48 protein-coding genes and 1 pseudogene (1 of these 49 only partly in view) are annotated in these 55,943 nt (G+C 65.1%); 24 read left to right on the top strand and 25 right to left on the bottom strand.

Going from position 1 to position 55,943, the window contains the following annotated elements:
• Window positions 1–202: 202 nt before the first annotated feature.
• Window positions 203–865, bottom strand: a complete 663-nt coding sequence (locus AC5P7R_RS09300) for an exopolysaccharide biosynthesis protein (protein ID WP_111098655.1) — start codon at window positions 863–865, stop codon at window positions 203–205.
• A gap of 149 nt (window positions 866–1,014) precedes the next feature.
• Here AC5P7R_RS09300 and yidA point away from each other — a divergent pair, with 149 nt between their 5' ends.
• From yidA to AC5P7R_RS09280, 4 genes are all read left to right on the top strand, one after another.
• Window positions 1,015–1,848, top strand: a complete 834-nt coding sequence (gene yidA / locus AC5P7R_RS09295) for a sugar-phosphatase (protein WP_180876438.1) — start codon at window positions 1,015–1,017, stop codon at window positions 1,846–1,848.
• Window positions 1,849–2,229: 381 nt separating this feature from the next.
• Window positions 2,230–4,548, top strand: a complete 2,319-nt coding sequence (locus tag AC5P7R_RS09290) for a TonB-dependent receptor (protein ID WP_478436072.1) — start codon at window positions 2,230–2,232, stop codon at window positions 4,546–4,548.
• A 105-nt stretch (window positions 4,549–4,653) separates the two neighbouring features.
• Window positions 4,654–5,043 (top strand): hypothetical protein, encoded by a 390-nt coding sequence (locus AC5P7R_RS09285; RefSeq protein ID WP_478436070.1) that lies wholly within the window; start codon window positions 4,654–4,656, stop codon window positions 5,041–5,043.
• Between the two features lie 24 nt (window positions 5,044–5,067).
• Entirely contained in the window at window positions 5,068–5,364 is a 297-nt protein-coding gene (locus AC5P7R_RS09280; protein ID WP_031269210.1) for a hypothetical protein, read from the top strand.
• A 7-nt stretch (window positions 5,365–5,371) separates the two neighbouring features.
• On the opposite strand, the gene AC5P7R_RS09275 is transcribed toward AC5P7R_RS09280, so the two are convergent.
• On the bottom strand, window positions 5,372–6,877 hold the full coding sequence (locus tag AC5P7R_RS09275; RefSeq protein ID WP_227852296.1) for a YifB family Mg chelatase-like AAA ATPase: 1,506 nt from the start codon (window positions 6,875–6,877) through the stop codon (window positions 5,372–5,374).
• 539 nt (window positions 6,878–7,416) lie between these two features.
• Here AC5P7R_RS09275 and AC5P7R_RS09270 point away from each other — a divergent pair.
• On the top strand, window positions 7,417–8,340 hold the full coding sequence (locus tag AC5P7R_RS09270; protein WP_227852295.1) for an RHS repeat-associated core domain-containing protein: 924 nt from the start codon (window positions 7,417–7,419) through the stop codon (window positions 8,338–8,340).
• Between the two features lie 587 nt (window positions 8,341–8,927).
• On the opposite strand, the gene AC5P7R_RS09265 is transcribed toward AC5P7R_RS09270, so the two are convergent.
• Together AC5P7R_RS09265 and AC5P7R_RS09260 are read right to left on the bottom strand one after the other, a co-directional pair.
• Window positions 8,928–9,458 carry a cold-shock protein gene (locus tag AC5P7R_RS09265; protein ID WP_111104498.1) on the bottom strand — a complete coding sequence of 177 codons (531 nt, stop codon included), beginning with the start codon at window positions 9,456–9,458 and terminating at the stop codon, window positions 8,928–8,930.
• A 45-nt stretch (window positions 9,459–9,503) separates the two neighbouring features.
• Window positions 9,504–9,860 carry a hypothetical protein gene (locus AC5P7R_RS09260; protein ID WP_021201939.1) on the bottom strand — a complete coding sequence of 119 codons (357 nt, stop codon included), beginning with the start codon at window positions 9,858–9,860 and terminating at the stop codon, window positions 9,504–9,506.
• Between the two features lie 642 nt (window positions 9,861–10,502).
• On the opposite strand from AC5P7R_RS09260, the gene AC5P7R_RS09255 reads away from it, so the two are divergent.
• The 3 genes from AC5P7R_RS09255 to AC5P7R_RS09245 all read left to right on the top strand — a co-directional run bounded on the left by AC5P7R_RS09255 (window position 10,503) and on the right by AC5P7R_RS09245 (window position 17,831).
• Window positions 10,503–11,105: a DUF998 domain-containing protein gene (locus AC5P7R_RS09255; protein ID WP_111104450.1), complete on the top strand. Its 603-nt coding sequence runs from the start codon at window positions 10,503–10,505 to the stop codon at window positions 11,103–11,105.
• A gap of 457 nt (window positions 11,106–11,562) precedes the next feature.
• The gene (locus AC5P7R_RS09250) at window positions 11,563–13,998 is read left to right on the top strand and encodes an RHS repeat domain-containing protein (RefSeq protein ID WP_146268438.1); all 2,436 of its coding nucleotides are present in this window, start codon (window positions 11,563–11,565) and stop codon (window positions 13,996–13,998) included.
• Window positions 13,999–14,009: 11 nt separating this feature from the next.
• Window positions 14,010–17,831: an RHS repeat domain-containing protein gene (locus tag AC5P7R_RS09245; protein ID WP_478436069.1), complete on the top strand. Its 3,822-nt coding sequence runs from the start codon at window positions 14,010–14,012 to the stop codon at window positions 17,829–17,831.
• 499 nt (window positions 17,832–18,330) lie between these two features.
• Here the strand turns inward: AC5P7R_RS09245 and arr are convergent, their stop codons facing one another.
• Window positions 18,331–18,765 (bottom strand): NAD(+)--rifampin ADP-ribosyltransferase, encoded by a 435-nt coding sequence (arr, locus tag AC5P7R_RS09240; RefSeq protein WP_021201936.1) that lies wholly within the window; start codon window positions 18,763–18,765, stop codon window positions 18,331–18,333.
• A gap of 126 nt (window positions 18,766–18,891) precedes the next feature.
• Complete coding sequence (gene ubiK / locus AC5P7R_RS09235) at window positions 18,892–19,143, bottom strand: ubiquinone biosynthesis accessory factor UbiK (RefSeq protein ID WP_005419983.1); 252 nt, start codon at window positions 19,141–19,143, stop codon at window positions 18,892–18,894.
• Window positions 19,144–19,298: 155 nt separating this feature from the next.
• Between ubiK and AC5P7R_RS09230 the strand changes: the two genes are divergently transcribed.
• Complete coding sequence (locus AC5P7R_RS09230) at window positions 19,299–19,637, top strand: P-II family nitrogen regulator (protein ID WP_005411374.1); 339 nt, start codon at window positions 19,299–19,301, stop codon at window positions 19,635–19,637.
• Between the two features lie 216 nt (window positions 19,638–19,853).
• On the opposite strand, the gene AC5P7R_RS09225 is transcribed toward AC5P7R_RS09230, so the two are convergent.
• The 3 genes from AC5P7R_RS09225 to AC5P7R_RS09215 all read right to left on the bottom strand — a co-directional run bounded on the left by AC5P7R_RS09225 (window position 19,854) and on the right by AC5P7R_RS09215 (window position 22,182).
• Window positions 19,854–20,663 (bottom strand): S1 family peptidase, encoded by an 810-nt coding sequence (locus AC5P7R_RS09225; RefSeq protein WP_227852535.1) that lies wholly within the window; start codon window positions 20,661–20,663, stop codon window positions 19,854–19,856.
• Between the two features lie 94 nt (window positions 20,664–20,757).
• Window positions 20,758–21,405 (bottom strand): hypothetical protein, encoded by a 648-nt coding sequence (locus tag AC5P7R_RS09220; protein WP_227852534.1) that lies wholly within the window; start codon window positions 21,403–21,405, stop codon window positions 20,758–20,760.
• A 117-nt stretch (window positions 21,406–21,522) separates the two neighbouring features.
• Entirely contained in the window at window positions 21,523–22,182 is a 660-nt protein-coding gene (locus AC5P7R_RS09215; RefSeq protein WP_021201933.1) for an RIO1 family regulatory kinase/ATPase domain-containing protein, read from the bottom strand.
• Window positions 22,183–22,617: 435 nt separating this feature from the next.
• On the opposite strand from AC5P7R_RS09215, the gene AC5P7R_RS09210 reads away from it, so the two are divergent.
• Window positions 22,618–23,523: an aspartyl/asparaginyl beta-hydroxylase domain-containing protein gene (locus AC5P7R_RS09210; protein WP_031269191.1), complete on the top strand. Its 906-nt coding sequence runs from the start codon at window positions 22,618–22,620 to the stop codon at window positions 23,521–23,523.
• A gap of 149 nt (window positions 23,524–23,672) precedes the next feature.
• Here the strand turns inward: AC5P7R_RS09210 and speE are convergent, their stop codons facing one another.
• Window positions 23,673–24,524: a polyamine aminopropyltransferase gene (speE, locus tag AC5P7R_RS09205; protein WP_478436068.1), complete on the bottom strand. Its 852-nt coding sequence runs from the start codon at window positions 24,522–24,524 to the stop codon at window positions 23,673–23,675.
• Between the two features lie 191 nt (window positions 24,525–24,715).
• Here speE and speA point away from each other — a divergent pair, with 191 nt between their 5' ends.
• Window positions 24,716–26,605, top strand: coding sequence for an arginine decarboxylase (gene speA, locus AC5P7R_RS09200; RefSeq protein ID WP_005411370.1), 1,890 nt, complete (start codon window positions 24,716–24,718; stop codon window positions 26,603–26,605).
• Between the two features lie 44 nt (window positions 26,606–26,649).
• On the top strand, window positions 26,650–26,970 hold the full coding sequence (locus AC5P7R_RS09195; RefSeq protein ID WP_019661547.1) for a DUF6122 family protein: 321 nt from the start codon (window positions 26,650–26,652) through the stop codon (window positions 26,968–26,970).
• 143 nt (window positions 26,971–27,113) lie between these two features.
• On the opposite strand, the gene AC5P7R_RS09190 is transcribed toward AC5P7R_RS09195, so the two are convergent.
• The 3 genes from AC5P7R_RS09190 to AC5P7R_RS09180 are packed head-to-tail and all read right to left on the bottom strand — an operon-like array spanning window position 27,114 to window position 29,379.
• Window positions 27,114–28,433, bottom strand: a complete 1,320-nt coding sequence (locus AC5P7R_RS09190; RefSeq protein WP_478436067.1) for a sensor histidine kinase — start codon at window positions 28,431–28,433, stop codon at window positions 27,114–27,116.
• Window positions 28,430–29,089: a response regulator transcription factor gene (locus AC5P7R_RS09185; RefSeq protein ID WP_021201928.1), complete on the bottom strand. Its 660-nt coding sequence runs from the start codon at window positions 29,087–29,089 to the stop codon at window positions 28,430–28,432. Before AC5P7R_RS09185 ends, AC5P7R_RS09190 begins: the two co-directional genes overlap by 4 nt.
• Complete coding sequence (locus tag AC5P7R_RS09180; protein ID WP_021201927.1) at window positions 29,089–29,379, bottom strand: PepSY domain-containing protein; 291 nt, start codon at window positions 29,377–29,379, stop codon at window positions 29,089–29,091. The genes AC5P7R_RS09185 and AC5P7R_RS09180 overlap by 1 nt, the downstream gene beginning before the upstream one ends.
• Before the next feature lie 151 nt (window positions 29,380–29,530).
• Between AC5P7R_RS09180 and AC5P7R_RS09175 the strand changes: the two genes are divergently transcribed.
• Window positions 29,531–29,965 carry a PepSY domain-containing protein gene (locus AC5P7R_RS09175; protein ID WP_021201926.1) on the top strand — a complete coding sequence of 145 codons (435 nt, stop codon included), beginning with the start codon at window positions 29,531–29,533 and terminating at the stop codon, window positions 29,963–29,965.
• A gap of 81 nt (window positions 29,966–30,046) precedes the next feature.
• On the opposite strand, the gene AC5P7R_RS09170 is transcribed toward AC5P7R_RS09175, so the two are convergent.
• The 3 genes from AC5P7R_RS09170 to AC5P7R_RS09160 all read right to left on the bottom strand — a co-directional run bounded on the left by AC5P7R_RS09170 (window position 30,047) and on the right by AC5P7R_RS09160 (window position 32,371).
• On the bottom strand, window positions 30,047–30,529 hold the full coding sequence (locus tag AC5P7R_RS09170) for a hypothetical protein (RefSeq protein WP_005411364.1): 483 nt from the start codon (window positions 30,527–30,529) through the stop codon (window positions 30,047–30,049).
• A 126-nt stretch (window positions 30,530–30,655) separates the two neighbouring features.
• A complete protein-coding gene (locus AC5P7R_RS09165) occupies window positions 30,656–31,864 on the bottom strand; it encodes an NAD(P)/FAD-dependent oxidoreductase (protein WP_478436066.1) in 1,209 nt (402 codons plus the stop codon).
• Window positions 31,865–31,876: 12 nt separating this feature from the next.
• Complete coding sequence (locus AC5P7R_RS09160) at window positions 31,877–32,371, bottom strand: lipocalin family protein (protein ID WP_188249685.1); 495 nt, start codon at window positions 32,369–32,371, stop codon at window positions 31,877–31,879.
• A 182-nt stretch (window positions 32,372–32,553) separates the two neighbouring features.
• Between AC5P7R_RS09160 and AC5P7R_RS09155 the strand changes: the two genes are divergently transcribed.
• Window positions 32,554–32,802 (top strand): hypothetical protein, encoded by a 249-nt coding sequence (locus tag AC5P7R_RS09155; protein WP_021201923.1) that lies wholly within the window; start codon window positions 32,554–32,556, stop codon window positions 32,800–32,802.
• An 87-nt stretch (window positions 32,803–32,889) separates the two neighbouring features.
• The gene (locus AC5P7R_RS09150; protein WP_171952545.1) at window positions 32,890–35,319 is read left to right on the top strand and encodes a DUF3772 domain-containing protein; all 2,430 of its coding nucleotides are present in this window, start codon (window positions 32,890–32,892) and stop codon (window positions 35,317–35,319) included.
• A 540-nt stretch (window positions 35,320–35,859) separates the two neighbouring features.
• Here the strand turns inward: AC5P7R_RS09150 and AC5P7R_RS09145 are convergent.
• Both AC5P7R_RS09145 and AC5P7R_RS09140 read right to left on the bottom strand, forming a co-directional pair.
• Window positions 35,860–37,965, bottom strand: coding sequence for a phosphoglycerol transferase I (locus AC5P7R_RS09145; protein ID WP_227853775.1), 2,106 nt, complete (start codon window positions 37,963–37,965; stop codon window positions 35,860–35,862).
• A gap of 244 nt (window positions 37,966–38,209) precedes the next feature.
• Window positions 38,210–39,856: pseudogene (locus tag AC5P7R_RS09140) on the bottom strand (ABC1 kinase family protein); the annotation flags it as partial.
• Between the two features lie 207 nt (window positions 39,857–40,063).
• Here AC5P7R_RS09140 and AC5P7R_RS09135 point away from each other — a divergent pair.
• Complete coding sequence (locus AC5P7R_RS09135; protein ID WP_021202649.1) at window positions 40,064–40,990, top strand: DUF808 domain-containing protein; 927 nt, start codon at window positions 40,064–40,066, stop codon at window positions 40,988–40,990.
• A gap of 95 nt (window positions 40,991–41,085) precedes the next feature.
• On the opposite strand, the gene AC5P7R_RS09130 is transcribed toward AC5P7R_RS09135, so the two are convergent.
• Entirely contained in the window at window positions 41,086–42,624 is a 1,539-nt protein-coding gene (locus tag AC5P7R_RS09130) for a GGDEF domain-containing protein (protein WP_478418988.1), read from the bottom strand.
• Between the two features lie 105 nt (window positions 42,625–42,729).
• Here AC5P7R_RS09130 and AC5P7R_RS09125 point away from each other — a divergent pair, with 105 nt between their 5' ends.
• The 3 genes from AC5P7R_RS09125 to AC5P7R_RS09115 all read left to right on the top strand — a co-directional run bounded on the left by AC5P7R_RS09125 (window position 42,730) and on the right by AC5P7R_RS09115 (window position 44,669).
• Window positions 42,730–43,365, top strand: a complete 636-nt coding sequence (locus AC5P7R_RS09125) for a Rossmann-fold NAD(P)-binding domain-containing protein (RefSeq protein ID WP_188249682.1) — start codon at window positions 42,730–42,732, stop codon at window positions 43,363–43,365.
• Window positions 43,365–44,072: a helix-turn-helix transcriptional regulator gene (locus AC5P7R_RS09120; RefSeq protein ID WP_111099326.1), complete on the top strand. Its 708-nt coding sequence runs from the start codon at window positions 43,365–43,367 to the stop codon at window positions 44,070–44,072. The genes AC5P7R_RS09125 and AC5P7R_RS09120 overlap by 1 nt, the downstream gene beginning before the upstream one ends.
• Window positions 44,073–44,282: 210 nt before the next feature.
• Window positions 44,283–44,669: a VOC family protein gene (locus AC5P7R_RS09115; protein ID WP_478436065.1), complete on the top strand. Its 387-nt coding sequence runs from the start codon at window positions 44,283–44,285 to the stop codon at window positions 44,667–44,669.
• A gap of 36 nt (window positions 44,670–44,705) precedes the next feature.
• On the opposite strand, the gene AC5P7R_RS09110 is transcribed toward AC5P7R_RS09115, so the two are convergent.
• From AC5P7R_RS09110 to pdhA, 5 genes are all read right to left on the bottom strand, one after another.
• The gene (locus AC5P7R_RS09110) at window positions 44,706–45,656 is read right to left on the bottom strand and encodes a hypothetical protein (RefSeq protein WP_184014124.1); all 951 of its coding nucleotides are present in this window, start codon (window positions 45,654–45,656) and stop codon (window positions 44,706–44,708) included.
• A gap of 269 nt (window positions 45,657–45,925) precedes the next feature.
• Window positions 45,926–47,323, bottom strand: coding sequence for a dihydrolipoamide acetyltransferase family protein (locus AC5P7R_RS09105; RefSeq protein ID WP_184014125.1), 1,398 nt, complete (start codon window positions 47,321–47,323; stop codon window positions 45,926–45,928).
• Window positions 47,320–47,673: an SH3 domain-containing protein gene (locus AC5P7R_RS09100; RefSeq protein ID WP_005411349.1), complete on the bottom strand. Its 354-nt coding sequence runs from the start codon at window positions 47,671–47,673 to the stop codon at window positions 47,320–47,322. The genes AC5P7R_RS09105 and AC5P7R_RS09100 overlap by 4 nt, the downstream gene beginning before the upstream one ends.
• A gap of 1 nt (window position 47,674) precedes the next feature.
• Window positions 47,675–48,742 (bottom strand): alpha-ketoacid dehydrogenase subunit beta, encoded by a 1,068-nt coding sequence (locus AC5P7R_RS09095; protein WP_005414714.1) that lies wholly within the window; start codon window positions 48,740–48,742, stop codon window positions 47,675–47,677.
• Window positions 48,735–49,817, bottom strand: coding sequence for a pyruvate dehydrogenase (acetyl-transferring) E1 component subunit alpha (pdhA, locus tag AC5P7R_RS09090; protein ID WP_021202655.1), 1,083 nt, complete (start codon window positions 49,815–49,817; stop codon window positions 48,735–48,737). The genes AC5P7R_RS09095 and pdhA overlap by 8 nt, the downstream gene beginning before the upstream one ends.
• 335 nt (window positions 49,818–50,152) lie before the next feature.
• Here pdhA and AC5P7R_RS09085 point away from each other — a divergent pair, with 335 nt between their 5' ends.
• The 4 genes from AC5P7R_RS09085 (at window position 50,153) to AC5P7R_RS09070 (ending at window position 54,701) form a co-directional block, all read left to right on the top strand.
• Complete coding sequence (locus AC5P7R_RS09085; protein WP_010482684.1) at window positions 50,153–51,028, top strand: tryptophan 2,3-dioxygenase; 876 nt, start codon at window positions 50,153–50,155, stop codon at window positions 51,026–51,028.
• Between the two features lie 181 nt (window positions 51,029–51,209).
• A complete protein-coding gene (locus AC5P7R_RS09080) occupies window positions 51,210–52,709 on the top strand; it encodes a peptide MFS transporter (RefSeq protein WP_005419890.1) in 1,500 nt (499 codons plus the stop codon).
• A gap of 19 nt (window positions 52,710–52,728) precedes the next feature.
• A complete protein-coding gene (locus tag AC5P7R_RS09075; RefSeq protein ID WP_019661528.1) occupies window positions 52,729–53,334 on the top strand; it encodes a thioredoxin family protein in 606 nt (201 codons plus the stop codon).
• A gap of 227 nt (window positions 53,335–53,561) precedes the next feature.
• Window positions 53,562–54,701 (top strand): hypothetical protein, encoded by a 1,140-nt coding sequence (locus AC5P7R_RS09070; protein WP_021202656.1) that lies wholly within the window; start codon window positions 53,562–53,564, stop codon window positions 54,699–54,701.
• An 81-nt stretch (window positions 54,702–54,782) separates the two neighbouring features.
• Here AC5P7R_RS09070 and AC5P7R_RS09065 read toward each other — a convergent pair whose 3' ends face one another.
• Window positions 54,783–55,274, bottom strand: a complete 492-nt coding sequence (locus AC5P7R_RS09065) for a MarR family winged helix-turn-helix transcriptional regulator (RefSeq protein ID WP_026347199.1) — start codon at window positions 55,272–55,274, stop codon at window positions 54,783–54,785.
• Window positions 55,275–55,403: 129 nt separating this feature from the next.
• Between AC5P7R_RS09065 and hppD the strand changes: the two genes are divergently transcribed.
• Window positions 55,404–55,943, top strand: the start of a protein-coding gene (hppD, locus tag AC5P7R_RS09060; RefSeq protein WP_021202657.1) for a 4-hydroxyphenylpyruvate dioxygenase. 573 nt of this gene lie beyond the right edge of the window; 540 of the gene's 1,113 nt are visible here — the first part of the coding sequence; its start codon is at window positions 55,404–55,406; its stop codon lies beyond the right edge, outside the window.

Raw genomic sequence — 55,943 nt, 5'->3', positions numbered from 1 at the left:
ATCGACGTTAAGGTGCGGGATGGGGATCGCTCGGCTCGTCTGTCGGCTGCTATCCGCAGATATCATGTTGACGGTCCCTCCACCCTGGCTCCTACATACCGCGTAGGAGCCGGGAGGAACATACAAGCCCATGCTCGGCTTACGCGCGCAGCGCGCGGGTTTCCGTGCACCGAGCGAACAGCAGCCGAGCGTGGGCTCGGCTCTACAGTTCGGCGGTACTGCTGCGGAACCCGCTGAACACCGACTCGGCGGCAAACCCCACGCCGCCCAGCAGCACGCCGAAATACACCACCGTTGCTACCACGAAACCATAACCGGCCGCCACCGCCGCGCCATCGCGCTGGATGAAGCCAATCGCAAACGACATCAGCGCCAGTGCCGGCAGCGTGTTGCTGAAAGGAATCGGCCCGGCCGGCGCCATCAGCAGCAGGGTCGCGAACACCAGCATCAGGTTGTTCAGGCGCATCATCTTCTTCGAGCGCACCATCACCGCCAGCCGCATCGGCCGCGACAGCCGCTCCATGCGGTGCACCCACTTCAGCGCACGGCCGAGGTTGGCCTTCAGCTTGTCGGTGGCGATCTCGCGACGCGCCAGCTTCTGCGGCACCCACAGCGGGCGGTCGCGCACACGGCTCAGGCCGATGAGCAGGATCGAGGCGCCAAAGACGGTGCTCAGCCCTGGAATCGACACCGGGATGATGAAGATGGCCGAGAGCAGGATCACGATCAGCAGCAGGCCCTCATCGCCCAGCGCGCTGAGCAGGGTGCCGACGCGCACCTGGTCGCCGGGCAGCTCGTCGATCATCTGCTCGATCTGCTGGGCCAGGGGCGCGCTGTCATTGGTTTCGGGGGCACGGTAGGTCATGCGTCGCAAGGTTCTCCAGGGAAGGGCGGTCAACGGGCCGTCCTGCGGTGGGGGACGCACAGGCTCCCCCAGTATCCCGGCCAACGTGGGCAAAGAGGTGAACCGGGCATGAGGGGGTAAACTGGCGTGCCCCGCACGAGTTGAACGCAATGGACATGGGCCGCCGGCAATCGACCATCGAACTGGTCGCCATCGACATGGATGGCACGCTGCTGGACCCGTCGCACCAGCTCACCTCCCGCGCCAGGAAGGCCATCGCGCAGGCGCGGGCGCTGGGCGTGCACATCGTGCTGACCAGTGGCCGCCCGGTTCCGGGCCTGGCGCCGTACCTGCACGAGCTGGGCATCACCGGCAACGACGACTACTGCATCGCCTGCAATGGCGGCCTGGTGCAGCGCATCGGCACGCGCGAAACCGTGGTCGAATATCCGCTCAGCTTCGACGACTTCCTGTTCTGCGAGCAGGTGGCCCGCGACCTGGGCGTGCACTTCCAGGCGCTGGACAGCCGGCGCATGTACACGCCCAACCAGGACATCAGCTACTACACCGTGGCCGACTCGCATCTCTCGCGGATGCCGCTGTCGTATCGTCGCGTGGAGGACATGGATCCATCGATGTCCTTCATCAAGCTGATGATGATCGACGCGCCGGACGTCCTGGATGCCGCCATCGCGCGCCTGCCGAGCGAACTGACCGAGCGCTTCGCGGTACTGAAGAGCGCGCCGTTCTTCCTGGAAGTGTTCGACCACCGCGCCGGCAAGGGCCCGAGCCTGCAGAAGCTGGCCGAGCACTTGGGCATCGACCGCGCCAACGTGATGGCCATCGGTGACCAGGAGAACGACCTGACCATGCTGCAATACGCCGGTACCAGCGTGGCGATGGGCAATGCCATCGACGCGGTGAAGGCGGTGGCGCGGTTTGAGACCAGCAGCAATGCCGACGAAGGCGTGGCGCGCGCCATTGAGCGTTTCGTCCTGCAGTAACCGCGCGTCTCTATGCCCTGGTAGGTGCCCACCTCATCCGCCTCGGTGGGTGCCAACCTTGGTTGGCACACGAGCGCCGACCAAGGTCGGCCCCCACCACGCCGGGGCTATACTTACGTATAGCCCACCCATCCCCACCGCCATTGGCGCTGTACCACGGTGCAATGGCGGATGCGGCAGTGCGATGCAAGAATTCCGCACGTCGAAATCACCCCACCGAATCTCACGGCAGATGATCGTCTTCGTCTGCCACTGACCGGCACGCACCGCGCCGTCACGCCTTCAACGCAACCGCACCGCCAGCCAGGGCGCCGACACCGGTGCTGCAACGCGCTGGGCGTGCGCCTGCGCCGCTCTCTCCCTGCACCTGGATCTGCTGCCATGAACACCCCACCCACGACGCGCCTCGCCCTGGCCATCATCGCGGCCATCACTGCACCTGCGTACGCCGCAGACACGCACGACGCCGCGCTCGACACGCCCACTACACTCAACGCCCTGCAGGTCATCGCCACACCGCGCGGTGCGGCCGTGGCACCGACCCAGGTGATCGGCCCCAACCGCTACATCATCAAGGCCGAAGACCTCGACGCGATGGTCACCGGCAACAACGGCTTGGCCATGCTCAAGCAGGTGCCCGGTGCCAGCTACACCGCCACCGATGGGCTGGGCCTGGATATCTCGGCCACCAGCCTGTTCGTGCGCGGCTTCCGCATGAATGAAATGGGCATCACCTTCGAGGGCGTGCCGCTGAACGACAACGGCTTCCTCTCGCTCACCGGCACCAGCGTGGTGAACGTGGGCGTGCCCGATGGTATCGGCGCGATCACGGTCAGCCCTGGCGGCGCACCGGTCAGTGTGTTTTCCAGCAGCGTCAACGGCGGCAGCCTGGAGTACCGCCTGCGCGACCTGCAGGACACGGCCAGCCTGCGCGTGAAGCAGGGCGTGGGCAGCAACAACACGCTGGTCACCACCGTATCCGGGCAGAGCGGCCAGCTTGGCGAGCATGGCCCGAAAGTGCTGGTCGACCTGCAGCGTGTATCGGCCGACAAGTATCAGGGCGAGGGCACGCAGAACTTCCTGCGCGGCGACCTGAAGCTGCAGCAGGACGTCGCCTGGGGCGATGTCACCGTGTTCCTGTCCGACAGCAAGGCCAAGGTCTGGGGCTACAACAACATCTCCTTCGACATGATCCGCAAGCTGGGCTGGAAGGCCGACATCTTCTATCCCGATTATGCGTGGGCGTGGTACGTGGCCTCGCCGGAAAACGCGGACAAATCCTGCGGCGCCTACACCTGCGGTGAGCTGTCCGAACTGATTCCGTACGACACCGGCCAGACCACCCGCGACCGCGTGTCATCGATCAACCATCGCTTCCAGATCACCCCGGCGCTGAGTGGCAACGTGCAGCTGTACAACGCCAACAGCCACACCCAGGCCACGCTGACCGACCCGACCGTACCGTCGACCAACGGTGCGCCGTTCTCCGAACAGGTGCAGACACCACGCCTCAACCGGCTGGGTGGCATGCTCAACCTGCAGTTCGAGACCGGCGCGCACACTTTCACGGCCGGCTTCTGGCAGGAGAAGAGCAAGGCTGCGGCCAAGACCGAGTGGTACCAGCAGCCACTGCTGGGCGAGGGCCCGCCGCTGAAGGCCACCGGCCCGTTCGACGTGTACGGCCCCGCGTTCAAGACCGACAACGCATCGAGCTGGGTGACCCGCTCGCGCCAGTTCTACCTGCAGGACGACATCGTGTTGAACGACACGCTGAAGCTGGGCGTTGGTTTCAAGGCCGTGGACTTCCGCACCCGCGGCGGCGGCCTCGGCGATGCCAAGGACCGGCCGGTGAACGGAACGCTGCGCGCGAAGAGCAACTTCCTGCCGCACGTCTCGCTGTTCTGGAGCCCCACCGAATCCACCGATGCCTTCATCGACCTGGCCAATACCATGAACGGCTATCGCGTGGCCCAGCGCGGCAACATCGGTTACACCGCCTCGGCGTGGACCATCACCGACCAGGAAGAGTTCGACCGCGTGGCCGGCACGCTGCGCCCGGAGAAGAACTGGAACCTCACCGTGGGCGCATCACACCGCTTCGACCGGCTGACGATTACCGGCGACGTGTTCTACAACGACATCCGCAACCGCCTGCTGTCGGCCGCCATCGGCACCCAGTTCGCGCAGATCAACACGGTGCGGCTGATGCCGAAGATGCATGTGATCGGCGCAGACCTCGGCATCACCGCCGACCTGACCGACCACCTGCAGTTCTATCAGGGCGTGGCCGTAGCCCGTTCGTACTACGACAGCGATTTCGTGGTGGGCGACACGGTGTACCCGATCAAGGGCAATGCCCAGCCGGGTTACCCGCAGATCTCGCTGGTCAGCGACCTGTCCGCCCACTTCGGTGACTGGCGTTTTGGGGCCACCAGCACCTCGTACCTGCGCCAGCCCTTTACCTACGAGAACGACATCCGCGTGCCGACCTTCTGGCAGGTCAACACCTATGCTGCGTATCGATTCGGTGCGGACAGCCCAGTGCCCGGGCTGGAGCTGCGGCTGGACGTGAGCAACCTGTTCAACCGCCACAACATCGGCACCGCCACCATCGCCGGCTCGTCGTTCTCGGGGGACTACCAGACGCTGCAGCGCAGCGCGCCACGGCAGCTGATGTTCAGTACCTCGATGACCTTCTGAGTAGATCCACGCCATGCGTGGATGCACTTGGCGGCCCCCCAAACCCACCTGGCCCCCCTTGGGCAATCAACAGGGATTTTCTGGCGGCGACGCAAGGTTCCCACAATGTTGCTGGGTCATTCTGTTGGCATGGCACAGCAGACCCCGCCAACCCGGTTGTTCGGCATCCGAGGCCCAGTACGGCCCCGGCAAGCGCTGTCCGTGGCGCTCGCATTCGACCTGCGGGCCGAATACCAGTTCTGGCAGGTCTACGAACGCATGGTCCGCCCGCTACCCGGTGGGGGGCTGCGGCAGGCCTGGCTGGTGTGCCAGAAGGTGTACCGGGACCGGTGGCAGCACCCGGACGACAGCGACGAGGCGGCGTTGTCACGGGTGCTGTTCGGCGACAACATGACGGCTGGCCGGGCGTCGGAACTGGCGGAGCTGCACGCGCTGGTCAGCCGTCGGGTGGCGTCGCTGGCGAAGCGGGGTGTACTGTTCGGACGCGGCCGCTGAACCGCGAATTTGCCGAGAGTTCCGATGGTTCTTCTTCCTGGGCAGTACCGCATCCTGGCGTATCGCGGATTCCATGACCTGCCGCGAATGATGCTGGTAACCGATAGCGCATCAAAGCGCTGGGTGCTTGACTGTCCGTTCGAGGACGAACGGGATGACTACGCGCCGGTGTATCGCATTCATGCCGTGGATACTGATATCGCGGGGCCTTCGGAGGTATGGGAGCGTCACACTCTTGGGCTACTGCCCGACATTGGCGCCCTTTCAGTGAATAGCCTGCAGTTTGACGAGACGCGGCGCGCCTCCTTCATCCTGATGTGATCTTTCGTCATACTCCCGGCTTTCCCCGATCCAGCTGCCGATAGCCAATCGCCTCAGCCAGATGCGCCGTCCGGATCACCTCGCAACCCGCCAGATCCGCAATCGTGCGCGCCACGCGTAGAATCCGGTGCATCGCCCGTGCGGAAAGCTGCAGACGTTCAATCGCCTGCTCAAGTAGATCCTGATCGGCCTCGCTCAGCTTCGTGCACGCCCGCAGCGCCGCCGGCGGCAGATGTGCATTGAGCCCGCCACGTGCCTGCTGCCGGGCATGGGCGGCTTCCACCCGTGCACGTACCGCAGCACTGGGCTCACCCAGCGGCGTGCTCTCCCGCAGCTCCACCGCGTCCATTCGCGTTACGCCGATATGCAGATCGATGCGGTCCAGCAGCGGGCCGGACACTCGCGCACGATAGCGGTTGATGCGCTCGTCGCTGCACAGGCAACGGTTGCTGCGGTCACCGGCCCAGCCGCACGGGCAGGGATTCATCGCAGCCACCAGTTGGAACCGCGCGGGGTACTGCACGCTGCGCGCCGCGCGGGCGATGCGGATGTGGCCGGATTCCAGTGGCTCGCGCAGGGTTTCCAGCGCGCTGCGGTTCCATTCTGGGAGCTCATCAAGGAAGAGGACTCCATGGTGGGCCAGTGATATTTCACCGGGGCAGGGCGGGTTGCCCCCACCCACCAGCGCCGCCGCGCTCGCGCTGTGATGGGGCGCTCTAAAGGGCCGCTGCCGCCAACGTCTTGGGTCCAGCCCTTCGCCACTCACCGACGCAATCGCGGCAAGCTGCAGCGCCTCAGTCTCTTCGGTATCCGGCAACAGGCTGGGCAGGCGCGAGGCCAACAGTGTCTTGCCGCAGCCAGGACTACCGATCAACAACAGATGGTGCCCACCGGCAGCGGCCACTTCCAACGCGCGCCGTGCATGCGCCTGCCCGCGCACGTCAGCCAGATCCGGCAGCGGCAACGGCGTCGTGTCCACGCGCTCCACGGGCGGCAACAGGCGCGGGTTGCCCAACCCGGCGCAGCATTCCAGCAGCGTGCGCGCCACACGCACATCCGCGTGCTCGGCCAACGCAGCCTCTGCGGCATTCCCTGGCGGCACCACCAGGATGCGCCCGGCTTCAGCGGCCGCGATCGCCGCCGGCAGCGCGCCGGCTACCGGCCTCAGCTCGCCGGTCAGGCCAAGCTCACCCAGGAACTCGTATTGCAGCAGCGACTGCGGATCGACCTGGCCACTGGCCGCCAGAATGCCCAGCGCGATGGCCAGGTCGTAACGCCCGCCTTCCTTGGGCAAGTCGGCGGGCGCCAGGTTCAACGTGATGCGCCGCTGCGGAAAGTCGAAGCGCGCGCAGAGCAGGGCGGCGCGCACGCGCTCGCGCGATTCGCGCACGCTGGTCTCGGCCAGTCCGACAATCTGGGTGGCAGGCAGGCCGCCAGAGAGGTGCACTTCCACCCGCACCAGCGGGGCATCGACCCCGGCGCGGGCACGGCTGTGGACCAGCGCCAGGCTCATGTGTGGTTTCCTGCAGAGGGATGCTTGATGGTGCGGCAGGCGTTCCGCATGGGATATCGGGAATTGCTGGTGAAGCGGCTAGGGGGATTCCGGCAGACGGTTGGGGCATGCCTTCCTCCTCTGCGGAAGCAAGATTCGGCCATCAAGTGAACGATGGACGCCAATTCGCCGTGCTACTCAAATTGACGTGCTACTCAAATTGAATGGCGTCGGTTACACATGGCCACGCATTTCCAAGCGCTACGCCAATTCCACTTGGGGCATCCAGGTGGTGCAACCATGGATGCTTCTGGAAAAACAGCGTGGCAACAGCCACCGCTTGATTCACGTCGACTCGCACTGGTTTTCAATGTGACTTCCCCAGCCATCGGGGGCTGTGATATGAAGACGGAATCTTGCTGGAAGGCTCTTTCAAGGGGATGGGGGGAATGGAAACGTTTGAGGAGGCTGATCGTCGTGTTTCCCTCGTCCTTTGGGGGTGGCGAAGCGCATTCCCGAACGGGGCCCCGTGGGGGGCCTGGCTCTGTTGCACACTAATGATGAGCCTGGCGCTGACGCCATCGGCAAGTGCCGAGACGGTCACCTACATTCATACCGATGCGCTTGGTTCGGTGGTTGCCGAGACCGACGCCAATGGCAACGTGGTCAAGCGCTATGACTACGAACCCTATGGTGCCGTTGTTGGCGGGCAGGTTGCGGATGGACCTGGATATACGGGACACGTGAGCGACGCTGCCACTGGGCTGAGCTACATGCAGCAGCGCTACTATGATCCCCAGTTGGGACTCTTCCTCTCGGTGGATCCGATCTCTACGCATTCAAGCACGAAACACTTCAATCGATACAGCTACGCTTATGGCAATCCGTACTCCTTCACCGATCCGGACGGAAGGGTTCCGGTAATGCCATTCATCTACGGCGCCGTCCTGGGCGGCCTCGCAGACATCGCGGTCCAGAAAGCCATGAATCCGGATAAGCCTATCGACAAAGTGGAGGCTGGCATTGCTGCTGCGGTTGGCTCAGTCTCCGGAGGCGCTGGTGGAGTGGCCGTTGCGGCAGTGGGTTCCGGCACGATTTCGGTAGGGCGTGCGGTTGCCATACAGACCGTGGTCAATGCGGTGGCGGGCGGTGCTGGCTCCGCCGCAGAGAGCGCAATCAAAGGGCAACCCATCACGGCGGAGGGCGTCGCTTCAAATGCGATTGGCAGTGCAGCGGGTGGATTGGCAGCCTCCGGGGTTGGCGTTGCCATGGGTGATTTCGCAGGCCCAGCTGCGCGCGGATCACTCCAACGGCTGAGTCAATCCCGCGGCCCAGGTGGGCCGAACATGGCAAGTGCCACTGCGTCAACCGGAACTGCCATTCCCAGGCAATCGGCACTCCAGGGTGCGGCGTCCCAAGCGGGTCAGGGCCTGGCGGGAGCAGGGGCGACTATCGTGCAGAAGGACCTGGAGAAGAAAAAATGAGTCCCTTGCTGAAAGGCCTCATAGGCACTCAGCTTCTCGCTGCGGTCTTTGGCGTTTCTTACTTCGCAGTTCTCACGTACCGCAATTACCCGGACGCTATGCATACGGGATTGCGTATTTGGGGCTACTTCGCGGTGATCTTCCTATTCCTTCATCTGTTTCTTGCGCTGAAGCAGTGGTGGGAAAATTCGCGTCGAAGGCGATAGGCGTGCCCCCTTCCGTGATCTCGTTTGCACTAGAGAACAAGTCGCCCAATGGGCGGCTTGTGCTTTTTGCGGGGAGGTTCACCGGCGTTCAAGTGAAAGCATGCCAATCTCCACATTGGCTGCTGGAAAAGCTGCGTTCACTTCAAGTCCCTGGGGGCTTGCGAGTACTGATGGCCCTCTCGCTCGCCATGGGCCTGCCGGGGTGCGGGGAAGAGGTGGAGAGTTCAACGTATCCCATTGGCCAGACGGGAGAGACGTGCACCGCCTACAAGGGCTTCGACCGCCAGCCTCCTGAAGTAGTTGTGGCGGAGCTTGGCCCCTCGCGATCGAGCATCGGGCGGCCCCTTGCTGTTCAGACGCAGCGCCACTGTGAGCGTCAGCCTACGATGGCACTTCAGCGCTGAAGTAGTTGGTGGGATCGGCTTGGCGGTGTCCTCGGGCCCCAAGCAGACACCGCTGCTCATCCTGCACCAACCCATTGAAGCGCCCAAACCGGGCCTCAACCCACGAAGGCCCCGCGCTTTCCACCAGCAACCGCCCTTGGCTCTGGTGCAGATCCAGCCAGCGCTCGAAGCTGATGCGCAGACGTTCGATATCCGGTGCCCGCCAGCGGGCATCGGCAGGCATGCGGATCAGCACGCGCGACGGCGCGTTCTCCACGTCCATCACCACAACGCCCCTGCAGCGGATCTCGAAGGACGTTGCGCCGGCATGGCGCGCATGCAGTTCAAAGCCCTCGTGGGCCTTTGCGGTCACAAACCCGCGCGCATCACTGTGCAGCAGACGGTAATCGGCCGGCTGCAGCTTCTGGTAGGCCCACACCTGATCGCCAGTGGGCTCGGGCCACTCCACCAACATCGCGCCGATCACCGCGATGCACACCACCGCAGCGGCAAGGCCGTGCATCTTCATTCGTCACCCCGCACACAGGCAGAAAACTCCGCGCCATAAGCGCGCTCAGTCCTTGGGTCGCATCCGCTCGTGGATGAAGGCGGTCAGCGCCAGATCGGCCATCACCAGCCCCTCCATCACACGGTCGCCCACGTACTGCTCCGGCTCGCCGTTCTGGCGCGTGCGCTCGGCCGCCAGCAGGATCTCCTGCACGATGCGCTGGCCGGTGAGCGCGCAGTCGGCGTCGGACAACGCCATCTGCCGGCTGCGCAGGTGGTGCCGCTCGGGCCAGGGCTGGCCGTCGGCCGCAGCGCCCGCACCGATGGCGTGCAGGATGGCGATGAGGCTGTTGGGGTCCAGCGCAGGCGCGGGTGACGGTGCTTCCTGGATGGGGCGTGGAGGAGGGGAGTGCGGTGTGGTCATGGCGGGCTCCGTGCAAGCAGGCGGACGCCGCCACCGATAAAGGTGGCGGGCAGAGCGTGGCTCGAAAACCGGATGTTGGGAACCGGCGGGTACAAGACCCCCACGCCCCGCCCGCCATAGCCGGCAGACGGATTGCCAGCCGGCACCACGCGCGGTGGTGCCGGCTGGCAAGCGCAAACTACTTCCCAACAAAACGGGCTTTCGAGTCCCGACCACCGATGCACGGTGGCGCAGTAACGATTACCTGCTGTTGTTCGGAATGCCAACGGGTAGGGTCAATGCCGCCAAAACCCGAGACGCTTTTGGCATTGTCGCATAGCGGAGAAAGCGGCGAGAGCCTTGGCGTGCTTGGCGCAGCAGCACTTCTGGAACAGAGTCGTCAGAACCTTCCGTCAGAGATGCAAGGCGCGGCAAATGCGACAGCACTCGCCCATCGGGCATGCGTGATCGCTCATGCAACCGAACCGCTGCGACACCCGCTGGATGGTTTAAATGACTTCTTGCCTATTGAACCCATCGAGTGCCGCGCGCAATCTGACTACTGCTGTAGTCACTGAGGGCCGTCCTGCCCGCAGCAGGAAGGTTTTGCAGCGTTCGATTGGATTCCACCCACTGGCGCAGGCCAAACAAGGACCACTGCACGTGTCACGCCGCAGCCGACTGCTTCTCTGCGCGGGTCTGGTCCCGCTTCCATGGTTCCTGTTCTGGACCAGCGTTGCCGCCGTGTTTGCGCCGGGCTACAACCCGCTTGCACAGCACGCCAGCGAGCTGCTGCAGACACCAACGCTTGCAAGCATCTGCGCTAGGATTGCCCCCATCGGCTGCGGCGTGGGCTTCGTGGCGTTTGCCATCGGGGTATGGCGAGAGTCCGGCTGCCGGATTGCCGTAGGCGCGATCTGCTGGATGATCTTTGGCATCTCCATGCTGACCAACGGGCTCTGGCCCATGGGCCATCCGATGCACGGCTTCTACACCATTGGCATCGCAAACATCATTGCACCGGCGATGTCGCACATCGAATTGAGCGCGTGGTCTGCCAACCGAAGGGCGTACGCCGTGACCGCTGTGGTGAGCATCGGGGGCATCGTCTATCTCTGGTTGAACGTGGTGGGGGCGGATCCGGAGGGGTTCAGGGGGCTGACCCAGCGCGTGTTCTCGTCGATCAACTCGCTGTGGCCGTTCCTGGTTGCGTGGTACCTGGTGCGCCGGAGCTTCAATGAGCTGACGACGCATACGGTGAATTGAGGGGTAGGCATGGGACGGACATGGATGGCCATTGAGCGCGTGGAGCTGAGAATGTGGTGAAGATTCTTCGCCGTTGGCTGATCTACGTGCGAGTGCATCAGGATAACTTTGCTGCGTGCATCGTCGCTGGGTACGGAACCACTCGAGGCTAGCGCTACGCCCTTGGCAATAGCGGGCGCTTGTCAAGGACCTTTCTCCCCTCAGACTACGGCTAAGTACCCAAGCTGATGCCGGCTGGCATGCGCGAACCTCATCACAACGGCGCGCTTTCGAGTCCCTACTGCCGTTGCAGGGTGGAAGTGGCGATTATCTGCCGTTGTGTGGAACGCCAAGGATTTGGGCGGAGACCGCCAGGGTCCTAGTCGCTTTTGGCGTGGGCGCATAGCGCGGAAGTTGTGCAGATTCGTTGGGGACCCGTGTTTACGGATCCTGGAAGTAGGGGAATTCCTACAACGAGTTGCGGCGTTCACTGACCTGTGCCTATCGAAATCTCAGTGCAGAATCGGCGTCGCTGCATGAACGGATTGTTCATTTTCGCCAGGGGAACGTTATGGGATCCAGGTGGTTGCGGTTCGCACCAGTATTGCTGTGCCTCGTTGCTTCGTCTGTTGCTGCCCAGCAGCTTGTGCAACCAGAATCGGAGTACGCGAACAAGGTGGGCAAGGCACAACAGATGGGGCGCCTTGACGAAAAGACCTTCGGCGAGAACATCTCACTGTTCAATGGTCAGCTCAGCTTTTCGGTAACCGACATCGCGATCCCAGGAAATGCCGGACCTCCAGTGGAACTGGTTCGGAAGCGCTCGATAAGCGAGCGCTATCTCTATCAAGACAGCAAACCTGGCGATCTTGCCGGCTTCTACGATTGGGACATCGATATTCCGCATCTTGAGGGCGTGTTCAGCAGCCGTGGGTGGGTGGTTGGGCCCGACGACGACGCTTCGCGCTTTCAAAGGTGTTCCCAGCAGAAAAAGCCCTACATCGGCGACGGCATGGGTAGTTTTCCGGAAGCCGCATTCTGGAATGGATATGGATTGAATCTCCCCGGCGATGGAACATCGCAGTTGTTGGTGGCTTCGGCTGGCGTGCCAATGCCTGCCGATGGGCTGACGTATGCATGGGTAACGACGGGTAATGTCCGGATCCGTTGTCTGCCGCAGACGCAGAATGGAGTACCGGGCGAGGCCTTTCTTGCATTGGCGCCGGATGGGACCAAGTACTACCTGAACTGGGTGGTCACCCGGGAAATGCCGTTGTTCAGCTACAGGGACAATCCGCTGGCACCGACCCGCGTTCTTTCGCGCAGCCATGTGTTCTTCCTGGCGACTCGGGTTGAAGATCGCTTCGGCAACTGGGTCAACTATGCCTACTCAGGCGACAAGCTCACCTCGATCAGCAGCAGTGATGGGCGATCGATAAGCATTGCCTACAACGGCGAACGAATCTCCAGCGCTTCGGCAAATGGTCGCACGTGGACCTATCAGTACCGCGAACCAGGTGCCCTTGGATCGGGCATCGACGGTGGCTTGGCGGCGGTTGTGCAGCCTGACGGCACTCGCTGGACCTACACGGTTACAGGCACCCTCAGGCCGCCCACGTTTGGTCCTACACAGGAAGGGTCAGAATGTGATCCGCGAATGGGAACCGTATACGGACCCTACAGTTACACCGTAGGTCACCCATCAGGTGCCACCGCAGCCTACTCGCTTGCCTATCGCTATTTTTACCGGGCGACAGACATAAGCCCCTGCTCGTCGCCGGAACAGATTCCCTATACCGGCGTCTGGAGCCTGCAGCAGCGCACGATCACGGGTGCCGGCCTGCCTACGATGGCGACGTCCTACTCCTTCCAAGACGGATTCTCCGCCGGCGGTCGATGGACGACGATTACCCAGCCGGACAGTAGCGTCGTGAGCTATCGTTTCGGGGTGCGGCCGCGCATCGATGAAGGAAAGATTCTGGAAACGCGCACCGCCAACGCTGCAGGAGCCACGCTGGAGGGTGTGACCTACCAATACCTGGCCAAGGAAGACGCCGCAGGGCAGTTCATTCCTCTAGTGGGGCAGTCGCTGAGCATCATGACGCCCGCGGAGGGCCTCATCCAGCCGCAGAAGCTGGCAGTAACCCTCCGCGAGGGGACGTCCTACACCGAACGGGTAGATCGCTTCGACGCATTCGCAAGGCCGGTGGAAACCTATAGTGGCAGCGATGTCGGTGTATCCAAGGACCGGACTACGTTCCATGACGATCTCTCTTCCTGGACATTGGGTCAGAAGGCGCGTGTCGTCGATATCGACACGGGGATCGAGCAAAGCCGGACTGAGTACAATGCCCAATCGCTTCCACAAGCAACGTGGCTGTTTGGCAAGCTGAAACAGACGCTTGCGTACGACGCATTGGGAAACGTGGTGCAGGCGAAGGATGGCAACGGCAACATTACGCAGATGCAGGACTACAAGCGGGGTACTCCCCGCCGTGTTATCTACGCGGATGGCACCAGCATCTCTGCCACGGTAGACGACAATGGCTGGTTGCTGAGCAAGACCGACGAAACATCAGCAACGACGGTATTTGCCTACGATGCGATGGGACGCGTGAGTCTGATCCGCTATCCGTCGGATGACACCGTTGGCTGGAACGATACCGTCATCAATCACCAACGTACTGCCGGTACTGAGCGAGGCTTGGCTGCTGGTCATTGGCGAGAAATCGAGGCAACAGGGAATGCGCGTCGGATTACCTATCGCGACGCACTCCTGCGTCCAGTGCTGAGGGAGGAGTACGACGCGACAAGTCGAAGCTCCACGCTGATGCAGGTGATTAGCGCGTACGACCACGCTGGAAGAACCACCTTCCAGTCCAATCCGGGCCGCTATCGTCTGGGGGAACCGTGACGAGCATCCTGATGAATTCGGCGCTCACTGAGCGACTGGGCTGGATTCGTGCCATGGCAGTGGTGGTTCTGGTTCTGGTTCTGGCAGCCAGCCCCGCCGCGTATGCCCAGGCATGGGTGAAGCTCACCGGGCCCGCACAGACGGTGTATATCGCGCCCGCTACCGTCAGCATGACGGTCGGGTATGGCAGCACCAACGGCGGATCAAAATCGGAGTACATTGACAACGTACGCCTGACACAGAACGGAGTTCTGCTCAGCAATTTCGCCAACGGAACCTACACCGTTTACGGACTCCCACCTGGTACGTACCAGTACATGCTGACTGCCCAGGGCATCCGCAATCTCAACGGTGAGGAAATTGTCCGGTCGTTGCAGAGCGGACCGGTGGTCATCACGGTCAATCCACCGCCTGCACCCGTGGATTCCGCTGAGAAGGTTGCTGCGTCGCTCAATACAAATCGGGTGGTCGCGGGGCAACCGTTCGTCGCAACTGTGACCATGAGGAACACGGGTGAGACCACCTGGTCACCGGAGGGAGGCTATGCGCTGAGCATGCCGGACAACGGGCTGGTCTACTGGAACGCAGCGAGCTCAGCCGTTCCTGCGGTCATACCTCCCGGTCAAAGCGCCACTTTCAACGTCACGCTTACACCCAGCACAGGGGCTGCCAATGGAGGCTGGTATGGCGTGACTTTCCAGATGCAGCGGAATGGAAGCTGGTTTGGTCTGAGCACGGGCCAGATTGGCTTCTTTGTGTGGCAGCCGGTGAACAGCGCCGAGTTTCAGAGTCAGAGCGTTGCGCCTGCAATGAAAACGGGTAGCACCCAGACGGCGTTTGTTAGGATGAAGAACACGGGCGATACGGTGTGGCAACCGGGTAGCCATTGGTTGGGGGCGCAAAACCCGACCGATTCCACCCAATGGGGAGCGGCGCGTACCGCGCTCCCACGAGCCGTAGCGCCAGGGGAAGTTGTGGATATCGCTGTCCCGCTGCAGGCGCCAGTGACGCCAGGAAACTACAACTTCCAGCGGCAGATGTGGGCGGATGGCAAAGGATGGTTTGGCCCTGCGACGTCGAATGTAGTGATCAGTGTGGCGGCACCGGTAAACAATGCGCGTACGGAGGAGGGAGGAGGCATCCCGGTTGAAGTGCAGGCAGGGAGCACTGTCCAGATGCGTCTTCGCTTTCGAAATACTGGCGAGACGACCTGGAGCAGTGGTGCAGGCTACAGCCTTGCAACGGAAAGCCCTTCGGACAATACCGTCTGGGGTGCAGCGCGAATCCCCCTGCCGCATGATGTTCCACCGAATGGAATCGTCGAGTTCCTGTTCTCCATCACTGCGCCATCAACGGCAGGTCAGTACCCTCTCCAGTGGAGGATGAATCAGGAAGGCGTTGGACGCTTCGGAGACGCTACCGCCAACACAAACACTCGCGTCGTCCTTCCACCATTGAAGGGTGTCTGGACCGAATACGATGCACTGGGGCGGGTGACATCGATTTCAAAGGATACTGACGCGGGACTCGCAACGACCGTTGTGGCCTACGAGCCCGGGAATCGGAGAGCGACGACCGACCCTCGGGGAGCCACTACGAGATTCCAGTATCAGGCTTTCGGTTCCCCTATCCAGTCGGCTGTGATCGCAATCAGTGCGCCCGAGGGGCAGTTTACTGATATCCCCCGCGACAGATATGGGCGCCCGACGGCCATTGTGCGTAGGGATGCTACTGGCAGCATCCAGTTGCGCAGAACTCTGGTTTACGGCGAGGGCGGAAGCCTGTGCAAGTCGATCGAACCGGAGTCTGGCAGCACAGTGATGGGATATGACGGCGGGGACAATACCATCTGGACAGCGAGCGGCTTGGACCTTCCGGATCCGGGCAACTGCGATATAGCTGCCGCCCATGGCTCGCCTCGTCGTGTCGATCTGACTTATGACGCTCGCAATCGGGTGTCTACGCTCTCCTTCCCGGATGGCAATGGCAATCAAATCTGGACCTATGCCGCAGATGGGTTGCCTGCGCGCATCTCTACGGCTAATGACGGAGGAGCAAATCACACCATCAATGCCTACAGCTACAACAAGCGCAGGCTGCTGATTGGAGAGTCGAGTTCACAGGAGGGATGGTACACGTGGGGACTTGGCTATTCCTACGATGCCAACGGCTCGCGTAGCGGGATCCAGTATCCCAGTGGCCTGTATGTGGCCTTGGCGCCTGATGCTCTCGGCCGGGCAACCCGGGTTGGAGACTACGTGCTTGGCGCGTCCCATCACGCGGCAGGTGTTGCAAGCCGCTTCACGTATGGTAATGGCATCAGGTTCGAGCAGGACCTGAACGTCCGAGGGCTCCCGGCGCGCCTCAGTGCGCTTCCGAATGTCAGTATTCTGAACTACGACTACGATCTGAATGGAAACGTTGTCACGATTGCCGAAATCGGACAAGGAAGCCGTAGCCGCACGATGATGTATGACGGTTTGGATCGTCTCACCCAGGCCACCTCCGCCGCCTTTGGGGGTGATGGTGTTGTTCGTTTCACGTATGACGTCCTGGACAATATGCAGAGCGCAAAGCTTGCGGGTGGCAAGGATCATTCCTACTACTATGACCAGCACAATCGTTTGACCAACGTCAGATCCAGTGCTGATGCGACAACGATGGGGCTGTCCTACGACGTGCAAGGCAACCTGTCGATGCGAAACGGGCAGAGCTTTGTCTTCGACATAGGCAATCGAATGAGACTGGCGCCGGGTCCTGAGACATACCGCTACGATGCGCATGGTCGGCGCGTACTGGCATGGTTGCAGGGTAGTGGTTCCATTCACTCGATGTACGACAGGGAGGGAAGGCTCCGTCGCCAGCAGAGCGAGCGTGATGGGACATCCAGAGAGTACCTCTACCTGGGAGAGCTGCTGGTCGCGACATTGGAGACTGGAAGTGATGGCGTGACCCGCCCCAAGTACCAGCATCTCGATGCGCTGGGATCGCCCGTTGCGGTCACAGACACGGCCGCAGCCGTAGTCCAGAGAAGCGTTTACGATCCTTATGGGGAATTGCTGGAGCGCCCTCTTGCTGATGGCGTCGGCTATGCTGGCCATGTGAGCGACAGCACTAATGGTCTGTCCTACATGCAGCAGCGCTACTATGATCCGCAGGTGGGGCGGTTTCTGTCAGTGGACCCAATCGCTGCCCATAGAACTCCAGCGGGATCGTTCAATCGTTACTGGTACGCCGACAACAATCCGTACAGATATATTGATCCTGATGGCCGTTCCAGCATGAATCTGTTCGGCGACCACGATCCGGCGGGATTAAGGAGGGCTGGAGACGCGGTAGATTCACGCTCAATGTTTACGCTCACCGCTCACGCAAATCCAGATCTGGTACAGGACCAGCGCAACTCAACGCGCTACACGGACTTCAAATCGTCGGAGTCCCTTGATCGCGCTCGAAGTGACTTCGGCTTGAAACGTGGGCAAACCGTATTCATGGCTGCGTGTCATTTAGGCGTGGCCCCAACAGGATTGAACAAGTCAATTGGCCAGCTATGGGCCGATCTGAACGATTCCACCGTCTATGCGCCGAGTGGTTTTGTCATGTATCCCACAAACTACTCAGGTGGCCCTGTTACCCTGCGTGTTAACATGCAGCAGGACGGCAAGGGCGCGCCAGGTGTCTGGAATCGATTGACTCCAGGCGGTACTGGAAGTTCAGGCCCAGCCATCAAGACGATTCGATTCAATGCAAACGGCTCGACGACCATAACATTTGCTGGATCACAGACTGGAAGTAGGCTTCCTCTTACTCAGACCATCGGAAAACCAAAATGACAAGCCTTAAGGCTTCGTTGCCAGCTTGGCTGATGTTGCTTTTTTCGGCATGTGGCAATTCCGGAGGAGCCTCTTCCGAGAAAGCCACAGGCGATGTGATCGCAGGGAGCAGAAGCGAAAGCTACGGCCCCGAATCCGCAGCACAGATGGAAGCCAGGGCCCGCTCTGGCGATGGGCACGCTCAGGCGTTGGTGGAGAATCACTACCGCGAGATAGGCAATGCAGCCCTCTATAGGCAATGGATGGAGGAGGGGGTTTCGAGAGGAGATCCTGCGGCGATGCAGCGCCTCGCTTCCCATCTCATTTCGTTGGGGGGGAGGGAGAATTGCCGCCGGGCTGAGGTGATGCTGGTGCGGGCGCGCGCGCTTGTGACAGACGACGATGCGTCGTTCCTTGGAGCGCTCGACTCCACGATGCGACGGCTGAAGGGCGAGCTACCGGGTAGCACACCCTGCAAATAGCGGCCGCAGGGAAGCGCTGATCTTCCTCCTTATCAGTGTCAGTTGATGATCTCCCCACTCCCCGAAGCAACAAACGCCTTCAACTGCCGAACGAACTCCGCGCCGTAGAGCTCCCACTCCACAATCTCCCCCACCACCCGCAACGGCTGCGCACTCCGATACGACCGCGTCGGGTTCCCGGGAAACTTCTTGTTGGTCACGTTCGGGTCGTCCTCGAACGGCCCGGTCGGCTCCACCACATACACGCGCGGCCGCCCCTCACCCTTGGCCATCTCCGCAGCCAGCCCGGCGCCCTTGGCAATCGTGGTGAAGTAGATGTGGTTCATCACCACGCTGTCGCGATAGTTGGAGCGGAAGCCCGCGCTCAGCAGCTCGCCCATCGCCAGATCAGCGCGGGTGCCGTGATAGAACGGCCCGGCGACCTGGTCGCAGGTGTCATGCGAAACGGGTGTCCAATCGGTGTCCTGCGCCATCGCTGCTGCCCCTCTCTGCCCTGCCGGATCGACAGGCCGGCGAGTCTAGGGCGTCCGGTGGGCCTTGCTGCAAGGCCCCATCCGGGAAATAATCTGTAAACGGGAGGCGCAGTGCGCCTCCTTTTTTCATTCTGCGGCGCCGCGCCCTTCCAGCTCACGCACGGCCGTTTCCAGCGCGTCCAGCTTCTGGCGGGTCTTCAGCAGCACGGCGCGCTGCACTTCGAACTCCTCGCGGGTGACCAGGTCGAGCTTGGCCAGGCCGGCCTGCAGCGCGCTCTTGAAGGTGGCCTGCAGTTCCTCGCGCGATTCGCGCAGGCCCGGCGGCACCAGGTCGCTGAGGCGACGGGCGAGGTCATCGATTTGATTCAGGTCGATCATGGGGTGCTCCGTGGGGGTGGGCCCGTGCATCCGGCGCGGGCAGGCCATTCGGGCACAAGGATACTGCTGGCACCCACTGCCCGGACAGGCCGCAGCGGCTTCGCACGGGCCACGTTCAGGCGCTATCCTCCACGCCGGAAGACAGGAGATAGACGATGAAGATGGTCATGGCGGTGATCAAGCCGTTCAAGCTCGACGACGTGCGCGAAGCGCTGGCCGAGCGTGGGGTCACCGGGATCACGGTGACGGAAGTGAAGGGCTTTGGTCGCCAGAAGGGCCACACCGAGCTGTACCGTGGCGCGGAGTATGTGGTCGATTTCCTGCCGAAGGTGAAGCTGGAAGTGGCGGTAACCGATGACCAGGTGGAGGCCGTGGTTGAGGCGATCGTGAAGGCAGCAGGCACCGGGAAGATTGGTGACGGCAAGGTGTTCGTGTACGACCTGGGCAGCGTGGTGCGTATCCGTACCGGTGAACTGGACGCGGACGCGTTGTAAGTGCAACGCAGGATGCGCGAACGCGACTGGTCCCGGGAACACTTCTGGGTAGAGTCGACTGTTAGTCGACTATCGCGCACAGCGCGGGCATTTCGGTCACGGACGGGAAGAGCAGTCGACTAGCAGTCGGCTGTACCCCGTCAGGCATTCAATGCCACCAGGCTATACGGCTCTGTCGCTTGGCCGGCGGGTTGCTTGAGTCGAGCAGGCTCGACTCTACGGCGCGGTGCGTATCATGGTGTCGATCCAGTCGGCATAGCGCGAGATGCGCACGTTGTGCACCACCTGCCCGTAGTAGCCGGCTTCAAGCGCATGCTCCGGCACTGCGGTAATCCACGAGCCCAGGCCGATCAGCTCCCAACCATGAGCGCCGTGGATCATCAATGGGCCGCCGCTGTCACCGCTGCCGAGCACGCCCTCCAGTGGCAGGCCGCCGTCGGGCCCGTCGAATCGATACCAGAGATAGCGGCCATTGCCACCTGTCACTGCGTTTTCGGCGCGGCGCAGTACGCCGCGGTGCGCTCCACCCGGCGCCAGCCCGGTCATGCCGGTGCCCGTGGCCCCCTTGCCGACCAGAGTAGCGATCTTTCCCGCTTCGGCCTGCCCGCGATAGAGGCGAACCGGCGCAACGTCGCTGACCGGTGCGGCCAGCTGAATCAGGGCGATGTCATCGGAGGCGGCCAGGAAGGCGTGGATGGGGCCTGGGTTGCCTGACACCAGCGCCGCCTGGCCAAGCGCTTCGGGCATGCGCCGGTAACCGGGATGCACGAACACGCGCTCGACACGGTACGGGCGACCGTTGATCTGCACCTCGGTGTCCATGCCTTCCATGGGCGCGGCATGTGCGGCGGTCACCACCCAGCGCGGCGCGATCAGGACGCCGTGGCCCTCCCCGGGCAGGTCGGCCAAGGCCGGGAATGCGGATGCCGGTACGCGGTAGGCGCTGTCATCCACATCGCTGCGGATGACAATGGCGTCGGCGGAGAAGGGCAGGGTAGCCCAGGCGAGAAGGAGCCAGCGGCGCATGGTTCGGTGCAGTCCTGTGCGTGGAAGGCGATGACCCTAGCCGGGATCGGGAGGCGCGAATACCCGTGTGCGACGAAGTGCCCTCCCGGTGTGATCAACCGGGCGGAATGAGGGGTGACGAACGCCACTCCGGCAGACCGAGCGCGCGGCGGGTGCGCGTCACGATGGCGTCGATCTCTGCCTCGAAGCCGCCATCAGGTTGCAGCAGCGGCGTGAGTTCGGCACAGCGTTGCTTCAGCACATCGACCCATGGCGCTGGGTGGGTCTCCGTAGCGGCCAGTGCCAAGTGCCTGCGACCCTCGTCGTAAGCGCCCGCCAGCCCGGCAGTGATGCCCGCATGGATGTGTTCGCGGATGCCCGGTTTGGGGTGATGACTCATCAATGTACGCACGTGCCCCGGGGTGGGAAAGCGGTCACGCAGGGCCATTACCTCGGCTGCGGCCTGCTCGGCCAGTGTCTGTGCGGCCGAGGCAAACTCGGCGGTCTCGGTGAAGGGTTGGAATCCGGCGACGCGGCCGCCCTCATCGAAGGACAGGTAGTCCTTTTCTTCCCAGAGCCAGCAGGCGCCGACATTGAGATAGCTGCCCCTGTCCCATGCCGAAGGCTGGAATTCGACCACCCCGACCCACCAGCCCTGGTCGTCAAGCCAAGTGCGCGAACGGCCTTTCTGCACGCAGCCCAAGGGGCGCAGTATGGATCTTGCGGCTGCAGTCAGCAGGTGGGTGTGTTCAGGTGTCGGCATCCCCAGCGTCCTTGCGAGTGGCGTGCCGACGAGTATCGCAGAGCACATCGGGCGTGTGGCCCGGGGCAAATGCAGGGGCAAACCGCAGTCGCGCAAGCAATGCAGGGCGAACAGCGCTTACCGCCGCTTCGCCCACTTGTAGAACCGCTTCCAGCCCTGCCGCACAGCCGCGACCCAGCCCGGGTCGGCGACCAGCGCGGCCTGCGCGGCACTCGGCGCCTGGCCGGTCACGCGCTGGCGGATCTTCAGCAGGTTCTTCATGTCGCTGCGGCGCATCTGCCGGCTCAGCGGGTTGCGGCGCAGCCAGCGCGGGGCGCGCCAGGCCGAGGTGAAGTCCAGCAGCACCGGCACGCCGCCGCTGACCACCACGTTGGTGCCATGCAGGTCGTTGTGGGTGATGCCGGCGGCGTGCAAACGGCTGAGCGCGTGCTGCAGCTGCTCGAACACTTCATTGCCCACCGCCTGCGCGGTGCTCAGGGTCTGGCCCGGGATGAACTCCATGCCCAGCGCCAGGCCGCCCAGGGTGCCGAGCAGTGCGGGGGCATGCTTCCAGCCGCCGAGGCGCTGCAGCATGCGTGCTTCACGGCGCACCATCAGCCGCGCGATCAGCGAAACGGGGGTGCCGCGGTAGCGGGAATAGTCCTTGATGACCGCCTCGCGCCCGTCCAGGCAGGTGCGGTAGACATCCGGGGCCAGGAAACGCTCGCCGCGCTTGAGCAGCAGCGGGGAGGCGGCGTCATCGCCGCAGGAGGAGGATGGCAGGGCAGGAAAATGCATGTCGGGGTCTCGGACGACCCGGTGGGTGGCGCAATGCGTCAAGCGAACCGGTGTTACAGGGAGTTACTAAGTTTTCGTTAATTTTAGTACTCGCCAGTTCGCTATTCCACGATTTGTCGGAGAAATGTCGGGGTCGTGGCTGGAACAGTTCGTCGCGCAGAATCGGACAATTCTGTCTCATTTATTCCAGTTGGCCTTTAGCATCAACAGCTTGCGCGCCCAGCGCTGCGCCTTCTTCGCAACCGGATGAACACGGCGCACGGGCAACTTGACCCCGGCGCACGGCCTGCCGACCATAAGCTGTTAATCCGCGACATCGGCGGCCGCCCCCTCCGGCACGTCCCCGTCCCCTGCCGCGTTCCCCACCGGTGCTGGCTGCCTGGCCGTGCATCGCCCCGTTTCCCGTTCCGGCCGCGGCTGGAGGAAAGTGCTTTGATCATCAAAATCGTCATTGCAGCGCTGTTCGTGGCCTGCGTGCTGTACATCCACTTCCGTGGCAAGGTCCGCGCGCGCTGGTCGCGCCAGCTGCTGGACCACTCCAGTTTCATGGCCCCGATCAACGTGGTCATGTACATGTTCTCGAAGGTACCGACCACGCCGTTCCTGGACCCGGGCAAGGAGTTCCCGCAGCTGGAGCCGCTGCGCCAGAACTGGCAGATGATCCGCGACGAGGCGCTGGCGCTGCGCGACGCGCAGAAGATCGCCGCCTCCAGCACGTTCAACGATGCCGGCTTCAATTCGTTCTTCCGCCGAGGCTGGAAGCGCTTCTACCTGAAGTGGTACGGCCCGTCGCACCCGTCGGCGAAGACGCTGTGCCCGAAGACCACGGCGCTGATCGAGTCGATCCCGGATGTGCGTGCGGCGATGTTCGCGCAGCTGCCGCCGGGCAGCGAGCTGCGCCCGCACCGCGACCCGTTCGCCGGCTCGCTGCGCCTGCACCTGGGCCTGAGCACGCCTAACGACGATGCCTGCTACATCGAGGTGGACGGCATCAAGAAGAGCTGGCGCGACGGCGAGTGGATGATGTTCGACGAGACCTACATCCACCATGCACACAACGAGACGCAGCAGGACCGCGTGATCCTGTTCTGCGACATCGCCCGCCCGCTGCGCTTCGGCCTGCCGGGGCTGTTCAACCGCGCGGTGGCGGCCACGCTGCTGGCCGGCGGCGCCTCGCCGAACCTGCCGGGTGACCCGACCGGTGGCGTCAACAAGGCATTCGGCAGCGTCTACAAGGTGCGCCTGAAGGCCAAGGCACTGCGCGAGCGCAGCGTGGTGGCCTACCAGGTCATCAAGTGGGGCCTGGTGGTGGCGGTGATTGCCGGTATCTGGGCGCTGTGACTGTAGAGCCGAGCCTATGCTCGGCTTGATTTATCGCAACCTGTCCGAAGAGCAGCCGAGCATGGCTCGGCTCTACAGAAAGCAAAAACCCGCGCTGTTGCCAGCGCGGGTTTTCCATTGGGTGGGTGCCGACCGTTGGTCGGCACGCCTTACTTCAATGCAGCCTGCACGAACGGCGGGGTCACCAGCACGCCGGTGTGCAGCGCGGCGGTGTAGTACAGGGTGTTGAAGGTCTTGGCGGCCGAGTCGGCCTGGCGGAAGTCGAAGCTGCTGTCGCCCTTGCGCGCCATGGTCACGCTCCACCAGCCGGTGGGGTAGCACGGCTGCGGGAACGGCAGGGTCTTGAACGAACCGAAGCCAGCCTTGCCCATCTCGGTGCGCATTTCGTTGATCAGCTCCAGCTGCATCAGCGGCGACTCGGACTGCTGCACCAGGATGCCATCGTCCTTCAGGGCCTTGAAGCAGCTCTCGTAGAAGGCTTTGTTGAACAGGCCTTCGCCCGGGCCGACCGGGTCGGTCGAATCGACGATCACCACGTCCACGCTGCCCGCCGGGCAGTTGGCCATGTAGGCCACGCCGTCGTCGAACAGCAGCTCGGCGCGCGGGTCGTCGTTGGAGTCGCACAGTTCCGGGAAGTGCTTGCGCGCCATCACCGTGACCTGCTCGTCGATATCGCACTGGGTCACGCTCTCCACGCCGGTGTGCTTGAGCACTTCGCGCAGGGTGCCGCAGTCGCCGCCACCGATGATCACCACGCGCTTGGGCGCGGCGTGGGTGAACAGCACCGGGTGGCTGATCATCTCGTGGTAGAAGAAGTTGTCCTTGCTGGTCAGCATGATGGCCCCGTCGATGGTCATCAGGTTGCCCCAGTCGGTGGTCTGGAAGATCTCGATCTTCTGGAACGGCGACTGGACCTCGTCCAGCTTGCCGGTGATGCGGTAGCCGATGGCCGAGCCGGTGCGCTCGAAGTGTTCGATGTACCAGTTGTTGCTGTCAGTCATTGGAAAACAGTCCTGTTCGGAGGGGTGGAGCCGGGCTGGCGGGCGGGGCCGCGTGGCACAGATGCCACATCCGGACGGATCGGCCCGTTCAGGTTGGAACCTGTCACGGGCGCGGGCGCGCATGATAACGAACCTGTGGGCACATAGGCGTTATCATGCCCCCCCTTTTATTGCCAACAAGGCCGACTGAAATGACCGATTGGTCCCTCGACCAAGCCCGCAAGACCTACTCGATCCCGCATTGGGCGGACGGTTACTTCGACGTGGATCAGGCCGGGCACATGGTGGTGAGACCGACCGGGGCGGACGGCCCGGTGGTGTCGCTGCCCAAGGTGGTCGATGCGGCGCGCGCGGCCGGCGCCAAGCTGCCGCTGCTGGTGCGCTTCCCGGACATCCTCGGCCAGCGGCTGGGCAAGCTGCAGGCGGCCTTCGCCCAGGCCCAGCAGGACTGGGAGTACAGCGGCGGCTACACCGCCGTGTACCCGATCAAGGTCAACCAGACCCGCGGCGTGGCCGGCACCCTGGCCAGCCACCACGGCGAAGGCTTCGGCCTGGAAGCGGGCAGCAAGCCCGAGCTGATGGCCGTGCTGGCGCTGTCGCGCCCGGGCGGGCTGATCGTCTGCAACGGCTACAAGGACCGCGAGTACATCCGCCTGGCCCTGATCGGCCGCAAGCTGGGCCTGCAGACCTTCATCGTCATCGAGAAGCCGTCCGAGCTGAAGCTGGTGCTGGAAGAGTCCAAGGCGCTGGACGTGAAGCCGGGCCTGGGCGTGCGCATGCGCCTGGCCTCGCTGGGCGCCGGCAAGTGGCAGAACAGCGGTGGCGACAAGGCCAAGTTCGGCCTGTCGCCGCGCCAGCTGCTGGACCTGTGGAAGTCGCTGCGTGACACCGAGTACGCCGATTGCCTGAACCTGCTGCACTTCCACATGGGCTCGCAGATCTCCAACGTGCGCGACATCGCCAACGGCATGCGCGAAGCCACCCGCTACTTCGTGGAGCTGTCGCGCCTGGGCGCGAAGATCACCCACGTCGATGTGGGCGGTGGCCTGGGCGTGGATTATGAAGGCACCCGTTCGCGCAGCTTCTGCTCGATCAACTACGGCCTGCATTCCTACGCCAGCAACATCGTGCAGCCGCTGGCCAATGCCTGCGAAGAGTTCGGCCTGACCCCGCCGCGCATCGTCACCGAGTGCGGCCGCGCGATGACCGCGCACCACGCGGTGCTGATCGCCAACGTCTCGGAAGTGGAAGAGGCGCAGGAAGGCCGCGTGCCTGACCAGCACGACGACGAGCCGGCGGCGATCCGCCACCTGCGCGAGATCCACGACGAACTGGACGTGCGCCCGGCGGTGGAACTGTTCCAGGAAGCGCAGCATTTCCATGCCGAAGGCCTGGCCAGCTACGCGCTGGGCCAGATCGACCTGCCGCAGCGTGCGCGCATCGACGATCTGTTCTACGCCATCGCCCACGGCGTGCGTGCGCGCCTGAGCTATGACGAGAAGAGCCACCGCCCGGTGCTGGACGAACTGAACGAGCGCCTGGTCGACAAGTACTTCGTCAACTTCAGCGTGTTCGAATCGATCCCGGATGTGTGGGCGATCGACCAGGTGTTCCCGATCGTGCCGATCGAGCGCCTGGACGAAACCCCGGACCGCCGCGGCATCATCGCCGACATGACCTGCGACTCGGATGGCATGGTGGAAACCTACGTCGAGAACGAGAGCCTGGACAGCTCGCTGCCGCTGCACAAGATGAAGCCGGGCGAGAGCTACCGCATCGGTTTCTTCATGGTCGGCGCCTACCAGGAAATCCTGGGCGACATCCACAACCTGTTCGGCGATACCGACGCGGTGGAAGTGCTGGCCGATGCCGATGGCTACGCCATTACCCAGCAGCGCCGCGGCGACACCACCGACGTGATGCTGGACTACGTGGGCTACCGCCTGGATGAGCTGCGTGCGACCTATGCGCAGCGCGTGGCCGAGGCGCAGCTGTCGCCGGAACGCGCGCAGGAGCTGTCGGAGGCACTGGAAGCCGGCCTGACCGGTTACACCTACCTGTCCGACGAACCGCTGGTCTGAGGTAAACGCGAACACCGGGCATAGGCCCGGCGCTACCGGTCCCGATGAGCGCGCGCGCGATCTTCCACCTGTTCCTGCATGCCGCCGTGCCAGCTTTGCTGGCATGGCTGTTCTGGCGGAAGCGCTTTGCTTCGGCGTGGCTGCTGATGCTGCTGGGTTGGATCATCGACCTGGACCACCTGCTGGCCGACCCGATCTACGCACCGAACCGCTGCAGCATCGGTTTCCACCCGCTGCACACCGCACCGGCGATTGCGGTCTATGCAGGGCTGTGCGTGCCGAAGAGAACGCGGTTGTTCGGCATCGGTTTGATCATCCACATCGTGCTGGACGCGATTGATTGCTGGTGGATGCATCACCGCTGATGGGGTACTGAAATGCCCGGCGAAGGCGGGTAGAGTCGACTGTTAGTCGACTGCTCTTGGCTGCGGTGCCTGGAAATCCCGCGCTGCGCGCGAAAGTCGACTAACAGTCGACTCTACCGGCCTGGCGTTCCAGCGTTGACGAGTCACCCCACCGGCAACCACAACGTTGCGCGCAGGCCGGGCTGCGAATTCTCCAACGCCAACCGCCCGCCGTAGCTGGCGGCGATATCGCCCACGATTGCCAGGCCCAACCCGCTGCTGCCTTCGCGCTCATCCAGCCGCACGCCACGCTGTACCACCCGCGCCAGCGCCTCTGCCGCAAGACCGGGGCCGTCATCGCGCACGTCGATGCGCAGCCGCCCTTCATGGATGTCAGCGCCGACGCTGACTTGCTGCCGTGCCCATCGCCCGGCGTTGTCCAACAGATTACCCAGCATCTCTTCCAGATCCGCACTGGCACCGGCGAACTGCAGCATCGGATCGATGCCTTCCGCCGTGAACGCAATGCCGCGCTCGCCGTGCACGCGTGCCATCAACCGGCACAGCGCCTGCGCGACAGTCGCAACGTCGCTGCGCTGGCGATGGTCGGCGGCCAGTCCTGCAGCCAGGTAACGGTCGACACTGGCCTGCATGCGCGCACTCTGCTCGCGCACGGTGGCACGCCAGCGCGTACCGTCGCCGTCGGCCTCGGTGGCCAATACGCTAAGTGGAGTCTTCAGCGCGTGCGCCAGATCCTGTGCACTGGTGCGCGCACGCGCGACCATGCGTTGCTGGTGGTCCAGCAACGCGTTGAGTTCTTCACCCAGCGGTGCGACTTCCGCGCCCAGCCCCTGCGTGTCGATGCGCTGCGCATCGCCGCGACGTACCCGTTCCAGCTGTGCACCGAGGCGATGCAGCGGGCGCAAGCCGAAGTGCACCTGGCTGGCCAGCACCGCCAGCCACGCTGCAACCAGTACGCCCAGGGCGATGGCGCTGCGCTTGCGGAACGCGGCAACATCCGCATCCAGCGCACTGCGATCGGTGGCAACCACCGCCACGAACGGTTCGCTGGCGCGCGGCAGGCGCACCTGCTGCACGCGTGCGCGCAGCGATTGCTGCAGCGGCCCGGCCAGATTGCGGGTGGCCGCACCTGTGGTCGTGGTTGGCAGGGTTTCATCCCACAGCGAGCGCGACTGCAGCAGCACGCGGCCATCGGCACCGGCGATCTGCCAGTAGGCACCGGAGAACACGCGCTGGAAACGCGCGTCGTTGGGTTCCTGGCGCAGCTGCAGCTGGCCGTCGGAAGCAACTTCCATCTGCGCGACCAGCGTCAGCATGTCCTGCTGCAGTTCGTGATCGAGGCGGTCGCGCGCGCTGCGCTTGAACAGCTCGCCCAGCAGCGCGCTGGCCAGCAGCGAGACCAGCAGCAGGCCGACGCCACCGGCCAGCAGCAGGCGCCGTCGCAGCGACGGTTGCCGGCTCACGGCGCGGCCAGCCGCCAGCCCTGGCCGCGCACGGTCTGGATCAGATCGATGCCGAGCTTGCGGCGGACCCGACCCAGCAGCATGTCCAGCGCGTTGGAGTCCGGGTCGTGGCCGCCTTCGAACACCTGCTCGCCCAGGCGATCACGGCCGATCACCTGGCCGCTGTGGTGGATGAAGTAACTGAGCAGGCGGAACTCCTGCGGGCTCAGCGCCAGCGGCTGTCCGTCCAGTTCGAAGCGGCCGGCGTTGACGTCCAGCTGCAGCGGCCCGCAGTGCAGGCGCGGGCTGGCATGGCCATGGCTGCGGCGGATCAGGGCGCGCAGGCGCAGCACCAGTTCGTCGGCCTGGAACGGTTTGGTCAGGTAGTCGTCGGCACCGGCATCGAAGCCGGCCAGCTTGTCGTGCCAGCGCCCGCGTGCGGTCAGCACCAGCACCGGAAAGCTGCGGCCATTGCCGCGCCAGCGCTCGATCACGCTCAGTCCGTCCAGCCCGGGCAGGCCCAGGTCAACGATGGCCGCCTGCAGGTCTTCGATCTGGCCGATCTCCTCGGCCTGGCGGCCATCGGCAACCACATGCACCACGTAGCCGGCCTGCTCCAGCAGGGGCACCAGGCGCTGTGCCAGTGCGGCATCGTCTTCGGCCAACAGGATGCGCATCAGTCGTCGAGCTCCGTCTTCAGCAGCTTTCCGCTGCGCGCATCATAGTCCAGCTCCACCACCACGCCGTCGCCGCGCAGGATCTCCACTTCGTAGACACCATCGTCCAGCTCCACTTCCAGCAGCTGCCCCGGAAAGCGCTTGAGTGCATCGCGCACCACGCTTTCCAATGGCACGTAGCGGCCCTGCTGCACGGCGCGACGCGCGACCTGCTGCGCCGGGTCCTGCAGGGGCGCGGCGGCGGTCGGGGCGTTGGCCAGGGCCAGCAGCAGGGGCAGGGTGGAGAGCATCGGGGCGCAGGGAGGGCTGTAGGAACAGGCGTGAGTGTGCCGGGGGTGACTAACAGCTGGCTAACAGTGCCGGCTAAGGCGCTGTTAACCACGGGGTGCATTGTGGCGTTGCCGGGATGGTCCGGCCACGAACACGAACAGGAGAACCCCCATGTTGAAGTCGCTCACCCTCGCCACTGTTGCCCTGCTGACCGTCGCGCCGGCCGTACAGGCCGCGCCGCTGGGCATGGCCCAGGTTGAACAGACCCTGCGCAAGGCCGGCTACACCCAGATCCACGAGATCGAACGCGATGATGGCCTGTGGGAGGCCGACGTGAGCCGCGCCGATGGCCGCTTCAGCGAGGTCTACGTGGACCCGAAGACCGGCGAGATCTTCGACGAGCACAGCGGCCGCGCGCTGCTGACCACCGAGCAGGTGCTGGCACGGGCACAGGCGCATGGCCTGCGCGAGATCCATTCGCTGGAACGCGATGGTGCGACCTGGTCGCTGGAGGCCCGCAATGCACGCAAACAGAAGGTGGATGTGCGCCTGAGCGGGTATGACGGCCGCATCCTGCACAGCGAGCGCGATGGCTGGCTGGATTGACGTTGGCCTCTGTAGAGCCGAGCCCATGCTCGGCTTTCCGGCCAACCGTAGCCGAGCATGGGCTCGGCTCTACAGGGCTGCTTACCAGCCAAACGGCGGCGGGTAATCCCAATAGCCCGGGCCGCGGCCGTAGTAGCCGCCATACGGGCCGAAGAAGCCCGGGCCCTTGCCTTCGCTGACGTGGATGTTGACGTTGACCCCGTGAGTCTTGCCCTCATCGGTGGTGTAGTTCTTGCTCAGGTTCAGCGTGGCGGCGTTGTAGTGGCTGTTGCCACCGTTCTTGGAATAGCCGATGCCGGTGGTGAAGCTGCCGGACACCTTGACCTTGTCGTCGGTGACGTCGGCGATCTTCGCGTCGTCGTGCACGCGCGGGCCGCTCTTGTCACCGTAATAGGTGCCGGGCGGGTCCTGCTGCAGGGCCGGGTCGTTGAGGTAGCGCATTGGCGCCTGCGGCAGCGTCAGGTCCAGGCCAGCGGCCTGCGGCGCAGTGGCGCCAGCGGCGGACTGGGCCAGCACGGTTCCCGGCAGGGCCAGGCACAGCAGCAGGGTCAGGGGGCGGATCATGACGGCGCTCCAGCGGACAGGTGGCCACGCAACACGCGGCGGTACAGGCCGACGCTAGCAGGGGTTGCTTGAATGATGCCTGTCGGCACCGGATTGGGGTAGAGCCAGGCCGTGCCTGGCCGCAGGTCACAACCGCCCGAATCCGAACAATCCCTCCAGCGCATGCCTGCGCCGCTCGATCCGGGCCCGCAGCAGCTGCGCGCCGATCATCGAATAGGTGATGCCGTTGCCGCCGTAGGCCATGGCGAAATGCACCCGCGGCCCCCACTGGTCGTGCGGGCCAAAGAACGGCAGGCCGTCGGCGGTTTCAGCGAAGGTGCCGCCCCAGGAGAACGCCGGCACCGGGTCCAGCCGCGGGAACCAGTGCAGCAGCTGATCCATCAGCTTGTCGGCCTTGTGCTGCACGCGCCGGTCGCGGCGAGCCGGAATGTCGATGGCGTCATCCAGCCCGCCCACCAGCAGGCGGCGGTCGCCGGTGGCGCGCAGGTACAGGTACGGGCGTGCGCTCTCCCACACCATGGTGTTGCGCAGCCGGCCGAGCGCGCCCGCATCGATGGGATCAGTGATGAAGGCATAGCTGCTGCGGTTGCGTGCGACCCGCTGCTCGAGCCAGCGCTGGCTGGCGTAGCCCATCGCCAGGACCACATGGCGGGCGCGGACAGTGGCGCCGGCCTCGGTCATTGCGTTTACGCCTTGCGCGCCGGGCTTGAGCGTGTGCAGCACCGTGCGGTCGTGCACATGGCCACCGCGCCGGCGCACCCGTTTGAGCAGGCCGTAGGTAAGGCAGTAGGGGTCAACCCGGGCCGCCTGGCGGGTCAGCAGGGCGCCACCGGCGTCCACGTCGAAGCGTTCGCGAAGGGCTTCGCGGTCCAGCCAGCGGGCGTCCAGTCCAATGCCGCGGCGCGCAGCACCTTCGGCCATCAAGCGCGGCACGTCGCGCCGCCGGCTGGCCAGATACAGGCTGTCCATCTGCCGGAAATCCACGTCCTTCAGCCCACGTGCCACCTCGCCCAATGCCGGGATCGCATCGGCACAGGCACGGTAGGCCAGGGCGGCCGCATCGTTGCCATAGCGCTGGGCCAGCTCCAGCAGGTGGGTGTCGATCTCGTACTGCAGCAGCGCGGTGCTCGCGGCCGTGCTGCCCCAGCCGATGTCGCGCTGCTCGATCAAGGCCACGTCATGGCCATGCCGGGACAGCTCGTCGGCGATGAGTGAACCGGTGATGCCGCCACCGACCACCAGCACGTCGCAGCGCAGGTCCTTTTCCAGCGGCGGGAACGCCTGGATCAGTCCGTTGCGTATGGCCCACCACGGGTAGCCACTTTTCAGGTCCATGGAGTGTGCTGCTCAGGCGGTCGGGTGGCCGGTATGCGGGGTCTGGATCAGTTCGGACAGATCGAAGCCCTGCAGGCGCGCTGCGGCCAGATAATGTTCCTGCACGGTGGCGTCCAGCTGCGGCTCGCGTGCCAGCAGCCACAGGTACTTGCGATCCGGGCTGCCCACCAGCGAAACGCTGTAGTCCGGGGCGATCTGGATCACCCAGTAGTCGCCCTTGGCGAACGGCAGCCAGCGCAGGCCCTTGGGCAGGAAACTGACCTCCAGGCGCGCGCTGTCGTTGTCGATCGCGCAGGCCTCGCCGGTGGCCTCTTCGATCTCGCCGTCCATGCGGCAGCGGTTGGTGACACCGACGTTGCCGTTGTCGAGCAGGGTGTAGTGCGCCGACACGTCGGTGCAGCCTTCCGGCTCGTGGCGCATCGGCAGACGGGCGATCTCGTACCAGGTGCCCAGGTAACGGGGCAGCTTGAGGTCGGCGACGGTCTTCAGCGGTGGGTGGTCGGTCATCGGCAGTGGTGGCAGGGGTGGGTCTCCACGATGCCGATGGGCTCGCCATGGGCGGGTGAAGCCGGGGCGATGGCCGTGTCCAGAACGTTCCGTCGCCGCTGCGACGTGCCTGTTGCCACCGGCCTGGCGGTATCCTGCCGCCAGCGCCGTGTTTTCCTGATCCAACCGAGGTGGAGGTGCCGATGTACCAGGTGATCCTGTTGAAGAGTGAATCCGCGTTCGCACGCGAACAGTGGCCGCAGGTCGATGACCTGGTCGACTACGAGGGCGTCAGCTACAGCCTGCGTGCCGGCCCGCGCCAGCCGCTGCCGACCGACCACGACTGGTACCCGGTGGCGGTGTATGCGCCCGATGAGATTACCGAGGAAGAGTTCCAGGACTGGTATGCCCTGCAACAGCCGACGGTGGAAGAGTTGCGCCTGAAGTACTGACGCGCGACGCTGACGGGGCCGCCCATCCGCTGTTGACCGCCTGTGCCGTATAGTCGCGCGCAGGCGCGGTGGTCCGCGCGAACTGGTATGTCTGGCGTGTCTTCTTTCCTGCGATCGATCCGTGCACGGGGGCCCTGGCTGGCCCTGCTGCTGTGCACTGCCTTCCTGCTGTCCGCACCGGTGCTGGCACAGGATGAGGACCCCACGCCGAAGCAGCAGCTGGCGGATATCGATGCGAAGCTGAAGGAAGTCGACCGCAAGCGTGGTGATGCCGCGGCCATCGAAACATTGGCCATGCTGTCCGAGGATGCTTCGAAGGCCCGGCGTGACGCCGAGGCGCTGGAGAAGTCGCTGCAGCCGCAGCTGGACCGCCTCGACGAACAGCTGGCGCAGTTGGGCACGCCTGCCGAGGGCGCCACCGAGCCGCCCGAACTGGCGGCGCAACGGCGCACCCTCAACAAGCAGCGCGATGGGCTGGCCGCATCGGTGGCGCAGGCCAAGGCCAGTGCCGTGCGTGCACAGCAGCTGGCGGCGGACATCGAGCAGCAGCGCACCGCACAACGTACGGAAGAACTGGGCCAGAAGGTCGCCTCGCCGCTGTCGCCTGCGTTGTGGAGCAAGGTGGCCGAGCGCCTGCCGATCGATATCGCGCGCGTTGCGCCGTTGGCCGAGCAGGGGCGTGACGCGCTGGTCGCCGGCATCCGCACCAATGGCTGGGGTACGCCGCTGCTGGGCCTGCTGGCCGCGCTGGTGATGATGTTCCCGCTGCGGTTGTGGCTGCGTAGGCTGGGGCGGCAGTTCGCCGCGTCCGAGCGCGCGCCGGACGGTCGCCTGCGTCGATCCGGACTGGCGATGTGGCTGCTGCTGGTGGGCACGCTGCTGCCCGGTTATGCCGTGGTGGTACTGATGGCGGCGCTGGATGCCATCGATGCCATCGCGCCGCGCCTGCAGGTGGTGGCCGACGGCCTGGAGACGGCCACGTTCCGCGCCGCCTTCATTGCCGCGCTCAGCGCCTGCCTGCTGGTGCCCAAGCGCCCGTCATGGCGGCTGTTGAACCTGGACGACACCGCCGCGCTGAAGCTGCGCAAATACGCCTGGGGCGCGGCGGCGCTGGCCTGGCTGAGCACGGTGCTGGTGGCCCTCGACCAGGCTACGCGCACCAGCGACGTCACCACGGTGGCGTTGGACGGCCTGATTGCCCTGACCTACCTCGGCCTGATCATGGCCATGCTGGTGACCCTGGCGCGCCTGCATCGGCGGCAGACCGCCGAAGCCGAGGCCAAGCTGGAGGCACAGGCCGATGGCGTGGGTGCGGCAACGCCGGTGCGCCGCAGCAGCTGGCTGGTACTGGCACGCGTAGCGGGCAACGTCGCGGTGGTGGCCGCCATCGCCGCGACGTTGATGGGCTACCTGAATTTCGCCAAGTTCGTGAACCAGCAGCTGATTGGCGGCAGCATCGTGGTGCTGGCGGCGACCCTGCTGTTCAAGTTCGTCGATGACCTGAGCACCTGGATGCTAAACGCCGACAGCAAGGTCGGCCAGACCATCCTGCTCAGCACCGGCCTGAGCGTATCGCGGCTGGAACAGGCGGGCGTGCTGCTGTCGGCGGCGTTGCGCACCATCGTCGTACTGATCGCGCTGCTGGCGCTGGTGGCACCGTTCGGCAACATCGGCGCGGTGGTGGAGCGCTTCTCCTCGCTGTTCACCTCTGGATTCGACATTGGCGGAACCAAGCTGGAGCCGGTGCGCATCGTGCTGGCGGTGCTGGTGCTGCTGGCTGGCCTGGCCGTTACCCAGCTGGTACAGCGCTGGCTGACCGACACCTATCTGCCCAAGACCGAACTGGACCTGGGCGCACGCAATTCGGTCAGTACGGTAGCCCGCTATGTGGGCATCATCATCGCGGTGATCTGGGCGCTGTCGGCGATGGGCCTGCAGCTGAGCAAGCTGGCATTGCTGGTCAGCGCGCTGTCGGTGGGTATCGGTTTCGGCCTGCAGGTGATCACCCAGAACTTCGTCTCCGGCCTGATCCTGCTGGCCGAGCGGCCGGTGAAGATCGGCGACTGGGTGAAGCTGGGTGACCAGGAGGGCGACATCCGCCGCATCAGCCTGCGATCGACCGAGATTCAGGTGGGCGACAAGTCGACGTTGATCGTGCCCAACTCCGAGCTGGTCACCAAGACCGTGCGCAACATGACGATGGGCAACAACCAGGGCCGCATCCAGATCCAGTTCGCGGTGCCGCCCAGTACTGATGTCGGCAACCTGCGGCAGGCGCTGCTGGATGCGTATACCGCGCACACCAACGTGTTGCAGCAGCCGGCACCGACGGTCTACATCGACAGCATTGCCGGTGGCCAGATCACCATCAACAGTTTCGCGTACGTGGCCAGCCCGCGGCAGGTGTATGCAACCCGCAGCGATCTGTACTTCAGCCTGCTGCAGATCCTGGCGGAGCGGAACATCCCGCTGTCGACCCCGACCGACATCCACATCACCCGCGATCCGCAGGAGTAGGGGGTGTTCTGCAGGGCTGCGCCCTGCACCCGCGGTAGTGCCGGCCGCTGGCCGGCAACTTCAACAGCAACAGCAAAGGCTGGTTTCCTGAGGGATGGCGGGGTGGGTCCGGTTGCGGGGGACGCTGCAAGTACGTCCATGTAAGCTCGGTCGCCGCATCCATGCGGCTCACGCCCCCGCAACCGGACCCACCCCGCCTTCGACAGTTTTCCGCGATCTGTCGGAAATGCTCTTGGGGTCAGATCCGCTTTCCGGAGGAAAACGGATCTGACCCCATCTTGATTTTCGATATCTGACAGATTGTGTCGACCAAGGTCGACACCTACCGACAGCCGCAGAAATCTGTCAGAGGTGGGGCGGTGTCGGAGTGCGGGGTGTCAGCCGCATGGATGCGGCTGCCAAGCCTACAGGGACGGATTCACGGCGTCCCCGCACTCCGGCACCGCCCCGCCCAACCACGGAATGCACGCTGTTGCTGTTGGAGTTGCCGGCCAGCGGCCGGCACTACCACGGGTGCAGGGCGCAGCCCTGCAAAGAACCCTACCCTCGCGGTCGGCTGCGCGACGGCACCAGTGCGAACGTATCCACTGCCAGCTTCTCGGCATGGTTCAACCACGCGCGGATCTCCAGATCGTCCACTTCGTGGTCCAGCCCGAAAGACACGTTGATCTTGCCGTCCGCATCGGGCTGCACCCACTGCTGGGCCAGCACCACCTTGCGCTGCGAGGACACCGCTTCGATCCAGAAACCGCGATCCGGGCGCGTGCTCGCCACCAGCTGCAGCATGTACTGGCCGGCACGGGTACGGCGGCCCTTCTGGGTGATCATGTGCGCCTGGCGCACGCTCGGTCGCGGTCCCTGGAACGCATCCAGCGGCGCATCCACGGCGATGCCGGCACGCAGGTCGTTGTCGCGGTACAGCTTGATGCCGTTGTCGCGGTTGACCAGCAGCGCGCACCAGTCACCGTCGGCCGAGCCGTCCTCGAACGCGGTGCAGCGATCAACATAGGCCAGCGTGTTGTCCGGATCCGCGTCATCGAACTGGCGCGAGGTGTTCTCCAGGTAGACCGACTTCAAACCCCAGTCCTTGTCGTACTCGAGCAGCACCGGTGGCTGCACGTGCTGCAGGCCGACCACCACCTGGTCGTCGCCGTCGATCTTCAGTTCACGCGTAGGTTCACCCAGCCACAGCGAACGGGCGAACGCCAGATACTGCGGGTAGTCGCGACCCTGGTCGCGTCGCGCGGCCACACTGGCGCTGGGCGCGCGTTGCGGGTCGATCAGTGAACGGCCGAAGCCCATCGTCTTCAGGTTCGGGTCCAGCAGGCTGAGCAGAGTCGCACCCGAATCCAGCGTGGTGCCGGCGTCGGCGCTGAGCTGCTGCGGCGTAATGCCATCGCCCAGGAACAGCAGCAGGTTCTCGCGCTTCTGCCGGGTCAGGATGTGGGTCAGATCGTTGGGCATCGCCAGGTGGTCGGAGGCGATCACGATCAGCGTGTCCTTGCCGTACGGGCTGGCCTGGATGCGTTCGACCAGCTGCGAGATCAGCCGGTCACTGCATTTGAGCGCGTTGAGCATGTTGATGTTGCCGTACTGGCTCTGGTAGCGCTCGCCCTTGCACGACACCGGCAGGTGGCCCGCCGGGTGGTGGGTGTCCATGGTGAGCGTGGTGAGCATGAACGGCGAGCCGGCGCGCGAGAGCTGTTCGAAGCGCTGGTAGGCGGTATCCAGCAGCACGTCGTCGTGCACGCCCCAGGCCGAGTAGTGGATGCGACCGATCTTTTTCTGCTGCTTGAACCAGGCGAGGTCATGCACTTCGTCAAAACCGTGGCTGGCCAGGAACTGGCCCTTGCCGGCGAACTGGCCGTTGGCTCCGCCCAGGTAATGGTTGGTATAGCCCTGCTGCTTCAGGTAGTCGCCCAGGCACACTGCCTTGGGCAGGAAGCTGCCCATCCGGTCCATGCTGTTTTCATCGCCCTGCGAGGTGGTCAGCGGCACGCCGCACATCGACGACACCAGACCGGCGATGGTCCAGCCGCTGCCTTCGGCCGAGGCAAGGCCGCGCACGTCCAGCGACTTCGTGGCCAGGCGGTTGAGATTGGGCATCAGGCCTGGGAACACGTTCTCGTCCAGGTAGGTGCGCTCCAGGCTCTCGCCGTAGATCCAGACGATGTTGCGTGGGCGCTGCAAGGGCTGCGTCGGTACTTGATACTCGGGGGCGATGCGGGAGAAGTCGACCGGGCGCAGCTGCTGGTACAGGCGTTGGCCGTCGCGGGCCAGCGGGCTGATCATGATCGTGGCCACCCACACGGCCGCGAAGCCCGCGAACAGCGCGCCACCGTGGCCGGGCCGGCGCCAGCGCTTCACCCGCGTGGCGAACAGCGGCAGCAGCGAGACCAGCGCCAGCACGATGAAGCCGGCGATGTAGCCCTTGAAGTCGGAGACACCGGCGCCTTCCATGTCGGCGCCGAGGTGGTAAAGGGTGGCAGCGTTGAGCCCATCACCGGACAGCTTGTCGATCAGCCACCATGCGCTGAGCATGAGCAGCAGCAGCGAGAACGCGCCGGCCTTCCACCACACCCACTTGTCGGACGCGAGGAACAACCAGCACAACAGCAACAACGACAGCAGCAGTATCCAGAGCATAGGCAGCTTCGGCAGTGACGGGGTGGTGGTGATGGACGTCGTACCGACGCGTGTCCATCCGACCGGCGCTGCCGCAAGCACATGCATGTGACAGGCCGATGACCCGATAGTGCATGCACGAACCTGACTGAAATGTTTGTTGAAATGACGCGCGCGTAATCGCGCTCAGAAGGTAAAACGAGCGTGAAAGGGGTAGCTGGATTGCATTAAAAATTGCATGAATACGGGTATTTTCGTCGATGCGCTAGCGATGCCCGCGTTCTTCGCGTGCCCGCGCACGACGGTCGAACAGCAATGCACTGGTTACGATGCCAAGGCCGAGCACTACGCCGATGAACAACAGAATCAGGGCGATGAGTGGATAGCCGAACAGGTGCCAGCCGGTGTCGATCTTCATCATCATCGCGGCGGCCATGATCAATGCCGCGCTGATGATGCCGGCCGCCACGCGGTTGGCGATCTTCTGCAGGTTCTCCATCAGCCGCGATTCTTCCAGGCCCGTCACCTTCATCTGCAGACGGTTCTCGGCCAGCAGCGCCATGATGTCCGACAGCTTGCGCGGCCCATCGCGCAGCAGCTGCTGCAGCTCCATCGCCTCGCTGGCGATGTTGGCTGCGGACAGTGATTTTTTCAGGCGCGCACGCATCACATGCTGCAGCTGGCGCTCGACGATGCGGCGCGTGTCCAGCTCGGGCGCCAGCAGCCGGCACACGGTTTCCAGGTTGAGCAGGGCCTTGCCGAGCAGGCTCAGTTCCGGCGGCGTGCGCAGGCCGCAGGCGGTGGCGATGCGCACCATGTCCAGCACCACGCGGCCTTCGGAGAACGTGCCGCTGGCGGCGTAACGCGCGATCAACTGGCCGGTCTCGCGCAGATAACGTTCCTCGTCGAACGCCTCCAGCCGCGTGCTGATGCTGATCAGGTCGTCAGCCACTTCCTCGCCGCGGCCATCGACCGCTGCGAACAGGATCTTCAGCAAGCGCTCGCGCAGGCGCGGCGGCATGTGCGCAACCATGCCCAGGTCGAAGATCGCCAGCCGTCCATCGGGCATCACCCGCAGGTTGCCGGGGTGCGGGTCGGCGTGGATCTCGCCGTGCACGAAGATCTGGTCCAGGTAGCCGCGGATCAGCGCCGCCGCCAGCGGGTCCATCGATTGTTCGGTGCGGCGCACATCGGGAATCGCATCCACGCGCACGCCGGTGGCCAGTTCCATGGTCAGCACGCGCTGGCTGCTGTAGTCCCACAGCGGCTGCGGAATCCACAGGCGGCGGAACGGCTTCAGGTGTCGGCCGAAACGGGCCAGGTTCTCGGCCTCGGCGTGGTAGTCCAGCTCCTGCATCAGGGTCTTGGCGAATTCGTTGAGCCAGTCGCGCAGACGCACGCGGCGGCCCACCTGAGTCAGGTGGTCGGCGGCCAGCGCGAAGCTGCGCAGTGCCTCCAGGTCCGAGCGCAGCTGTGCGGCCACTTCAGGCTTCTGCACCTTCACCGCCACCTGGCGTCCGTCGTGCAGCACGGCCCGATGCACCTGCGCGATCGATGCGCAGCCCAGCGGCTCGGGGTCGAACGCGGCAAACAGCTTGTTCACCCCTACGCCCAGCTCCTGCTCGATGATGGCGTGGATGCGCTCGACGGGAATCGGCGCTACCTTTTCCTGCATGCGCTCCAGCGCCGTGGCGAACTCTACCGGCACCATGTCCGGGCGCGTGGACAGCGTCTGGCCCAGCTTGACGAAGGTCGGGCCCAGCGCTTCCAGATCGCTGACGAACTGTTCCGGGTTGCCATCTGCCGGTACGTCGGCCGGATTGCCCGCGGCATCCAGGTTCATGCCCGAGAACACCCCTGAATGGCGATAGCGCATCAGCAGGCGCAGGATCTGGCTGCGCCGGTTCATGCCTTTGACCAGCGGAGGATTGCCATTGGCGGTGGGCGGATTGCTCAAGCGGAACTCCCATGCGACGAAGACAGGTAGCGCCGGCCACGGGCCGGCGATGTCCGGATTCCGCAGTGTCGCCGGGGGGCGGTGGGCACGCGGTGAATCCGACGTCTTCCGCAGTCCACACCGGATCGGTCAGAATCCGCTCATTCCCTCTCTGGACTTCCCATGGCCGGTGCCAGCCTGTTCGCCCTGCTCGACGATATCGCCACCCTCCTCGACGATGTCTCGGTCCTGACCAAGGTCGCGGCGAAGAAAACCGCCGGCGTGCTGGGCGACGACCTGGCGCTGAACGCGCAGCAGGTGACCGGAGTCAACGCCAACCGTGAACTGCCGGTGGTGTGGGCGGTGGCCAAGGGCTCGCTGGTCAACAAGGTGATCCTGGTACCGGCAGCACTGGCGATCAGCGCCCTGGAGGCCTGGCTGCGCAGCCGCGGCTGGAACGTGCCGCTGATCGTGCCGCTGATGATGATCGGTGGTGCCTTCCTCTGTTTTGAAGGCGTGGAGAAGCTGGCGCACCGCTTCCTGCACTCAGCTGAGGACGACGCCGAGCATCAGGCCGAACGGCGCAAGGCGCTGGCCGATACGCAGGTGGACATGGTGGCGTGGGAGAAGGACAAGGTGAAGGGCGCGATCCGCACCGACTTCATCCTTTCGGCCGAGATCATCGTGCTGACCCTGGGGGTGGTCGCCACCGCACCGTTCACCAACCAGCTGGTCACGCTGGCCGTGGTTGCACTGGCAATGACGGTCTTCGTCTATGGGCTGGTGGCGGGCATCGTGAAGCTTGATGACGTCGGCCTGTACCTGTCGCGCAAGGGTGGGGCTTTGGCCGCCTTCGGTCGCGGCCTGGTGGCCTCGGCGCCGTGGCTGATGAAGTTCCTGTCGGTGGCTGGCACCATCGCCATGTTCCTGGTCGGCGGCGGCATCCTGGTGCACAACGTGCCGGCGCTGCACCACGCGGTGCAGGCGCTGGGCGGTGAAGGGCAGTGGGGCTGGCTGATCAGTGCTGCGGCCAACATGGTGGTCGGCATCATCGCCGGCGCCATCGTGCTGGCGGCGGTGACCGGGTTCCAGAAGCTGCGCGGGAAATGATCTGTAGAGCCTAGCCCACGCTCGGCTGCTCTACGGCGCTGCGCGCCGCCGCCCGAGCATGGGCTCGGGCGCTACACCGTCTGCACGCTGGATCATCAGCCCGCCTGCACCCGGTTCTTGCCTTGCCGCTTGGCCGCATACAGCGCGTCATCGGCGCGGCGCAGCAGGGTCTCGGTATCGTCACCGGGTTGCCATTGCGCCAGCCCGGCGCTGAAATGCACCGGCACGCGCCGGTCCTGCACGGTCAGCACGCGGTGCGACAGTGAACGTTGCAGGCGCTGCACGGTGGCCATGCTGTCGGCGCCCTGGGTTTCCGGCAGTACCAGAACGAACTCGTCGCCGCCCAACCGTGCGATGCCGTCGGTGGCGCGCAGCAGCAGCTTGCACACGGCCACCAGGTGCTGCAGCAAAGCATCGCCACCAGCGTGACCGTGCGCCTCGTTGGTCAGGTGGAAATCATCCAGATCGATCACCGCCACGCCCAGCGGCGAGTTGTTGCGCATGGCACGCGCCAGTTCACGCTGGAGCAGTTCGTCCAGGCCGCGGCGGTTCAGTGCCTGGGTCAGCGGATCGATACGCGCCAGGTCACCGGCAGCACGCAGTTCCTGCTCCAGCTCGGCAATGCGCTGCTCTGCGCGTTCCACTTCCTGCCGCGCGCTGGCCAGGTGATCGCGGGCCTGCGCGGCCTGCTGCTGCACCTTGCCGGTGTCGCGCATCACGTCCTGTAGCAACTGGTTGAGGTCGGCGATGCTACGCGCCTCGCGCAGCTGCAGTGCGTAGCTGCCGATGCGGTCGTGGTATTCGCCGGTGCTCGTGGCCATGCCATCCATGCGCTCGATGAACTCGCCCATCAACCCGCGCATCGCGGCCTTCGAATCGTCGATGCCCTGGCGCAGCAGGCCCTGCTTGTAGATCACTTCGCGCAACTCGGCGCGGGTGCGCTCGACCGCTTCCGCTTCCAACGGCCCGTCCAGCAGCTGGCGTACTGCCGCGATCTGGCCCTGCAGCCAGCTGCGGTCATCCAGCAGCTCGCTGACGTTCTCCAGCAGCAGCGCGAACAGCTCCAGCAGCAGCGCCTGCTGCTCCTGCCAGCTCTCGGCACGCACACCGACCTGGTGGCCGAGTTCGCGCACTCCTTGTTCGATCGGCTCCAGTGCGGTACCCGGCTGCCACTGGCGGAGGCGCGTGGCCAGGGCCTGCGCCTGTTCGCGCAGGTCCGGGTCGTGCTGCAGCAGGGCCACCACCGCACCGCCCAGCAGCAGCCGCAGCTGCTCGGACAAGCGCAGGCTTTCCGGCTGCCCGTCTGGGGAATGCTGTTCGATGGTGCGGATGTACTTGTCGATCAGCTGCCGCATCGCGCGCCCATAGCGCGGCCAATCGGCGCTGGCCTGTGCCGACTGCAGGCGGTCGCCCATGTCGCCCAGCTCGCCCGGCAGGGTGGCCATGCCGTTGGCGAACGCCGCCAGCAGCGGTTCCGGCGCGTCGGCGCCTGCGAACAGCTGCTGCAGGGCCACGCCACCGCCGCCCTGCAGCACCACGCGGTCACCCAGCCCATCGTCCACCACCGCGCGCACGCGTGCCGGCGGCCCAAGGGCGGTACCGGAGGCAGGGCGGTGGTCGGGCTGGTCCGTCATGGAGCGAATCCTGGGGCTGGCAGGGACTGGTTCCAGCATATCGGCGCGGCCGCCGACGGCTTGAACGGCTAGGATGGGCGACAGGATGCCGCAGTGGAGGTGCTGATGCGCGTGATGTTGCTGGGGGCGACCGGCCTGGTCGGTGGGCTGACCCTGTCCAGGCTGCTGGACGACCCGCGCTGCAGCGCCGTGGTGGCGCCCACTCGCCGTCCGTTGGGTGTAACTCACGGGAAGCTCGAGAACCCGGTGCTGGCCTTCGACGCGCTGCCCACTTCGCCAGAATGGGCGCGCGTGGACGCGGTCATCTGCGCACTGGGCAGCACCATCGCCCAGGCCGGCAGCCGCGAGGCCTTCCATCGCATCGACCACGACTATCCGCTGGCGTTCGCCCGCCTGGCGCAGACGCAGGGTGCGCAGGCCTATGTGCTGAATTCCGCGACTGGCGCCAACCCGCAGTCGTCGATCTTCTACAGCCGGGTGAAGGGCGAGCTGGAGCGCGATCTGCGCGCGCTGGGCTTCAACTCGTTGACCCTGGTCCGCCCAGGGCTGATCGGTGGCGAGCGCAACGAGGTGCGTCGCGGCGAGCGTTTCGCACTGACGGTACTCGGCGCGTTGGGGCCGGTACTGCCGCGGGCGTGGCGGATCAACCCGGCCAGCGAGATCGCCAAGGCACTGGTCGAGGCCGCGCTGGCCCCGCAACCGGGCGAGCACGTGGTGGCATCGCGCGCGCTGGTCGGCTGATGTCGCGTGCGCTGCGCCTGACCCAGCTGCTGCAGCTGCTGCGCCGCCATCGGCGACCCGTGGCCGGGCAGACGCTGGCCGACGCGCTGGGCATCAGTCTGCGCACGCTGTACCGCGATATCGAGACCCTGCGCGAGCAGGGCGCCGACCTGCGTGGCGAGGCCGGCGTCGGCTACCAGCTGGCGCCGAGCGATACCCTGCCGCCGATGACCCTGCCACCGGCCGAGATCGATGCGCTGGTGCTCGGCCTGCGCTGGGTCGCCGCGCGCACCGAGCCGGCGCTGGCCGAGGCCGCACGCGATGCCCTGGCGCGTATCGCGCATGTGTTGCCCGCAGCGCGGCGCGAGGCCTTGCGTGACAGTGGCCTGCGGGTGGGCCCTTCGCGTGCGGCGGCCAAGGTTCCCCCAGCTCGTCTGCAGGCCGTGCGAGAGGCTGTCGGTTCACAGCAGCGCCTGAAGTTCGGCTACGAGGACGCGCACGGCCAGCGCAGCGAGCGCATCGTCTGGCCGTTCGCGCTGGGCTACTTCGATGAGGTGCCGATGCTGGCGGCGTGGTGCGAGCGCCGCGAGGATTTCCGCCATTTCCGTCTGGACCGCATCCGCCAGGCGCGTGTGCTGGAGGATCACTACCTCGTGCCACGCGCCACCCTGCTGCGACGCTGGCAGAAGGCGCAGGGCATCGCGCCGGACTGGCTGGACCGTTCGTAGCCACAGCAACAGCGGGGAGCGGGCGGCGGGGTAGAGTCGACTGTTAGTCGACTATCGCGCGCAGCGCGGGGTTTCAAGCGCGTTGAAGGAAGAGCAGTCGACTAACAGTCGACTCTACCGACGGTCGACTCTACCGGCAGTCGACTCTACTGACAGAATCTGTCAGCAGGGCCGTACCACCATGATCGCTCCCAACAACGGAGCTTCCCCATGTTCAAGCCCAGCACCCTGCTGCAGTACGTGCGCGACGTCGCCGCCAGCGCCACCTTCTACAGCGGCATCCTCGGCAAGCCGCCGGTCGAGCAGTCGCCCGGCTTCGCCCTGTTCCTGCTCGGCGATGGCGCCGCACTGGGCCTGTGGCAGCGCGACGACGTGCAACCGCCGGTGTCCGCGCAGGCCGGTGCCGCCGAGCTGGCGATGGTGGTCGCCAACCCCGACGCCGTGCAGCAGATGCACGATGCGTGGCGTGCTCTTGGTGTGGAGATCCTGCAGGCGCCGGTGACGCTGGAGTTCGGCCATACCTTTGTCGGGGCAGATCCTGATGGCCACCGCCTGCGTGTGTACAGCCGCGCCGAGGGCATGGTCGCGCGGAATTGATCAAAGGAGGGGGGCGGCAATTGCCGGCTCCTGGACCTACCCTTGCTTCTGCGCTGCGTCGATGACGATTGAGAATATCTCGTCGTCTTCCGAATCCCATTCAATGGCCAGCTGGGCCAGCTCTGCGACCACGTCGCGGCCTGGATTGCATCGCCTGAGCTCTTTGGTGAACTGTCGGACCTGGCGTGGCGTTAATTCACTGCCCGGATAGTTGAAGAGATTGAGCGCAGCATCTGAAGAGACGTCCAAGAGGTCGGGTGCGAGGATGGAATACGCTTTGATGTAGCGGGAGAGCGGAATATCCGACAGGAAGTTCTCGGCTGCACACATGATCGACGCGTCATGTGGCGGGTTCCGGAGGAACTCCCTCATGACCGCAAGGACGACTTCTACTGACGGTGGTTTTGTCAGTGGCCTGTAGAAGTGGTTGGCGTATGCACGATCACCTTCGTGGGTGACCGCAGCATCCGATAGCGTTGCCAGTGTTGAGATCCAGACGTCAGCGTCCAGCGGCGTAGCCTGTTCGGCGTGTCTTTGTTGATCGGCATTGGGGACGACCGCCCGGATGATGGGCTCGCCGTTGCGCCATGACTGCAGACGGGAGTCGATAATTGCGTATACCTGCTCCTGTTTGTCCCACATGGCGTCCGGCGAAGGCATGGCGTCTTGAGGGAACAACGAGAAGAAGTCCGAAAAGTAGGGAGCGGCCATGCAGAAGTAGCGAACGGTGAACTCCAGCAATTCCGGGTCGAACGCAGCACCGGGGATTTCGTCCTGGAAGGCAGCTTCGATGCATGCCAGGGTGTCTGTCGGCGAGGGGGCGGCTGCCACCGTAGAGCCGACCGATGCGTCAAGGAAAGCGTGATTTCGGGCGAGCCAGCGCAGGAAGATGATCCCAAGGACCCAGTTCGTGTCTGACGGATCCTCGTCCTTCGTCAACCGTAGGAAGAATGGAGAGGCGCGGAAAAAATCATTGCCCGCCTTCATGAATTCTTCGAGTGTGGGTGGTGTCTCAATCACGGAAGTTCGACGTCTGCAGAGAGGCTCAAGGCTACCGAGCTGCTCTTGGGAATCCATGCAACTATTCTCAAAATGCTCCGTTGGGCTTTCAACCGACGGTCGGAGAGCCCAGTAGATCCCCGCCATGCGTGGATGGAGCGCGAAGGAGCGGGCACAAAAAAACGCCGGGCAATGCCCGGCGTTCTTTCCAAGTCAGGTACCAACCAACGGTTGGCACCCACCGGTCAGGTGGCCGATCAGCTGGCCAGTGCCAGGTCGTCCATCATCGCGCGCAGGAAGCGGGCGGCTTCACCGCCGGTGGCTGCGCGGTGGTCGAAGGTGACCGACAGCGGGATCACCTTGTGCGCTTCCACGCCGCCCATCACCGGGGTCATCTGGTGGCGGGCACGGCCGGCACCGACGATGGCCACGCACGGCGGCACCACGACCGGGGTCGCGTAGCGGCCGGCGAACATACCGAAGTTGGATAGCGAGATGGTGTAACCACTCAGTTCCGACGCCGCGATCGAACGCGATTCCACCTGCTCGCGCAGGCGGTTGACGCCTTCGCGGATGCCGCGTGCATCGAGCATGTCGGCATTGCGCAGGGCCGGCACGAACAGGCCGTCGTCGGTGTCCACGGCGATGCCGATGTCCACCTGCGCGTGCAGGGTGCGGGTCAGTGCTTCGCCGTCGAACCAGGCGTTCATCGCCGGCACCTTCTGTGCGGCAACGACGATGGCGCGCACCAGGCGGGCGGTGACGTCGTTGCCCGGCAGCCAGGCGTGGATGTCGGCGTCGTCGTTCAGCGTGGTCGGCACGACCTTGCTGTGCGCGTCGGCCATCACGCGGGCCATGTTGCGGCGCACGCCCTTCAGCGGTTCCGGCTGGCCCTTGGCGACCACGCCCGGCGGCTGGGTGCGCATCGGCTTGCCGGCGGCAGACAGCGGGGTGCGGGCTTCGCTCTGCACCGGGGCAGACACCTGCGCCGGGGCCGGCGCGGCATACGCGGCGGCAGCGACCGGCGCCGGAGCAGCGCCGAGCTTGGCGGTGCCGTTGGCGGCGGCCTGCTTGACGTCGGCCATGGTGACCGCGCCATCGGTGCCGGTGGCAGGCACGCGGCTCAGGTCCACGCCCAGCTTGCGCGCCATCGCACGCACGGCCGGGACGGCCTTGACGCCACCAACGGCCAGCGCCTGTTCGGCATGCACGGCATTGGAGCTCTGCATGGCGCCAACCACGGTACCGGCATCGTCACGCTCGGTCGCGGCGGGCTTGGCTTCTTCCGCGACCACCGGTGCGGCCGCAGCCGGCAGCGGCGGCGGGGTCGGTGCGGCAGCCGGCGCCGCCGGTGCGGCGTGACCATGGCTGTGGCCGGTGTCCTGGCCATCGGCGCGCTGCGGCAGGTTCGGGTCCAGTTCGAAGCTGGCCAGCACCGAACCGGTCGGGATGATGTCGCCGGCAGCGCCGGACAGCTTCAGCACCTTCCCGGAGAACGGCGAGGGCACTTCCACCACGGCCTTGGCGGTCTCCATCGACACCAGCGGCTCGTCCAGCTTGATCACATCGCCTTCCTTGACGAACCACTCGACGATGGTCGCGTCCGGCAGGCCTTCGCCCAGGTCGGGCAGGTTGAAGTTCTTGGTCTGGCTCATTTGCAGTTCTCTTCCAGCAGTTCCAGTTCGCGGGCCGGCAGCCAACCCGTCGCGCCATTGGCGCGCTCGGACCACCACCACCCGCCGTGTTCGTGATGAAGCTTCACCATCTCGCCGCTTTCCACATCCAGCTCGCGGGCGTCGTAGTCGCACAGCGCTTCGGCGCGACCCTCGTCCAGCAGCTGCAACCAGGCGATGGGCGCCCAGCCAGCGCGCCCATCGTTGGTGCGTACCCAGGCAAACGCCGGCCATTCCTCGTCACGCACACCTACTTCGACGATCTGGCCGGTGTGGAACCGGAGCGGGTTGGGATACTGGCTGCGGTAAGCCCCCAGAAGGCGGGCCCGCATGTCAGCCGGCCGCCACCGCGCGCTTGGCCGCAGCCACGATCCGCTCAACGCTCGGCAGGTACTTCATTTCCAGGCGGAACAGCGGAATGTGGGTGTCGTAGCCAGTAACGCGCTCGACCGGGGCCAGCAGGTCGTAGATCGATTCCTCGGCCAGGCGCGCGGCGATCTCGGCGCCGAAGCCCGCGGTTTTCGGGGCCTCCTGCACGATCACGCAGCGGCCGGTCTTGGCCACCGATTCGGCGATGGTGGCGAAGTCCAGCGGACGCAGCGTGGCCACGTCGATGACTTCGGCACTGATGCCTTCGCCGGCCAGCTTGTCGGCCGCTTCCAGCGCTTCCTTCACCTGCGCGCCCCAGGTCACCAGGGTCACGTCGGTGCCGTCGCGCAGCACGAAGCAGACGTCCAGCGGCAAGGCTTCGCCGTCGTTGACGACCACTTCCTTGTACTGGCGGTAGATGCGCTTGGGCTCCATGTAGATCACCGGATCCGGCTCGCGGATCGCGGCCAGCAGCAGGCCGTAGGCGCGCTGCGGCGACGACGGCAGCACCACGCGCAGGCCCGGCACGTTGGTGAAGATCGCCTCGTTGGCTTCGCTGTGGTGTTCCGGCGCGCGGATGCCACCGCCCCACGGCACGCGCAGCACCATCGGGCAGTGCAGGCGGCCACGGGTACGGTAACGCAGGCGTGCGGCGTGGCAGACGATATGGTCGACCATCGGGTACATGAAGCCATCGAACTGGGCTTCTGCCACCGGCTTCATGCCCTGCGCGGCAAGACCAATCGTCAGGCCGGCGATGGTGGTTTCATCCAGCGGGGTGTCGAGGATGCGGTCCGAGCCGAAGCGCTGCTGCAGACCGGCAGTGGCACGGAACACGCCGCCGTTGACGCCCACGTCCTCGCCCAGCACCAGCACCGACGGGTCGTGTTCCAGCTCCCAGGCCAGCGCCTGGGTGATGGCTTCGATGAGGGTGATCGGGGTGGTGGTCATGCTCTCTTCTCCGCGCGCGACCGCAGCGCTGTCGGCGGCGTTGGTGTGCGCGCCGGGCGCGCCGTTCTTGATCTCATCCATGGCGCTTCTCCAGGGCGATCGCCTGGGCACGCTGGGCCAGCAGGTCCGGCGGCGGATCGGCATACAGGAAGTCGAACATCGCCTCGACCGGCTGCACCGGCGTGTTGAGGTACAGGTTCACTTCCTCGTCCACGCGCGTGCCGCACTCGGCGACCCAGGCGCTTTCCTCGTCCTCGCTCCACACACCGGCGTTGATCAGGTACTTGCGCAGGCGCAGCATCGGCTCGCGCTGCCAGGCATCCTTCACTTCGGCGTCGTCGCGGTAGCGGCGCGCGTCGTCGGCGGTGGTGTGGTCGGACAGGCGGTAGGTCATCAGTTCCAGCACGGTGCCGCCGTCGCCGGCCAGCGCACGTTCGCGCGCCTGCTCCATGGCCGCCAGCACCGCGATCAGGTCATTGCCATCCACCTGCAGGCAGTGCAGGCCGCCGGCCAGGCCCTTCTGCGCCAGTGTTTCGGCACCGGTCTGGGCCGAACGCGGAACCGAGATGGCCCAGCCGTTGTTGACGATGCACAGGATCAGCGGGAGCTTATAGGCGCCGGCCGAATTCAGTGCTGCGTAGAAGTCGGTCTTGGAGCTGCCGCCGTCGCCGCACACCGCCACCGCGATCTGCGGTTCCTTGTTGAGCTTGAACTTCAGCGCCGCGCCTGCGGCATGCAGGCACTGGGTGGAGATCGGCACGCAGAACGGGAAGTCCTTGGCCGCGTTGCCGCCGTAATCGTTGCCGCGTTCGTCGCCGCCCCAGTACATCAGCACGTCGTGCGGGCGCACGCCACGCATGAACATCGCGCCATACTCGCGGTACGAAGGCGCGAACACGTCGTCCTTCTGCATCGCCGCGCCGATACCCACGTGCGCGGCTTCATGGCCCAGGCAGGCGGCATAGGTGCCCAGCTTGCCGGTGCGCTGCAGCGCGATGGATTTGCTGTCGAACGTGCGTACGAACAGCATCTGCTTGAACAGCGGTACCAGGACCTTGGGGTCGCGCAGCGACGCGGGCAGGTCGTCACGGACGAGCGTGCCGTCCGTGTCCAAGTACTGCAGGTATTCGATCTTGAATTCAGCGGCAACCGTCATTGCGTACTGCACCTTCGACAGAGAAGTTACAAATGATATGAATCGCCATGTTAAGGAACGCGTACGGAATAGCCTTCCTGCGCCGCAACACGGGGATTCCCCGTTTTACCCCTGCCGGCGGGTGGGGGGCCAATAACAACAACGTATTCAGTCGTTGCTGCAAAGCATCAGAATACGCCTCTGGCTGACCGCCAGTACAACGGCCTGGACGGTTCCACGCGCAGGCCCGGGATCGGCCGATGCTCCACGGCCAACCGCACGCTCCGGTATGGACCCGGCGGCTGCCAGCGCGGCGGCAACGCGCTACCCTTGCCGCCCCCGATCTGGTCCCGCCCATGTCCGTCGACAACAACCAACGCGATCTCGAAGCCGGCATCCACACCGACCTGCAGGGACGCCTGACCTACGGCGGCTACCTGCGGCTGGACCAGCTGCTCAGCGCGCAGCAGCCGCTGTCCAGCCCGCCGCACCATGACGAGATGCTCTTCATCATCCAGCACCAGACCTCGGAGCTGTGGCTGAAGCTGCTGGGCCATGAGCTGCGTGCCGCAATCGGCTTCCTGCAGCGCGATGAAGTCTGGCAGTGCCGCAAGGTGCTGGCGCGCAGCAAGCAGGTGCTGCGCCAGCTGACCGAGCAGTGGTCGGTGCTGGAAACGCTGACCCCGTCCGAGTACATGGGCTTCCGCGACGTGCTGGGCCCGTCTTCGGGCTTCCAGTCGCTGCAGTACCGCTACATCGAGTTCCTGCTGGGCAACAAGAACGCGCAGATGCTGCAGGTGTTCGAGCATGACCCGGCCGGGCAGGCGCAGCTGCGCACCGTGCTGGAGGCGCCGAGCCTGTACGAGGAGTTCCTGAAGTACCTGGCCCGCTTCGGCCATGCCGTGCCGGCGGTCTACGAGGCCCACGACTGGACCCAGCCGCACGTGGCCGACGACGCATTGCAGCCGGTCTTCGAACGCATCTACCAGGACACCGACCGCTACTGGCGCGAGTACGCGCTGTGCGAGGACCTGGTGGACCTGGAGACCGCCTTCCAGCTGTGGCGCTTCCGCCACATGCGCACGGTGATGCGGGTGATCGGCTTCAAGCGCGGCACCGGTGGCTCGTCCGGCGTGGGCTTCCTGGCCAAGGCACTGGAGCTGACCTTCTTCCCCGAGCTGTTCCAGGTGCGCACCAGCCTGCAGGCCGCGCCCCCGACAGCGCTGGGTTGATCCCCATTCAGCTTGGATCCCAGCCGGCGGCTGGATCGTTTCAGATGCAAGTTCAGGGAGCAGGCTGCCACCTGCCTCAAACGGCGTGTATTTGACGTGAACGCCAGAAGTCGGTGATCCTCGCGCGTTGCTTCAACTGCACAGCGGACGTGCTCGTCATCCACCGAACCAGGAAATCCGCATGAGCGTAAACGCCACTGCGAACACCCCAGAGCCGGCGCTGCCGGACTTCAAGACCACGCTGGGCCACCCGCGCCCGTTGTGGATGCTGTTCATGACCGAGTTCTGGGAACGCTTTGCGTTCTACGGCATCCGCTGGGCCTTGGTGCTGTACATCGTCGCCCAGTTCTACAACGGCAGCGCCGCCGGTGAAGGCGACGCCAGCCGCATCTATGGCGCCTACCTGGCCCTGGTGTACGCCGCGGCGATCTTCGGTGGCTACGTGGCCGACCGGGTACTGGGCTACCAGCGCTCGATCCTGACCGGCGCGATCATCATGGCCGCCGGCCTGTTCATGATCTCGCTGCCGCAGGAGCACATCTTCAAGCTCGGCCTGGCCACGATCATCGTCGGCAACGGCCTGTTCAAGCCCAACATCTCGACCATGGTCGGCAAGCTGTACGGGCTGAAGGACGAGCGCCGCGATTCGGGCTTCACCATCTTCTACATGGGCATCAACATCGGCGCGATGATCGCCCCGGTGCTGACCGAGTACCTGGCCCGCAAGGTGTTCGGTACCGATGCGATGCCGTCCTACAAGGTCGTGTTCATCGCCTCCGGCGTGGGCATGCTGATCTCGCTGGTGTGGTTCTACATCGGTCGTGCCGGCCTGAAGGGCATCGGTGCACCGCCGGCCGGCGCTGAAGGGTTCGGCCGCATCATCATGGTGCTGGCCGGTGCCGTGGTCGCCATCCCGGTCGCGTACTTCCTGCTGGCCACCGGCGCGACCGCGCTGGCCTGGATCCTGGGTGCGATGTTCACCGCGCTGGCCGTCCTGCTGCTGGTCGAGGGCATCCGCGAAGGCAAGGTGCAGCGCGACCGCGTGATCGCCATGCTGATCATCTTCGCCTTCAACGTGATGTTCTGGATGTTCTTCGAGCAGGCCGGCAGCTCGTTCACCTTCCTGGCCGAGAACATCGTCAACCGCCAGTTCGGCAGCTGGACCTTCCCGACCGCGTGGTTCCAGTCGGTCAACTCGGTGGCGATCATCACCCTTGCCCCGGTGATCGCCTGGATCTGGGTCGCCATGGGCCGCGCCAATCCGTCCATCCCGCGCAAGTTCGGCCTGGGCCTGCTGTTCAACGGCGCCGCCTTCGCGCTGCTGATGTTCGCCCTGTCGCAGATGGTGGTGGACGGCAAGATCCCGTTCTGGACCCTGTTCATGGTCTACGTCATCCAGTCGGTGGGTGAGCTGTGCCTGTCGCCGATCGGCCTGTCGATGGTGACCAAGCTGGCTCCGGTGCGCCTGGTCGGCTTCGGCATGGGTGGCTGGTTCCTGTCCACCGGCATCGGCAACAACCTGTCGGGCATCTTCGCTGGCGTGGTCAGTGGTGAAGGCGGCATGACGGTCGAGTCGGCCCTGAAGGGGTATACCTTCGGGTTCTGGGCCCTGATCGGCTCCGGCGTGGTGCTGTTCCTGATCGCCCCGCTGATCAACAAGCTGATGCACGGCGTCAAATGATGATGAGAGGGTAGAAGGCATGCGTAGCAAGCTCGGTACTGCGGTAGTGGTGGTCTGTGCGGCGCTGATAGGCGCCTGTTCCCAACCGCAACCACCTGCGACCGCCGAGCCCACGCAGCCCCTGGATACCCGACCCACCGAGCCACCGGTCGCTGACCCCAGCGAACCGGTGGCCTCGGGCAACACCCCGGTGGCGGCGGACATCGCCGCCATCGCCGGGCTCGGTGCGCAGTTCGACCCGGCCCGCAACCCCGCCGATGACCTGGCCACCGCCAAGGTGGAAGCCCAGCGGGGCAAGAAGCGCATCCTGCTGGAGATCGGCAACGCCGCCTGTGAGCGCTGCCGGGCGCTGGACGATGTGGTGGAAGGCAACGGCGACCTGCGTCGCTTCCGCGATGCCCACTACGTGTGGGTGAAGGTCAACGCCAGCGACGAGCAGCCCAACACCGCGTTCCTTGCCCAGTTCCCGGTGATGGAACGCGACTATCCGCATCTGCTGGTGCTGGACGCCGATGGTGGCCTGCTGGTGTCGCAGGCGACCGCTGAGCTGCGCAGGGGCGAGGCGTTCCAGCCTGCGCGGGTGAGCGCGTTCCTCAAGCAGTGGGCACCCGACAAACCGGAATAGGGGAGTGCCGGCCGCTGGCCGTCATGCTCTGGTGGGTGCCGACCGCTGACCGCCATCCCCGGTGGGTGCCGACCGTTGGTCGGCACAGAAGTGCATCCACGCATGGCGTGGATCTACTGTGGTTGCGGTCACATTCCCGGAATCGGCATCTCAATATCGCAACGCGCTCGCCGTTACCGGCAAGGACCTCAGTCGACATCCCGTCGATGCAACCTTCCGGAACGCCCATGCACAGCGACCACGCCGAACGATTGCCCGGACCCGCCAGTGAGCTGGCCGAGGGTGGAGCAGGCGAGGGCGTGACCCTGCCGCCGCAGGAGGCGCTGCTGGATGACGCCGGTACCGGCGAGGCCACCGTCGATCTGGCACCGCCGCGCCATCGCCTGCCGCAGATCGCGCTGCCCGATAACGTGGTGCTGAAGGGTGCGGTGCAGAAACTGGTCGAGCAGAAATCGCGGCTCGATGCACTGGCCGCCGATGGCCAGCTGGCCGGGCTGCTGCCACCGGAGTGGCAGGGCCATGGCGTGCGCGCGATTGAACTGTCCACCTTCATCCAAGGCGTGCTGCCGTTCCTGCAACCCGGCGAACGTGGCGAAACCGCGCCGGCGCGCCTGCCGGTGCGCCATGTGCTGGGTGACGACAGCCGCTGGGGCCTGGACGATGTCGCCGAACCGAAATCGTTGGCCTGGTACCTGGCTAGCGACGAACGCGCCACCGCCGGCAGCAAGGACGTGGCCGAGGCCTATCTGGTGGGTGCACTCGGCCTGGCGTGGATGCAGGAGGGGCGTAGCCGCCCCGGTTTCCTGCGCGCGATGGGCCAGGACAGCCTGGCGGCCCGGGTGACCATGCTCGGCTACCCGCCGGCCAACGAACTGGCGCTGTACAGCGTCACCGCGCACGGCCAGTCGCAGATCTGGTGCGTGCATGGTCGCCGTCGCATGCGCCCGCTGGTGGCGCCGTGGCTGAGCGTGCCGCTGCTGACCGCGTATGGCGTGCCGGCGCCGGTCGCGTGGCCGTCCAGTTTCCCGCCTGTGGAGGCCGTGGCCGAGCTGTTGGCAACCGCACGGCAGGGGCGCGCGCTGCCGGAAGTGGATCTGGGCAAGGCCGTGGCGAAGATCGCCGAAGAGGCCGCATCCGAAGCCTGGCAACCGGTCAGCCTGCTGCAGCTCAACACCTGGTCACCGCGTTGGCATTTCTTCCTGGGCACCTTCGTCGGCCTGCCGTCGCTGCTGCTGGTGGCGGCGGCGCTGGCGCTGCCCGGTGCGGTCGAGGCGGCCACGGTTGCTGCATCACTTGGCTTCGCCGGTGGTGCCATCGCGGCGCTGGCGGTGCCGTGGATCCACGCGCGGCGCAAGCACCTGAGCTGAAAAAAGGGGACGTAGGGGATTAAGTCGTTTCAGGCACACCTGTACTCATTACGACTTAATCCCCTCCGTCCCCTTTTTCTTTCAGACGCCTTCGCCCATCCGCTCCAGGCCGTCACCGGCCAGGCGCAGGATCAGCTTTTCCAGCAGCTGTTCCTCCTCCTCGCTCAGCACCGACATCAGCTTGCGGGTGATCTCGATCACCATCGGTGCGATGGTTTCGTACACCTCGAAGCCGGCCGCGGACAGCGCCAGCACCGAGCGGCGGCGGTCATCGCCGTGGGTCTCGCGCTTGATGAAGCCGCGCTCCAGCAGGCGGGCCACGGCGCGGCTGACCGCCACCTTGTCCATCGCCGTGCGGTCGGAGACCTCGCTGGCCGAGGAACCCGGGTACAGCGCCAGGATAGTGATGACCCGCCACTCGGGGATCGCCAGACCGTAACGATCGCCGTATAGCTTGGCGATGTTGCCGCTGACCCGGTTGGACAGCACGCTCAGCCGGTACGGCAGGAACTGTTCCAGGTCGAGCAGGACGTGCGAGGCACGCAGGCGGGTCGAGGCGGGATCGGGGCTCATGTTGCGGTGCACCTTGCTGGTGGTTTCAAGTGTAACTATAAGGGGTGGGTCCAGACCCTGCATTCTCGCCGGGTCCCTACCTGCCCGCACCTGGTTTGTACCGATGCGGTACCGATTCGGAGCCACGCCATGAATACCGCAGTCCCGACCGCCTCGCACCCCAACCCCGGCATGCAGGTCACCACCTTCGAGAACCCGATGGGCATCGACGGCTTCGAGTTCGTCGAATTCGCCGCCCCGGCCGGCCGTGGCCAGGAGCTGCACGAGTACTTCCGGAAGATGGGCTTCAGCGCGGTGCTCAAGCACAAGCAGCGTCCGATTACCGTCTATCGCCAGGGCGACGTCAACTTCCTGGTCAATGAAGACCCCGATTCGTTCGCCGCCGACTTCGCCGAGAAGCACGGTCCGTGCGCGTGCGGCTTCGCCATCCGCTTCAAGAAGCCGGGCCAGGAGGTCTACCAGACCGCGCTGGGCAACGGTGCCGAAGCCATCGCCTTCAAGGCGGACAGCAAGGCGGTCAGCGCCCCGGTCATCAAGGGCATCGGCGATTGCATGCTGTACCTGGTCGACCGCTACGGCGCGGCCGGCAGCATCTACGACGGCGACTACGAGCCGATCGCCGGCGCCGACCTGCACCCGGTGGGCTTCGGCCTGACCTTCATCGACCAC

The organism is Stenotrophomonas sp. YJH_SMC_27, assembly GCF_059369815.1.
The sequence above is the reverse complement of the archived record's forward strand: the minus strand, read 5'-3'. Positions and strand labels throughout refer to the sequence as shown.

Coding starts and splice junctions, on each gene's coding strand:
- AC5P7R_RS09300 (WP_111098655.1), bottom strand. CDS start 865: ATGACCTACCGTGCCCCCGAAACCAATGACAGCGCGCCCCTGGCCCAG.
- yidA (WP_180876438.1), top strand. CDS start 1,015: ATGGACATGGGCCGCCGGCAATCGACCATCGAACTGGTCGCCATCGAC.
- AC5P7R_RS09290 (WP_478436072.1), top strand. CDS start 2,230: ATGAACACCCCACCCACGACGCGCCTCGCCCTGGCCATCATCGCGGCC.
- AC5P7R_RS09285 (WP_478436070.1), top strand. CDS start 4,654: ATGTTGCTGGGTCATTCTGTTGGCATGGCACAGCAGACCCCGCCAACC.
- AC5P7R_RS09280 (WP_031269210.1), top strand. CDS start 5,068: ATGGTTCTTCTTCCTGGGCAGTACCGCATCCTGGCGTATCGCGGATTC.
- AC5P7R_RS09275 (WP_227852296.1), bottom strand. CDS start 6,877: ATGAGCCTGGCGCTGGTCCACAGCCGTGCCCGCGCCGGGGTCGATGCC.
- AC5P7R_RS09270 (WP_227852295.1), top strand. CDS start 7,417: ATGAGCCTGGCGCTGACGCCATCGGCAAGTGCCGAGACGGTCACCTAC.
- AC5P7R_RS09265 (WP_111104498.1), bottom strand. CDS start 9,458: ATGAAGATGCACGGCCTTGCCGCTGCGGTGGTGTGCATCGCGGTGATC.
- AC5P7R_RS09260 (WP_021201939.1), bottom strand. CDS start 9,860: ATGACCACACCGCACTCCCCTCCTCCACGCCCCATCCAGGAAGCACCG.
- AC5P7R_RS09245 (WP_478436069.1), top strand. CDS start 14,010: ATGAATTCGGCGCTCACTGAGCGACTGGGCTGGATTCGTGCCATGGCA.
- arr (WP_021201936.1), bottom strand. CDS start 18,765: ATGGCGCAGGACACCGATTGGACACCCGTTTCGCATGACACCTGCGAC.
- ubiK (WP_005419983.1), bottom strand. CDS start 19,143: ATGATCGACCTGAATCAAATCGATGACCTCGCCCGTCGCCTCAGCGAC.
- AC5P7R_RS09230 (WP_005411374.1), top strand. CDS start 19,299: ATGAAGATGGTCATGGCGGTGATCAAGCCGTTCAAGCTCGACGACGTG.
- AC5P7R_RS09225 (WP_227852535.1), bottom strand. CDS start 20,663: ATGCGCCGCTGGCTCCTTCTCGCCTGGGCTACCCTGCCCTTCTCCGCC.
- AC5P7R_RS09220 (WP_227852534.1), bottom strand. CDS start 21,405: ATGCCGACACCTGAACACACCCACCTGCTGACTGCAGCCGCAAGATCC.
- AC5P7R_RS09215 (WP_021201933.1), bottom strand. CDS start 22,182: ATGCATTTTCCTGCCCTGCCATCCTCCTCCTGCGGCGATGACGCCGCC.
- speE (WP_478436068.1), bottom strand. CDS start 24,524: ATGACTGACAGCAACAACTGGTACATCGAACACTTCGAGCGCACCGGC.
- speA (WP_005411370.1), top strand. CDS start 24,716: ATGACCGATTGGTCCCTCGACCAAGCCCGCAAGACCTACTCGATCCCG.
- AC5P7R_RS09195 (WP_019661547.1), top strand. CDS start 26,650: ATGAGCGCGCGCGCGATCTTCCACCTGTTCCTGCATGCCGCCGTGCCA.
- AC5P7R_RS09185 (WP_021201928.1), bottom strand. CDS start 29,089: ATGCGCATCCTGTTGGCCGAAGACGATGCCGCACTGGCACAGCGCCTG.
- AC5P7R_RS09180 (WP_021201927.1), bottom strand. CDS start 29,379: ATGCTCTCCACCCTGCCCCTGCTGCTGGCCCTGGCCAACGCCCCGACC.
- AC5P7R_RS09175 (WP_021201926.1), top strand. CDS start 29,531: ATGTTGAAGTCGCTCACCCTCGCCACTGTTGCCCTGCTGACCGTCGCG.
- AC5P7R_RS09170 (WP_005411364.1), bottom strand. CDS start 30,529: ATGATCCGCCCCCTGACCCTGCTGCTGTGCCTGGCCCTGCCGGGAACC.
- AC5P7R_RS09165 (WP_478436066.1), bottom strand. CDS start 31,864: ATGGACCTGAAAAGTGGCTACCCGTGGTGGGCCATACGCAACGGACTG.
- AC5P7R_RS09160 (WP_188249685.1), bottom strand. CDS start 32,371: ATGACCGACCACCCACCGCTGAAGACCGTCGCCGACCTCAAGCTGCCC.
- AC5P7R_RS09155 (WP_021201923.1), top strand. CDS start 32,554: ATGTACCAGGTGATCCTGTTGAAGAGTGAATCCGCGTTCGCACGCGAA.
- AC5P7R_RS09150 (WP_171952545.1), top strand. CDS start 32,890: ATGTCTGGCGTGTCTTCTTTCCTGCGATCGATCCGTGCACGGGGGCCC.
- AC5P7R_RS09145 (WP_227853775.1), bottom strand. CDS start 37,965: ATGCTCTGGATACTGCTGCTGTCGTTGTTGCTGTTGTGCTGGTTGTTC.
- AC5P7R_RS09135 (WP_021202649.1), top strand. CDS start 40,064: ATGGCCGGTGCCAGCCTGTTCGCCCTGCTCGACGATATCGCCACCCTC.
- AC5P7R_RS09130 (WP_478418988.1), bottom strand. CDS start 42,624: ATGACGGACCAGCCCGACCACCGCCCTGCCTCCGGTACCGCCCTTGGG.
- AC5P7R_RS09125 (WP_188249682.1), top strand. CDS start 42,730: ATGCGCGTGATGTTGCTGGGGGCGACCGGCCTGGTCGGTGGGCTGACC.
- AC5P7R_RS09120 (WP_111099326.1), top strand. CDS start 43,365: ATGTCGCGTGCGCTGCGCCTGACCCAGCTGCTGCAGCTGCTGCGCCGC.
- AC5P7R_RS09115 (WP_478436065.1), top strand. CDS start 44,283: ATGTTCAAGCCCAGCACCCTGCTGCAGTACGTGCGCGACGTCGCCGCC.
- AC5P7R_RS09110 (WP_184014124.1), bottom strand. CDS start 45,656: ATGAAGGCGGGCAATGATTTTTTCCGCGCCTCTCCATTCTTCCTACGG.
- AC5P7R_RS09105 (WP_184014125.1), bottom strand. CDS start 47,323: ATGAGCCAGACCAAGAACTTCAACCTGCCCGACCTGGGCGAAGGCCTG.
- AC5P7R_RS09100 (WP_005411349.1), bottom strand. CDS start 47,673: ATGCGGGCCCGCCTTCTGGGGGCTTACCGCAGCCAGTATCCCAACCCG.
- AC5P7R_RS09095 (WP_005414714.1), bottom strand. CDS start 48,742: ATGGATGAGATCAAGAACGGCGCGCCCGGCGCGCACACCAACGCCGCC.
- pdhA (WP_021202655.1), bottom strand. CDS start 49,817: ATGACGGTTGCCGCTGAATTCAAGATCGAATACCTGCAGTACTTGGAC.
- AC5P7R_RS09085 (WP_010482684.1), top strand. CDS start 50,153: ATGTCCGTCGACAACAACCAACGCGATCTCGAAGCCGGCATCCACACC.
- AC5P7R_RS09080 (WP_005419890.1), top strand. CDS start 51,210: ATGAGCGTAAACGCCACTGCGAACACCCCAGAGCCGGCGCTGCCGGAC.
- AC5P7R_RS09075 (WP_019661528.1), top strand. CDS start 52,729: ATGCGTAGCAAGCTCGGTACTGCGGTAGTGGTGGTCTGTGCGGCGCTG.
- AC5P7R_RS09070 (WP_021202656.1), top strand. CDS start 53,562: ATGCACAGCGACCACGCCGAACGATTGCCCGGACCCGCCAGTGAGCTG.
- AC5P7R_RS09065 (WP_026347199.1), bottom strand. CDS start 55,274: ATGAGCCCCGATCCCGCCTCGACCCGCCTGCGTGCCTCGCACGTCCTG.